The organism is Nocardia sp. 852002-20019_SCH5090214, assembly GCF_001665865.1.
Classification (GTDB): domain Bacteria; phylum Actinomycetota; class Actinomycetes; order Mycobacteriales; family Mycobacteriaceae; genus Nocardia; species Nocardia nova.
In genome coordinates this window covers 57,672-105,530 of sequence record NZ_LZMK01000293.1, presented here as the reverse complement: position 1 = coordinate 105,530, position 47,859 = coordinate 57,672, and the positions used below count along the sequence as shown (strand labels likewise).

At 69.3% G+C, this 47,859-nt stretch carries 44 protein-coding genes and 4 tRNA genes (1 of these 48 cut by a window edge); 26 read left to right on the top strand and 22 right to left on the bottom strand.

Annotated elements, in window-relative coordinates:
• Positions 1 to 1,059: 1,059 nt before the first annotated feature.
• Together A5780_RS40175 and A5780_RS23110 are read right to left on the bottom strand one after the other, a co-directional pair.
• Entirely contained in the window at positions 1,060 to 1,584 is a 525-nt protein-coding gene (locus A5780_RS40175) for a hypothetical protein (RefSeq protein WP_156769619.1), read from the bottom strand.
• 455 nt (positions 1,585 to 2,039) lie between these two features.
• A tRNA-Val gene (locus A5780_RS23110) sits at positions 2,040 to 2,111 on the bottom strand.
• 506 nt (positions 2,112 to 2,617) lie between these two features.
• Between A5780_RS23110 and A5780_RS23105 the strand changes: the two genes are divergently transcribed.
• The 4 genes from A5780_RS23105 (at position 2,618) to A5780_RS23090 (ending at position 3,481) form a co-directional block, all read left to right on the top strand.
• A tRNA-Gly gene (locus tag A5780_RS23105) sits at positions 2,618 to 2,690 on the top strand.
• 23 nt (positions 2,691 to 2,713) lie between these two features.
• Positions 2,714 to 2,784 (top strand) — tRNA-Cys (locus A5780_RS23100).
• Positions 2,785 to 2,801: 17 nt separating this feature from the next.
• Positions 2,802 to 2,873, top strand: a tRNA-Val gene (locus A5780_RS23095).
• A gap of 149 nt (positions 2,874 to 3,022) precedes the next feature.
• A complete protein-coding gene (locus tag A5780_RS23090) occupies positions 3,023 to 3,481 on the top strand; it encodes an SRPBCC family protein (protein WP_104364478.1) in 459 nt (152 codons plus the stop codon).
• Between the two features lie 17 nt (positions 3,482 to 3,498).
• Here the strand turns inward: A5780_RS23090 and A5780_RS23085 are convergent, their stop codons facing one another.
• Positions 3,499 to 4,266, bottom strand: coding sequence for a helix-turn-helix transcriptional regulator (locus A5780_RS23085; RefSeq protein ID WP_063019332.1), 768 nt, complete (start codon positions 4,264 to 4,266; stop codon positions 3,499 to 3,501).
• 161 nt (positions 4,267 to 4,427) lie between these two features.
• On the opposite strand from A5780_RS23085, the gene A5780_RS23080 reads away from it, so the two are divergent.
• From A5780_RS23080 to A5780_RS23070, 3 genes are all read left to right on the top strand, one after another.
• Positions 4,428 to 4,670 carry a hypothetical protein gene (locus A5780_RS23080; RefSeq protein ID WP_064901772.1) on the top strand — a complete coding sequence of 81 codons (243 nt, stop codon included), beginning with the start codon at positions 4,428 to 4,430 and terminating at the stop codon, positions 4,668 to 4,670.
• Positions 4,671 to 4,792: 122 nt separating this feature from the next.
• Positions 4,793 to 6,211 (top strand): MFS transporter, encoded by a 1,419-nt coding sequence (locus A5780_RS23075; protein WP_064909577.1) that lies wholly within the window; start codon positions 4,793 to 4,795, stop codon positions 6,209 to 6,211.
• A gap of 125 nt (positions 6,212 to 6,336) precedes the next feature.
• Positions 6,337 to 7,521, top strand: a complete 1,185-nt coding sequence (locus tag A5780_RS23070; RefSeq protein ID WP_063019337.1) for a hypothetical protein — start codon at positions 6,337 to 6,339, stop codon at positions 7,519 to 7,521.
• 2 nt (positions 7,522 to 7,523) lie between these two features.
• Here the strand turns inward: A5780_RS23070 and A5780_RS23065 are convergent, their stop codons facing one another.
• The gene (locus A5780_RS23065) at positions 7,524 to 8,465 is read right to left on the bottom strand and encodes a hypothetical protein (RefSeq protein WP_227462843.1); all 942 of its coding nucleotides are present in this window, start codon (positions 8,463 to 8,465) and stop codon (positions 7,524 to 7,526) included.
• 268 nt (positions 8,466 to 8,733) lie between these two features.
• Between A5780_RS23065 and A5780_RS23060 the strand changes: the two genes are divergently transcribed.
• Together A5780_RS23060 and A5780_RS23055 are read left to right on the top strand one after the other, a co-directional pair.
• Entirely contained in the window at positions 8,734 to 9,972 is a 1,239-nt protein-coding gene (locus A5780_RS23060) for an MFS transporter (protein WP_063019326.1), read from the top strand.
• Entirely contained in the window at positions 9,969 to 10,505 is a 537-nt protein-coding gene (locus A5780_RS23055) for a GNAT family N-acetyltransferase (protein ID WP_030517195.1), read from the top strand. Before A5780_RS23060 ends, A5780_RS23055 begins: the two co-directional genes overlap by 4 nt.
• 48 nt (positions 10,506 to 10,553) lie before the next feature.
• Here the strand turns inward: A5780_RS23055 and A5780_RS23050 are convergent, their stop codons facing one another.
• Both A5780_RS23050 and zapE read right to left on the bottom strand, forming a co-directional pair.
• A complete protein-coding gene (locus tag A5780_RS23050; protein ID WP_064909565.1) occupies positions 10,554 to 11,360 on the bottom strand; it encodes a tyrosine-protein phosphatase in 807 nt (268 codons plus the stop codon).
• A gap of 81 nt (positions 11,361 to 11,441) precedes the next feature.
• Positions 11,442 to 12,461: a cell division protein ZapE gene (gene zapE, locus A5780_RS23045; protein ID WP_030517197.1), complete on the bottom strand. Its 1,020-nt coding sequence runs from the start codon at positions 12,459 to 12,461 to the stop codon at positions 11,442 to 11,444.
• Between the two features lie 35 nt (positions 12,462 to 12,496).
• On the opposite strand from zapE, the gene A5780_RS23040 reads away from it, so the two are divergent.
• The 4 genes from A5780_RS23040 (at position 12,497) to msrB (ending at position 16,855) form a co-directional block, all read left to right on the top strand.
• Positions 12,497 to 13,288, top strand: a complete 792-nt coding sequence (locus A5780_RS23040) for a pyrimidine reductase family protein (RefSeq protein ID WP_064909564.1) — start codon at positions 12,497 to 12,499, stop codon at positions 13,286 to 13,288.
• Positions 13,289 to 13,320: 32 nt separating this feature from the next.
• Complete coding sequence (locus A5780_RS23035; RefSeq protein ID WP_063019303.1) at positions 13,321 to 14,886, top strand: alpha/beta hydrolase; 1,566 nt, start codon at positions 13,321 to 13,323, stop codon at positions 14,884 to 14,886.
• Between the two features lie 118 nt (positions 14,887 to 15,004).
• Entirely contained in the window at positions 15,005 to 16,342 is a 1,338-nt protein-coding gene (locus tag A5780_RS23030; protein WP_063910953.1) for a glycosyltransferase family 87 protein, read from the top strand.
• Between the two features lie 57 nt (positions 16,343 to 16,399).
• On the top strand, positions 16,400 to 16,855 hold the full coding sequence (gene msrB / locus A5780_RS23025; RefSeq protein WP_064909563.1) for a peptide-methionine (R)-S-oxide reductase MsrB: 456 nt from the start codon (positions 16,400 to 16,402) through the stop codon (positions 16,853 to 16,855).
• A 208-nt stretch (positions 16,856 to 17,063) separates the two neighbouring features.
• Here msrB and hemQ read toward each other — a convergent pair whose 3' ends face one another.
• The 3 genes from hemQ to hemE all read right to left on the bottom strand — a co-directional run bounded on the left by hemQ (position 17,064) and on the right by hemE (position 20,618).
• Positions 17,064 to 17,759, bottom strand: a complete 696-nt coding sequence (gene hemQ / locus A5780_RS23020; protein WP_063019309.1) for a hydrogen peroxide-dependent heme synthase — start codon at positions 17,757 to 17,759, stop codon at positions 17,064 to 17,066.
• Between the two features lie 298 nt (positions 17,760 to 18,057).
• Positions 18,058 to 19,398, bottom strand: coding sequence for a protoporphyrinogen oxidase (locus tag A5780_RS23015; protein ID WP_064909562.1), 1,341 nt, complete (start codon positions 19,396 to 19,398; stop codon positions 18,058 to 18,060).
• Positions 19,399 to 19,550: 152 nt separating this feature from the next.
• Entirely contained in the window at positions 19,551 to 20,618 is a 1,068-nt protein-coding gene (gene hemE / locus A5780_RS23010; protein WP_063019313.1) for a uroporphyrinogen decarboxylase, read from the bottom strand.
• A gap of 119 nt (positions 20,619 to 20,737) precedes the next feature.
• On the opposite strand from hemE, the gene A5780_RS23005 reads away from it, so the two are divergent.
• Complete coding sequence (locus A5780_RS23005; protein WP_082857462.1) at positions 20,738 to 21,376, top strand: DUF3000 domain-containing protein; 639 nt, start codon at positions 20,738 to 20,740, stop codon at positions 21,374 to 21,376.
• 21 nt (positions 21,377 to 21,397) lie between these two features.
• A complete protein-coding gene (locus A5780_RS23000) occupies positions 21,398 to 22,714 on the top strand; it encodes a ribonuclease D (protein ID WP_082976664.1) in 1,317 nt (438 codons plus the stop codon).
• On the opposite strand, the gene A5780_RS22995 is transcribed toward A5780_RS23000, so the two are convergent.
• Both A5780_RS22995 and dxs read right to left on the bottom strand, forming a co-directional pair.
• Positions 22,702 to 23,505 carry an enoyl-CoA hydratase gene (locus tag A5780_RS22995; protein WP_030517206.1) on the bottom strand — a complete coding sequence of 268 codons (804 nt, stop codon included), beginning with the start codon at positions 23,503 to 23,505 and terminating at the stop codon, positions 22,702 to 22,704. The genes A5780_RS23000 and A5780_RS22995 overlap by 13 nt on opposite strands.
• 43 nt (positions 23,506 to 23,548) lie before the next feature.
• Entirely contained in the window at positions 23,549 to 25,444 is a 1,896-nt protein-coding gene (gene dxs, locus A5780_RS22990; protein WP_063019315.1) for a 1-deoxy-D-xylulose-5-phosphate synthase, read from the bottom strand.
• 173 nt (positions 25,445 to 25,617) lie between these two features.
• Here dxs and A5780_RS22985 point away from each other — a divergent pair, with 173 nt between their 5' ends.
• Positions 25,618 to 26,355 carry an SIMPL domain-containing protein gene (locus A5780_RS22985; protein WP_082976663.1) on the top strand — a complete coding sequence of 246 codons (738 nt, stop codon included), beginning with the start codon at positions 25,618 to 25,620 and terminating at the stop codon, positions 26,353 to 26,355.
• Between the two features lie 115 nt (positions 26,356 to 26,470).
• On the opposite strand, the gene A5780_RS22980 is transcribed toward A5780_RS22985, so the two are convergent.
• Together A5780_RS22980 and A5780_RS22975 are read right to left on the bottom strand one after the other, a co-directional pair.
• Positions 26,471 to 27,865, bottom strand: coding sequence for a class I SAM-dependent RNA methyltransferase (locus A5780_RS22980; RefSeq protein WP_231983057.1), 1,395 nt, complete (start codon positions 27,863 to 27,865; stop codon positions 26,471 to 26,473).
• Positions 27,862 to 29,850 (bottom strand): APC family permease, encoded by a 1,989-nt coding sequence (locus A5780_RS22975; RefSeq protein WP_064909561.1) that lies wholly within the window; start codon positions 29,848 to 29,850, stop codon positions 27,862 to 27,864. Before A5780_RS22975 ends, A5780_RS22980 begins: the two co-directional genes overlap by 4 nt.
• A 168-nt stretch (positions 29,851 to 30,018) precedes the next feature.
• Between A5780_RS22975 and A5780_RS22970 the strand changes: the two genes are divergently transcribed.
• Positions 30,019 to 30,690 carry a TrkA family potassium uptake protein gene (locus A5780_RS22970; RefSeq protein ID WP_030517211.1) on the top strand — a complete coding sequence of 224 codons (672 nt, stop codon included), beginning with the start codon at positions 30,019 to 30,021 and terminating at the stop codon, positions 30,688 to 30,690.
• The gene (locus A5780_RS22965; RefSeq protein WP_063019523.1) at positions 30,687 to 31,388 is read left to right on the top strand and encodes a TrkA family potassium uptake protein; all 702 of its coding nucleotides are present in this window, start codon (positions 30,687 to 30,689) and stop codon (positions 31,386 to 31,388) included. The genes A5780_RS22970 and A5780_RS22965 overlap by 4 nt, the downstream gene beginning before the upstream one ends.
• Before the next feature lie 6 nt (positions 31,389 to 31,394).
• On the opposite strand, the gene A5780_RS22960 is transcribed toward A5780_RS22965, so the two are convergent.
• From A5780_RS22960 to A5780_RS22950, 3 genes are all read right to left on the bottom strand, one after another.
• Complete coding sequence (locus A5780_RS22960; protein WP_308248266.1) at positions 31,395 to 32,054, bottom strand: sigma-70 family RNA polymerase sigma factor; 660 nt, start codon at positions 32,052 to 32,054, stop codon at positions 31,395 to 31,397.
• A 170-nt stretch (positions 32,055 to 32,224) separates the two neighbouring features.
• The gene (locus A5780_RS22955) at positions 32,225 to 32,830 is read right to left on the bottom strand and encodes a DUF3159 domain-containing protein (RefSeq protein ID WP_063019529.1); all 606 of its coding nucleotides are present in this window, start codon (positions 32,828 to 32,830) and stop codon (positions 32,225 to 32,227) included.
• A gap of 180 nt (positions 32,831 to 33,010) precedes the next feature.
• Positions 33,011 to 33,433, bottom strand: a complete 423-nt coding sequence (locus A5780_RS22950) for an OB-fold nucleic acid binding domain-containing protein (RefSeq protein WP_064909560.1) — start codon at positions 33,431 to 33,433, stop codon at positions 33,011 to 33,013.
• A gap of 307 nt (positions 33,434 to 33,740) precedes the next feature.
• Between A5780_RS22950 and A5780_RS22945 the strand changes: the two genes are divergently transcribed.
• Positions 33,741 to 34,469 (top strand): alpha/beta fold hydrolase, encoded by a 729-nt coding sequence (locus A5780_RS22945; RefSeq protein ID WP_064909559.1) that lies wholly within the window; start codon positions 33,741 to 33,743, stop codon positions 34,467 to 34,469.
• Between the two features lie 43 nt (positions 34,470 to 34,512).
• On the opposite strand, the gene A5780_RS42075 is transcribed toward A5780_RS22945, so the two are convergent.
• Together A5780_RS42075 and dut are read right to left on the bottom strand one after the other, a co-directional pair.
• Positions 34,513 to 35,382: a DUF3710 domain-containing protein gene (locus A5780_RS42075; protein WP_064909573.1), complete on the bottom strand. Its 870-nt coding sequence runs from the start codon at positions 35,380 to 35,382 to the stop codon at positions 34,513 to 34,515.
• 1,424 nt (positions 35,383 to 36,806) lie between these two features.
• Positions 36,807 to 37,304, bottom strand: coding sequence for a dUTP diphosphatase (gene dut, locus A5780_RS22935; RefSeq protein WP_063019151.1), 498 nt, complete (start codon positions 37,302 to 37,304; stop codon positions 36,807 to 36,809).
• 138 nt (positions 37,305 to 37,442) lie between these two features.
• Here dut and A5780_RS22930 point away from each other — a divergent pair, with 138 nt between their 5' ends.
• The gene (locus A5780_RS22930) at positions 37,443 to 37,976 is read left to right on the top strand and encodes a DUF3093 domain-containing protein (protein WP_369829544.1); all 534 of its coding nucleotides are present in this window, start codon (positions 37,443 to 37,445) and stop codon (positions 37,974 to 37,976) included.
• A gap of 76 nt (positions 37,977 to 38,052) precedes the next feature.
• Here the strand turns inward: A5780_RS22930 and A5780_RS22925 are convergent, their stop codons facing one another.
• Positions 38,053 to 38,355: a DUF4193 domain-containing protein gene (locus A5780_RS22925; protein WP_025351469.1), complete on the bottom strand. Its 303-nt coding sequence runs from the start codon at positions 38,353 to 38,355 to the stop codon at positions 38,053 to 38,055.
• A 511-nt stretch (positions 38,356 to 38,866) separates the two neighbouring features.
• On the opposite strand from A5780_RS22925, the gene cei reads away from it, so the two are divergent.
• Entirely contained in the window at positions 38,867 to 39,544 is a 678-nt protein-coding gene (cei, locus tag A5780_RS22920; RefSeq protein ID WP_030517220.1) for an envelope integrity protein Cei, read from the top strand.
• Positions 39,545 to 39,557: 13 nt separating this feature from the next.
• Here cei and A5780_RS22915 read toward each other — a convergent pair whose 3' ends face one another.
• Positions 39,558 to 40,469, bottom strand: a complete 912-nt coding sequence (locus A5780_RS22915) for an inositol monophosphatase family protein (protein ID WP_082976661.1) — start codon at positions 40,467 to 40,469, stop codon at positions 39,558 to 39,560.
• A gap of 118 nt (positions 40,470 to 40,587) precedes the next feature.
• On the opposite strand from A5780_RS22915, the gene ppgK reads away from it, so the two are divergent.
• The 5 genes from ppgK to A5780_RS22890 all read left to right on the top strand — a co-directional run bounded on the left by ppgK (position 40,588) and on the right by A5780_RS22890 (position 46,641).
• Positions 40,588 to 41,346: a polyphosphate--glucose phosphotransferase gene (gene ppgK, locus A5780_RS22910; protein ID WP_030517222.1), complete on the top strand. Its 759-nt coding sequence runs from the start codon at positions 40,588 to 40,590 to the stop codon at positions 41,344 to 41,346.
• Between the two features lie 152 nt (positions 41,347 to 41,498).
• A complete protein-coding gene (locus tag A5780_RS22905) occupies positions 41,499 to 42,890 on the top strand; it encodes an RNA polymerase sigma factor (RefSeq protein WP_063019137.1) in 1,392 nt (463 codons plus the stop codon).
• Positions 42,891 to 42,986: 96 nt separating this feature from the next.
• The gene (locus A5780_RS22900) at positions 42,987 to 44,576 is read left to right on the top strand and encodes a Na+/H+ antiporter (RefSeq protein ID WP_064909558.1); all 1,590 of its coding nucleotides are present in this window, start codon (positions 42,987 to 42,989) and stop codon (positions 44,574 to 44,576) included.
• A gap of 218 nt (positions 44,577 to 44,794) precedes the next feature.
• Positions 44,795 to 45,646, top strand: coding sequence for an MHYT domain-containing protein (locus A5780_RS22895; RefSeq protein ID WP_063910946.1), 852 nt, complete (start codon positions 44,795 to 44,797; stop codon positions 45,644 to 45,646).
• 134 nt (positions 45,647 to 45,780) lie between these two features.
• Positions 45,781 to 46,641 (top strand): rhomboid-like protein, encoded by an 861-nt coding sequence (locus A5780_RS22890; RefSeq protein WP_181064125.1) that lies wholly within the window; start codon positions 45,781 to 45,783, stop codon positions 46,639 to 46,641.
• On the opposite strand, the gene A5780_RS22885 is transcribed toward A5780_RS22890, so the two are convergent.
• Entirely contained in the window at positions 46,606 to 47,784 is a 1,179-nt protein-coding gene (locus A5780_RS22885; protein ID WP_030517227.1) for a cation:proton antiporter, read from the bottom strand. The genes A5780_RS22890 and A5780_RS22885 overlap by 36 nt on opposite strands.
• 4 nt (positions 47,785 to 47,788) lie before the next feature.
• Positions 47,789 to 47,859, bottom strand: the 3' end of a protein-coding gene (locus A5780_RS22880; RefSeq protein ID WP_030517228.1) for a cation:proton antiporter regulatory subunit. Its footprint extends 412 nt past the window's final position; the window shows 71 of its 483 coding nt (coding positions 413-483); its start codon lies beyond the right edge, outside the window — the gene reads right to left on this strand; its stop codon occupies positions 47,789 to 47,791.

Sequence of the window (47,859 nt, the reverse complement as noted above, 5' to 3'; positions counted from 1 at the left end):
TGTTCGGTGATGCTTCGTCCCCTTCCGGCGGGTCCGGCCGACTGCTCCGGGTCTATCTGTCATCCGCCGGAAGGGGACGGACAAGGGGGAACTTACTTCTTCCGGGCAGTTCACCTGCCCGGCCACTTGGACTCGTTAATTCGAACGACAGCGACTGTATAACTCGCTGCAGCGAATGTCTACACCCGACACGGCAGATTTTCGGCTGCCGGCAGGAGTGTTTATGTCACATGCATGGCCCGGGTTTCGCGGGCGCAGGGACCGGGTAGATCCGAAGTGCCCGAGCGGACGGAGGGGGCGAGGCTCATGGGCACGGCTTCACCCGGGCGCGGGTTCCAGGTCGTGGATCGGCGAAACGCAGCACGGCTATCGGGAGCCGACATGGGCAATTACCAGATACTAGAAATCGCCACCGAGGCGATCCGGCGCTCATCAGCGCGGCTGATCGCCGCCGACGCCAGACTCGCCGCATCTCAGGCCCGACTCACTCGGGCACAACAGCAGCTCGACACCGCGCGCCGCGCCGCGGCTCAGATCAGAAGGCCGCGGTTCTGCCCGCCCAGGCCCGCGAGTGGCCCCGATGGCTCTCGCGGTTGAGCGTCGGCGAGCGAGAAGTCAGAAGTGATCCGACAACCCCGAACCCAGGCGACGGCCTCGGAAATCAGCCACACCGGTGCAGCCCAAACCAGCCCGGAGCATCCAACGTCGACTCCCCCGCCACACCATCGACCAACTCGTCCAGGACGACCGCGACGGCGCCACCGCGCTCGAACTCGCCGCCCGATACGACATCTCAAAAACCGCCGTCCTGAACCTACTCACCCGAGAAGGAGCCACCCGCCGACACCAACCACTCACCGACGCCGACATCAACCACCTCGAAAACCTCTACCTCGCCGGCCACACCCTCACCTCCTGCAGCCGACTCACCGGCACACACCCGCCAGCACAATCGAAGACGCCCTCCACAAACGCGGCACCCCATGCGCCCCGCCGGCGGCCACCACAACCACACATGAGCCGACGCCGAGTGTCGACACACCCGAAAGCCCAACCAATTCAAACCAATAGCGAATCTTTAGCAATCGCCGAGCTCGTCAGCCGCGCGCCGCCGACCACCTCCCCACGTCGGTGACAATCAGCACCCCAGCAGGAAAAGGCCCGGATGACCACACGTACCCCGCATGATGAAGCGACGCCAACCGTCGACGGCCGACAGACAAGCTTCCAGTAGCGATCGATACGCAAATAGGCTGGGACAGTTGCTCGTTCAGCCCGGAGCGCTACGTTCGTTGAACGGCGAATCCGCAGTTCAACGGGATCCCGATCCGGTGGAATCGCTCGGATTCGCACGGAGATCGCCGGTTCACTCGGCCCTGCAGAACGTCCACAGGACGTCGTAGAACCACATCCGATCATCGGGCCGGTGATCTGCGGGACGCCGATGCGCCCGGCGATCGTCGGGGGACCGAAGAAGTACCCGGGCTGCGGGATCGTCATGCCGAGCACCACTTCGTCCACCCCGCCCACTTCGATACTGCGGTCGGCCAGTGCGCGACTGGTGACTGCCGTCGCCAAATCCACACTCGACACCTCGCCGACGGCTCCTTGCCCCCGGATGAACGGTGAGGACCAGAGCAAGCCGGCCGGGATCGCGACGTGCGCCTCAATGGAAAGGTTGCTGAGCGCTGGCTTGTCTCCACGCCCCGGTATCCGAGCCCGCCCGTGCCGGTCTGATGGCCGTACCCCGCGTCGGGCCCTGATCGCCCGATGACGTCGGCGATAGAGGACCAGCCGCCGAGGCCCCGGTGCACGGCGAAGGCCGTGAACCGGGGCGGCGGAACGGTAGACGAGGTGAACGCTGACGCAACATCACTATTGCCCCAGCAGCCCCAGGAGACACAGCCACCCAGCTGGATTCGAAACAGAAAGACCACGGCATTTCCGCTGATGAGAGTGCTACAGGAACCGAAAGCCAACTCGCAGACAGCGAATGATCAGAACCCACAAAATGCCCTGACCAGGGATTATAAGAATTGTGGTCCCAGCTGGTTTCGAACCAGCGACCTCTCGCGTGTGAGGCGAGCGCTCTCCCGCTGAGCTATGGGACCGGGGATTTCGAGAGCGGCTGGGGTGCCGTTCCGAACGAGAAGGAACCTTAACACGCATCCCCGGTGTCACACCAAATCGGGGCTTGACCTGGGTGTTTCAGCCGAGCGGCGATGGACGGAACGTGAACGGGCACAGAAGGTCTCGCGATGTCGGCTCGGCGCGTGGTCGCCCCCTCCACCGAGTGAAGCATCGCGGGAGATCGGGCGGGGCCGTGTCCGAACGGACCGCGGTTACAGAGTTCCGCGCCGCGGAACGAGGCCCCGGGCCGGTCCGCCGCGCCGCGACGGATGTGACCACAGGGATCGCCTGGCGCACCGGGCCGGCCGGGCGCCGCGCCGGCGCCACCGAGCCGGTGTCATCCGACGGAGTGCAACCACCCCGGAAAACACACCGGTGTTATTCACTTTTACCCCCATCTACCAGGCGATTTGTTGACGGTGCGGGTTGTGGGCTAATGTTCTCTCTCGCAGCCGGAAGGGGCCGAAAAGCCCCGGAGACGCAGCATGCGGATGTAGCGCAGTTGGTAGCGCATCACCTTGCCAAGGTGAGGGTCGCGGGTTCGAATCCCGTCATCCGCTCGAAGGCCAACCCGGCCTTGGTTGGCGGTGTGGCCGAGTGGTGAGGCAACGGCCTGCAAAGCCGTGCACACGGGTTCGATTCCCGTCGCCGCCTCTGAGTAGGCGAACCACGCGCGATTAGCTCAGCGGGAGAGCGCTTCCCTGACACGGAAGAGGTCACTGGTTCAATCCCAGTATCGCGCACAAACGAAGAACAGGTCAGCCCCGGTTTCGACCGGGGCTTTCTTGTATCCGCAGCACGGACGTAACGAGTTCGTGGACGACTGTGTCCGCCGTCTCGTCGCCTGGGATACGGTCGAGGCCCAACCAGCCGAGCGGCAAGGAGAGATGTCGTGCGCGATTCGGTAACCGTCCACATGGCCGCGCCGCCGGCGCAGGTGTGGGCGCTGGTCAGCGATATCACGCGGATCGGCGAATTCAGTCCCGAGACGTTCGAGGCCGAATGGCTCGGCGGCGCAACGGGTCCCGCGGTGGGAGCGAAGTTCCGGGGGCACGTGCGGCGCAATCAGGTGGGGCCGGTCTACTGGACCACGTGCCGGGTAGACGTGTGCGAGCCCGAGCGAGAATTCGCCTTCACCGTCCTCGGACCCAAGGGGATGAGCATCAACAGGTGGGGCTATCGGCTGGAACAGCGCGACGGCGGCACCGACGTCACCGAATCGTTCGAACTCTCGACGATCCTGCCGCTGCGGCTGTACTGGACGGCGCTCGGGTGGGCGCGCGGGCGGCGCAACCACAACGATATGGCCACCACCCTCAACCGGATGAAGATCGCCGTCGAGCACGGCTGATCCGCGGGTTCGACGCGCTATTCGGCGAATTCGACGCCCAGCACCCGATCCAGCACCCGCGCTCCGCTGTCGGTCAGCCGCAGCGTGCGGCGGGTTCCCGGCCGTTCCACCCAGCCCGCCGATTCCATGCGGGTCAGTACCGCGGCACCGAGCGCACCGCTCAGATGGTGACGTTGCTCGCTCCAGTCGACGCAGAAACGCAGCAGGGGGCGGCGCCGGTCGCGGGCGGCGTCGAGATCCACGCCCAGCTCGGCGAACAGGGGCTCGGCATTCGGGCCCAGGCGGTACGGGTGGTCGGTCATCGGCGCCGAGATCGGATCTCCCTGTGCGCGTGCGGTTCCCGCGACGCCGTCGGTGCGGGTCAGCGCCTGCCGCTCGAGCAGTGCCTCGGTGACCGCGACGCCCAGTCGCCCGGCCAGGTGGTCGTAACAACTGCGCGCCCGGCGCAGCGCCGCCGCGCGGGTGGATTCCCGCAGTGAACGCACGGGTCGCGTCGGCGCCAGCACTGCCAGCGCTTCGATCGCGGCGCCGACCTGGGCATTCGCTATGCGGTAGTACCGGTGGCGGCCGGATCGTTCGACCGTGAGCAGTCCCCCCTCCACGAGCCGGGCCAGGTGTTCGCTGGCCGTGGACGCCGCGACGCCGGCCTCCGCGGCCAGCACCGATGCCGGCAGCGCGCGCCCGTCCGCCAGGCCGATCATCATGCGCGCCCGGGTCGCGTCGGCCAGCAGGGCGCCGACAGCGGCGATATCGGAATACCCGTAGAGAGGTCGGCGATCGGTCATGACTCGAGTCTGCCGCGACAACACTTCGGTGCGCACCGAATCGTGGCCGTCCGCGCACGTCCGCGACGACAGCGGGCGGACGGTCAGCCGGCAATCGGCGGGCGACCTCGCTCCACAACCTTGACTACCGTTCCGGTTCGGCCGACATTGGGGTGGTGCGTATGCGTGCGGAGGAACTCGATGTGCCTCCGGCCGAAGGATTCGATCGGATCGGAACGGTCGAGATGACGCTGAGCGCGTTCGGTGCCGGTGATATCCACGGCTCGATCGACGAGATCGCCTATGCCGCCGCCGACCTCGGTGGCGAGTATTTCCACGTCACCGATTCCTTGGGCGCACGGGTCACCGCCGTGGTGTATCGCCGCAGTCGCCGGCGTCGGCGATGGTTCCGCCGCTTGACCTGACGCTGCGCCGCCAAGGAGGCGGTGAGCGAAAGAAGCTGCGGCAGGACGCTGTTCGCTTCACCCGCTGCCTCATCGCCGATACTTCGGTCCACACCGAAAGGTTGCGCACCGACACTGCGGATATGACTTCGACTCCACAGGTTCGCAACCCGGCCGCCATCCTCACGGTGATGTGCGCCGGGATGTTTCTGGTGTTGCTGGATGTGACCATCGTGAATGTCGCGCTGCCCGCGATCGGTCGCGGCCTGCATACCGACATCGCATCGCTGCAGTGGGTGGTGGACGGATACGTGGTCGCGATCGCGGGACTGCTGCTGGCGGCGGGAACCGTCGGCGATCGGATCGGGCATCGCCGGATGCTGCTCGCCGGATTCGCGGTCTTCGGGCTGGCCTCGCTGGCGTGTGCACTGGCTCCGTCGGTCGGGGTGCTGATCGCCGCGCGGGTGGTCCAGGGCGTGGGCGGGGCGCTGCTGTTGCCCAGCACCATGGCCGTCATCGTGGACGTCTTCCCGGATCGGGCGGAACAGGCGAAGGCGCTGGGCACCTGGGCGGCGGTATCGTCGCTGGCGTTGCCGGCCGGACCGCTGCTCGGCGGAATTCTCGTCGACCGCCTCGGGTGGCGGCCGGTCTTCTGGATCGCGGTGCCGCTGACGATCGCGGCGACCGTCGCGGCCCGGATCGTGGTACCGGCCGCACCACCGCGGCGCGGCGAGCGCATCGACGTGCCCGGACTGGCCGGATTCGTCCTCGGCCTGGGCGCGCTGGTGTTCGCCGTCATCTCCGCGGGGCACCACGCGGGGACGGCGGTCGTCGGCACCGCGGCGGTGGTCGCGGTGTGTGCGCTGGCGGGCGCCTACCTCTCGGCGCGGCGCAGCGCTCATCCGTTCCTGCCGGTGGACCTGTTGCGGCACAAGGATTTTCTCGCTCCCAATGTCGTCGCCCTGATGATGAACCTGATCTTCAACGGCATCCTGTTCATCGGCATGCTGTATCTGCAGGACACGCTGGGGCGCTCCCCCGTCGCGGCGGGCGTCAGTGTGCTGCCGCTGGCCCTGCCGCTGGTGCTGCTGGCGCCGGTGTCGGGACGATTGACCGCCCGGTACGGCCCGCGCCCGGCCATCGCGATCGGCTGCGCCCTCGCGGCATGCGGTTCGGCGATGCTGCTCACACTCGACGACCGCGGTGGCAGCGGCGGACTGCTGCTGAGCTTCACCGTGCTCGGCTGCGGCTCCGGCCTCATCACGACATCGGTGGTCGCGGCGACGGTGCGTGCCACACCGGCGGACCGGTCCGGCCTGGCGACGGGAGTGTCCAATACCGCCCGGCAGGTCGGAACCGCCTGCGGTGTCGCGATATTCGGCGCGGTGGCCGGATCGCCGACTGGGCCGGGTTTCGTCGGCGCCATCCACCGGCTGGCGGCCGGCTCGACTCTCGCGTGGATGGTCGCGCTGCTGATCACCATCTTCGCCGTGGAGGCCGGCGAGTCGGCAGCGGCCGACTCGGGCCGAGACAGCCGCCTCACCGAACCCGCGCGCCGCTGAACCGTCGAAGCGGCTCGCCGTTGAATCGGCCACCATATCGGCGGACACGCCCGCGCTCGCGCACCCGGAACCCGCACGAAGGCATAGGCTTTCGAAAGGACGTGCGAGACAGCGAAAGGCATGTGGTGACGACCAACCGGATCGAGGAGATACAGGCCGGGTTGCTCGACGACCTGCGCGACGGCATCTCCTTCACCTCCGAGCAGATGGCCGACACGCTGGCGGACATGGTCGCGGCCCAAGCCGAGGAACGTCCCCGCGACGGCGAGCTGCTCACTCGCCGGCTCGGGCTCGACGGTGTGCGCCCGGAGACGCTGACTCTGCTGGGCGCCCGCTTCGAACTCTCGCGCGACCGGGTTCGCCAGCTCTACACCCGAGCGGCGGGGCAGCTGCTGCGGCGGGTGCAGGCCACCGGCCATCCCGATCCGGCTGTGTTCGCCGACCGGTATCCGGTCGGGTGGGGCGATCAGCGGCTGACCCGGACGCTGCTCACCGAAACCTATGTCGGAGATTGCGATATCGCCGCCCAGGATCTGGCGTATCTGAAGTTGCGGCTGGCCGGGCATTCGCTGATCGACGCCAAACGGGTGGCCGGCTTCGTCTTCCAGCGCATCGCGGGCTGGCAGCAGCGTAGTCGGTGGCATCTCGATCGCCCCCGCACTGCCGAACCCGCTGCCGGGCAACTGCTTCCGCTGCTGCGACGGGTGGACTGGCCGAGCGGCGATCCCGGCGACCTGCCCGAGCTGCCGATCACGACGGTCGACGCCGACGACGACGCCCGCGGCCACATGTTCGCCGAGAAGCTCGGCCGCGAAACCACATTCGACACCGCTCTGCAAGCCCGGCTGCTGCGCATGCTCGACGAGGGCGAACAGGTCGACAGCTACACCGAGCGGCCCGTGGCCGTCGACTTCACCGCCGACGGCGTGGCGGACTCCTACTGTCCCACCGTCGCCGCCCGACTGACCGACGGACGCGTGCTACTGGCCGACGTGGTCGCCTTGGGACAGTTGGGATTACACGCCAACCGGGTGCGGCTCGAGGCGGCCCGCGCGCACGCGCATGCCCGCGGCTGGGGATGGCTGGTCTTCACCGGCAGCAGGCTCGGCGAGCCGGATCTGTTGCGGCACACGGTGTCCGCCCGTTCGGAGAACATTCTCCGCAACCGGCTCGCCACCGGCGCCGTGCAGTGGGCCGAATTCCGGAGCCTGGTCGACGAGACCGGCCTGGAACCGGTGGACCTGATCGCGCTCGCCCTGCGCCACGGCTGGCGCTGGGATCGTGCCCCGTTCCGGCTGAGCGCGACCTGACCTCACTTCAACATGAAACCCGCAACGATGAACGTCACGATCACCAGCATCGCGAAACAGGTCATCAGCTGCCAATGCAGCACCGCTTCGCGCTGACGCGCGATCCGTACCCGCAGACCGGCCTCGAGCCGGTCGCGATCGGACAGCCGGCGTTTGACCGCGTCCAGCTCCCCGGCGACGAGTTCGGCGCGTTCGAGCCGATGCATCATCTTGTGCATCTGTTTGGCTTTGTCGCGAGTCGCCCTGCGCGCCAAGGCCAATTCGGTGCGCTGGTCGAGCAGTTCCTGCCGCTGCTGCGCGATCATCATCGCCTGTGCGTGGGTGTGGGCCTCCCAATCGCTCACCGTCGCCCACCCTCTCGTGTCCTCGTCCAGATAGCCGCAGGCCAACTCGCCCGCGACCCAGCCATCGATGAATTCCCTTATTTCCCAGGGGGTTTCCCTGGGGCTGAGGATACCGTCGGAATCGATGACCAGCCCACCCGACAATGCCCGGTACTCACATCCGGCGGCGGCGAAATCGTCCACGCCCAGCGCCGGTATCTGCCCGATCCAATATCCGGTCGGGCACAGCCACAACACCTCGTCACAGCCCACCGCCTTCAGCCGGGCCGTGCGTTTGCGCGCGTGCTCGATCGAGACCGGCGCGCTGCGCACCTCGATAGCGCACAACCGGTTCCCACGCCGCCACAGCAGACCGGGCGTCTGCGCACCCAGCGGCTTGTCCACCTCGGCATCGTCGGCACCCGCCGCCAGCAGCCTGCCGCGCAACCAGTATTTGAGCCGCTGCACATCCCAGTGACAGTTGCCACAGCCGGGTTCGCGACACCGGTCACCCGCCTGATGTCCGCGCGGATTCGGCTCCACCACAGGCAGTTTCACCGACTCCAGGGGAGCCAGCGTCGTCGTCTGCTGCCTCGTCTCGGCCCGTTCTGTCGTACTCACGCGACCACTCCCCTACCCGTGCACCAGCGGCCCGTGCGGCCCGCTGTATCCAGAGTGCCGCACGTGCCAGGGGGCTACACGTCCCCGTGACCGGTTTCGTTATCCAACCGGGAGCCCCACGTGATCATCGAGTCCGGTGAACTGCGGAATCGCCCGCGCTCGGACAGCGGCGTAATCGCGACGTTGCGAAGCCGGAACTTCTCCTGCCGGGTGCGCGGCTCGGGCGCTCCGCTACCGCCTCCGGGCTTTCACCCATTAGGCTGCGCAGATGTTCGACCGCGGATACATTCCTGTATCGACCACGCTGCGGGCCGCCCGCACCGCCAATTCGGTGGCCTTCGCGCTGCAGGGCTTCTTCCTCGCGGTCGTCCTCACCGAACTGCCGCAGCAGCGGGATCGACTCGGGCTCACCGACACCGTCATCCTGGTCGCGGTCGTGATGATCTCCGGGCTGGCCGCCGGCGGCAGTTTGCTGGCCGAGCGGGTGGCGGTGCACTGGTCGAGCCGGGTGGCGCTGCGGGCCGGGCTCGCGCTGATCGCGGTGACCGGACTGGCGATCGCGATCGCGCCGAACATCGTGGTGGCGCTGATCGCGCTCGGTTGTTATGGCGTCGCGGTCGGCATGGTCGACGCGGGCACGAATATGCAGGCGGTGTTCATTCAGCACGGATACGGGCGGTTCGTGCTGTCGTCGTTCTACGCCGCGTGGAGTGCCGGGTCGATTCTGGGCGCATTGTTCGTCTCGGGCTGCCAGAAGGTCGGAATCACCCTGCCGTACGCGGTCACCGTCGCCGCCGCGGTGGTCGCGGTGGCAAGTCTGGTGTTCGGGCCGCGGCTGCTCGGCGCCGGCCAGGCCGAGGCCCAGCCCGCCGAACCGGGCCGGGCGCCCGAAACCGTTGCGGCCGTTGCCCTGCGGGCATATCTCGCGTTGGGAATCGCGGTGGCGCTGGTGTTCGCCATCGATCTGGCGGTGGGCAACTGGTCCGCGCTGTATCTCACCGACGATCTGCTGTCCTCGTCGGCGACGGCGGCCCTGGCGCTGGCCGCCTACCAGGGCGCCTCGCTGCTCACCCGGCTCAGCGGCGACTGGTGGGTGCGCCGATACGGCGCACGGGCGGTGGTCCGGGTGGCCGCCGGGATCGGCGTGCTCGGCCTGGCACTGGTCGTGGCCGCGCCCGGACCGGCCACGGCACTGGCCGGATTCCTCATCGCGGGCCTGGGCCTGCCCGTGATCGCACCGCTGTGCTTCAGCGAGGCCGGGCGGCTGACCGAAGGCCGCGGACTGGACGCGGTGATCGCCCGGCTCAATCTGTTCAACTACGCGGGCACGCTGATCGGTGGCGGCGTGGTCGGGGCCGTCGCCGATGCGTCGAGTTTGCGGACCGGGTTCGTGATCCCGCTGCTGTTCGCCGTCGTCCTGATCGCCACCGCGCGTTTCTTCCGGCCGCGCCCGGCGCCCGGCGAGCTGTCGTCGACCCGTTCCGGACATGTTGTACTGGACCCATGACCGAGCAAGTCGTCGTCGACCGCGCCGGGATCTGGGACGCGGAGGAATTGAGCGACGTCGCGACCGCGACGTTTCCCCTGGCGTGCCCGCCGGAGTTGACCGAGGAGAACATCGACACCTTCATCACCGAGGTGCTGTCCGGCGAACGGTTCGGCGAGTATCTGAGCGATCCGCAGCGGATCGTGCTCAAGGCCGTCGTCGGCGGCGAGATCGTCGGCTACACCATGCTGATCTCCGGTGAACCGGTCGATCCCGCGGTCGCCGCCATGATCGCGGCCCGCCCCGCGCTCGAGATCAGCAAGATGTACGTGATGCCCGGCCACCACGGCAGTGGCGTCTCGACCGCCCTGATGGACGCGGTGGTGGATTACGCTCGCCGCGGCGGATATTCGGTGGTCTGGCTCGGTGTCAACCAGCGCAACGAGCGGGCCCAGCGCTTCTACGGCAAGCACGGTTTCCGCCGCGTCGGCACCAAGACCTTCACCGTCGGCAATCAGGTATGCCACGACTTCGTGATGCAACGGCAGGTGTGAATCCGGCTGTTCCGCAACCGGATTCGGCCCGCCCGTCGAAACCGCCGGTCAGGCGAGCAGTTTCGCCTTCAACGCCGCGATATCGCCGTCGGTCAGCTTCAGTCCGTCGTGCACGTAGTTGTCGAAACTGCCGTAGCTCTGATTCACCTGATCGAAGGCGGAATCCAGGGCCGACTGCAGCACTCCGTCGACCGCGTCGCCCTCGGCGGCGTCGCGGTAGTAGTTCGACAGCAGGAAGTCGTAGTTCACGGTCTCGCGGTCCACGCCGAGGATCGTCAGCAGGACAGCCGCGGTCCAGCCGGTACGATCCTTCCCGGCCGAGCAGTGGAACAGCACCGAACCGTCGCTGCCGGCGATGTCGTGCAGGACACCGGCGAACGCCCCGCTCGCACCGGGAGCCGTGATGAACGCGCGATACAGGTCGCTGCCCGCGCTCAGCGTCGAGGCCATGACCTGGGGCGGGGCCTGCCCGATCACATCGCGAATGTTCAGCGTTGCACCGACCGGTACCCGATCCGGCCCCAGCGCGCGTTCGTAGCTCGTGCGCAGATCGTCGACGACCCGCAGCCCGCGCGCGGACAGCGCGGCGGCATCCGCGTCGGACAATCTGCTCAGGTCCGCGGTGCGGAACACCAGGCCGGTCTCGACGACGTGGCCGTCGGTGGTGCGGTATCCGCCGATATCGCGCGCGTTCTGCACACTGGCCAGCCGCAGCGACCGGTCTTCGGTGTGCACCGAGACCGACGAGGGGGCCGGGGGCGGGTCGGCGGCAACCGCGACACCCAGCGCCGGACCGGCCGCGATGAGAGCGCCGACGGCGACGGTGGCGGCGAGGCGAATCGAACGATGGGCCATGTCAGCTCCGTTCAGAGGGAAACTGGACAGTCGTCCATGGTAGGAAATTCGCCTCCCGACAGTACGCTGTACGAACCGGGATCAGCCCGCCGGGACCTCGAATCGCGACAGCGCCAGCAGGCGCGAGATCGCGCGCAGATACTTCTTGCGGTAGCCGCCGCCGAGCATCTCCTCGGAGAAGATCTTGTCCAGCGGCGCGCCCGACACGGTGACCGGCGTCCCGGCGTCGTAGAGCCGGTCGGCCAGCACCACCATCCGCAGCGCCACCGCCTGATCGGTGATGGTGTGCACCGCCGAGATGTAGACCGCCGACACCCCGGCGATCAGCGAACCGTACTTCGACGGATGCAGCGTGCTCAGGTGCGTGAGCAGTGCGTCGAAGTCGTCCAGCGTGGAATTCGTTGTGGCCGCGGCCTTTTCCGACAGCAGCGCCGGATCGGTGGGTTCCGGCGCCGGCGGCAGATCGCGGTGGCGGTAGTCGGGGCCGTCGACGCGGACGGTGTCGAACAGCGAACCCAGCTTGCGGATCTCGCGCAGGAAGTCCTGGGCGGCGAACCGGCCCTCACCGAGCTGATCGGGCAGCGTGTTCGAGGTCGCCGCCACCGACACGCCGCGCGCGGTCAGTTCGGTGAGCAGTCGCGACACCAGCATGGTGTCGCCCGGATCGTCGAGTTCGAATTCGTCGATGCACAGCACGCTGTTGCCGCCCAGACGTTCCACCGCGTTCGTGAAGCCCAGGGCGCCCACGAGATTCGTCACCTCACCGAAGGTGCCGAACGACTTCGGCCCCGGGGAGGCATGGAAGATCGAGGCCAGCAGGTGCGTCTTGCCGACACCGAATCCGCCGTCGAGATACAGCCCGGCGCCGTCGACCCGCTTCTTCTTCCCGAACAGTGACTTCTTACCGGCGGCGGCATGAATCTTGCCCACCCGCGCGGCGAAATCCTCGGCCGCGCGCACGGCCGCGGCCTGGCTCGGCTCCTTGGGATCGGGAATGTAGGAGGCAAAACTCACCTCGTCGAACGTGGGCGGCGGCACCATCTGGGCGATGAGTTGATCGGCCGGAACCTCCGGATGACGATCGACGAGGCGTTGTTGCACGCTCGTAGCGTACTGACGTGGTGTGATCGGACCTTATGCAGCGTGTCCCCGATGCGATCCAGTTCACAGCACTGACCACCGGCGGTGCCGGCGAGATCACCGACCTGGTTCAGCTCTACACCTATCCGGCGGCCCTGGAACGGCCGTGGATCCGGGTCAACTTCATCGCCAGCCTCGACGGCGCGGTCACCGTCGACGACCGCTCCGGCGCCCTGGGCCGGCCCGCCGACGCCACCGTCTTCGCCATCCTGCGCGATCTGGCCGACGTGATCGTCGTCGGCGCCGGGACCGCGCGCGTGGAGAACTACGGCGGTGCGCGCACCGATTCCCGGCGGCGCATGCGCCTGCACCACCACGGGCTGGGCGGGGCGCGCGACGGGGCGCCGCCGCCGGTCGCGGTGGTGACGGCGAGCGCGGCGCTGGATCCGGCGTGCCGGCTGTTCACCGACACCCAGCGCCCGCCGATGATCCTCACCACCGCCGCGGCCGACGGCGAACGCAAACGCCTGCTCGCCGAGACCGGCGCAGAGGTGATCGAGGCCGGGCAGAGCACCGTCACCGCCGCCGACATCCGCCGGGTGCTGGGCGAGCGCGGACTGCTGCGGGTGCTGTGCGAGGGCGGCCCGTCGCTGTTCGGCGAACTGATCGGCGCGGGCGCGGTCGACGAATTGTGCCTGACCGTCTCACCGCTGCTGGTCGGCGGCACGGCGGGCCGAATCGCGGTGTCGCCCAATGCCTTGCCGACCCCGATGAGCCTGCGCCACGCATTGATCGACGACGACGGCACGGTGCTGACGCGCTGGGAGCGCAGCCGCACCCAAGGCTGAAACGGCGCGCCGGACCTGGCAGGCTGTAGCGCATGCGTTGGACTCGCGCCGCTCTGCTGGCATCGTCGCTGACGGTTCTGCTGACCACCGCCTGTGGTGCCGGGCCGTCGCAGCGACCGGGCGTGGCGGTGGAACAACCGCACGGCGGCTCGGGCCCGGCCACCAGCACCAGCGCCGCGCCGGCGGCGCCACCTCAGGCGCAGGTTCCCAAAACTGATCTGGCCTGGCACGATTGCGCGGCACCGACCTTCAGCTCGCTGGGCACCGGGGCGCCGCCGGCCGGGGTGAGTTTCGACTGCGCGGAGTTCTCGGCGCCGATCGATTCCGGCGGCACGGTCCTGGGCACCTTCCGCATCGCCGCGGTCCGCGCGCGCACGCCGCAGACGCCCGCCGACGCGGCACCGCTGGTAGTGACCTCCGGCGGCGATCGATCCTCCACCGCGACCGTTGCCGGTCTGGTCTCCGGGCCGGGCGCGGCGATTCTGGCGAGCCGGCCGGTGGTCGGGGTGGATCGACGCGGTATCGGCAGCTCCCAGCCGATCGACTGCCTGCCCGACGACACCCGGCAGGGGCTGGCCGACAACGGCCAGTTCGCCCCCGGTGGCGGCGACCGGGTGGATGCGGTGGCGACACTGAGCCAGAACGCCACCGTCGCCTGCCAAGACTTCCTGCAGCCCTATCAGGGCACCTTCGACGCCCCGCACGCCGCCGACGACATCGAACAGCTGCGCAAGCAGTGGCAGGTCGACCACATCGATCTGCTGGGCACCGGAAACGGCGCGCGCGTGGCGCTGAGCTATGCCGCCAAATTCGGCGACCGGCTGGCCCGGCTGGTGCTCGATTCGCCGGAACCGGCGAACACCGATGCGGTGACGCGCACCGAACAGCAGGTGAAGGGCGCCGAGGCGGCGCTGACCGGATTCGCCCGCCGCTGCGCCGATCTCGGATGCTCACTGGGCACGGATCCGCGGGCCGCGATCACCGATCTGATCAACCGGGCGGGAGCGGGACAACTCGGCGCCCTGTCGGCATCGGCGCTGACCACCACGATCACCGCGTTCCTCGGCGACCCACGCGCGGATCAGGCCTCCCGCACCACCGAACTGGCCGATGCGCTCTCTGCGGCCGGACGCGGCGATCAGGGGCCTTTGCAGGCTCTGGTCACCCGGGAGGCGGCAGCGGTGGGAGCCGACGGGCAATTCGTCTCCCGCTGCAGCGACAACCAGCAGCCCGCCACCCCCGACCGCGCCAAGCAGCTCGAGATCGAATGGGCTGCCAAGTATCCCGCCTTCGGTAAGACGGCGGCGACCGGACTGATGGAATGTTCGGCGTGGCCGGTGACGCAGGCGCCGCGACTGCCGGACAAGTTCACCCTGCCGGTGCTGGTGCTGGGTACGGCCGCCGATCCCGTCGTCGGCGGCGACGGGCGATCCTCGGTCACCGGCGCGCTGGGTGCGGCGGGCGCGCGCACCTCCACCGTGCAGTGGCAGGGCTGGGGGCATCCGGTGTTCACCCACTCGGGCTGCGCGCAGCAGAACATCGCCGGCTATCTGAAGGACGGCACCCTGCCCGCCGACGGCACCGCCTGCCCGGCCTGAGGTTATCGTGCGGCCACGCACGAAGTGGCCGGGCGCACACCCGGCAAAAGCGGTCACCGGCACGCCCGACGGCGGGTCCGCGCAACCAGCGCGCAGGTTTCCGGTGTACCGTGCCCCAGTGTTCCTTCGTCAGCTCGAGCCGCGCACCGCTCGCACCACCGCCGAAGTGTTCAACTTCGCACTGTGGCCGTTTGCGATCCTCACAGTGCTGCATCAGGTCATCGTCAAAGGGACCAACTTCTCCATCACCGACGATTTCGCGCCGGTCTACAAGGCGTCGCTGGCCTTCCTCAACGGACGCGCCATCTACGGCGAGAACTTCGACCTGGTCGACCCGCACTACCTGTACCCGCCCAGCGGCACCCTGCTGATCGCGCCGCTCGCGCTGATCGACCCGGAGAAATCGCGCTGGTGCTTCATCGCGCTCAACGCGGTGGCGATCATCCTGGCCTGGTATCTGCTGCTGCGGCTGTTCAAGTTCTCGACGAAATCGGTGGCCGCGCCGCTGCTGCTGTTGCTGATGTTCGCCTCCGAAACCGTCATCAACACACTGGGTTTCGGTAATGTCAACGGGTGCCTGCTGCTGGCCGAGGTGCTGTTCATCCACCTGCTGCTGCAGCGACGCGATCTGCTGGCCGGGCTGGTCATGGGACTCACGATCGCGGTCAAACCGACGCTGGCGCCGATGCTGCTGATACCGCTGGCGCGCCGCCAATGGCAGGTGTTCATCACCGCGATCGGCGTGCCGGTGGTGCTGATGGCGGTCGCGTGGCCGCTGACCAAGGATCCGATGGACTTCGTCCACCGCACGCTGCCCTATCTGCTCAAATCGCGCGACTACTTCAACAGCGCGATCGCGGGCAATGCCGAGTACTACGGACTGCCGGTATGGCTGACCTGGAGTATGCGCATCGTGCTCGGTGTGCTGGTGCTGATCTCGCTGTGGCTGCTGTACCGGTACTGCCGCGAGGACGAACTGTTCTTCGTCTGCACCACCGCGGGCATCATCCTGATCGCGTCCTGGCTGCTGTCGGGTCTGGGACAGCAGTACTACTCGATGATGCTGTTCCCGTTCCTCATGACGGTGGTGCTGCGCAATTCGGTGCTGCGCAACTGGCCGGCCTGGCTGGCGATCTTCGGGTTCATGACCTACGACAAATGGCTGCTCGACCACTGGCAGAGCACCGGGCGGGCGCTCGAGTACCTGCGCGTCACCTTCGGCTGGGCACTGCTGCTGATCGTGACGTTCTGCGTCCTCGGCGACCGGTATCTCGCGGCGCGGCGCGAGGGCCGGCTGGATTCGGGGATCGAACCGGCGTTCCTGTTGCCCGAGACGACCACCAAGGCCCCGGCCGCGACTGCCGATCCGGCGCCGCGCATCGATCGCCACGAACCGCTGCCCGACGACGACACCATGGAACCGACAGCGCAGCCGGAGGCCGGTGCGCTGCGCTGACCTGCGGTGATCGGTCGCGGCCCGAGAATGGTCGCGCGACGCCACTAGACTCGCGTCATGAGCTCACAGGATGGTTCGCCCGCGACTTCATCGCTTCCGGCACCCAAGATCGAGCTGAGCCCGCAGCAGTGGCGGGCGCGGCTGACCCCGCAGGAGTACGCGGTGCTGCGCGAAGCGGGCACCGAACGCGCCTTCACCGGTGAATACACCGATACCGAAACCACCGGCGTCTACACGTGCCGGGCCTGCGGCGCCGAATTGTTCCGCAGCACCGAGAAGTTCCATTCGCACTGCGGGTGGCCGTCGTTCTTCGATCCGGCCGATTCCGATGCGGTGATTCTGCGGGCCGACGACTCGCTGGGGATGCGCCGGGTCGAGGTGCTGTGCGCCAACTGCCACAGCCACCTCGGGCACGTCTTCGAGGGCGAGGGTTATGCGACCCCGACCGACAAGCGGTATTGCATCAACTCGATCGCGCTGCGCCTGCACCCCTCGGACGACGCGGCGGGCTGATCGCGGCGCCGGTTGAAACTCACCGCCCGAGCGTGCCGGATGCGATCCGCCGACCGCTGCGGATCGCGCGCCGAGCAGGCGCGCGACCGAGCTGACGGGAAGACCCTACGGGCCCGGCCGCATCCCGGCACGCCCCGAATTCCGGGGGCACCGGCGGATCGCGCCGCTCAGGACGGTGTTTTCGAGGCTCAGGGCAGGGCGTCGAGGCTCAGGGCAGGGCGTTGACCAACTGCTCGACATCCACGCGCGGGCCGCTGAAGAACGGAATCTCCTCGCGCACGTGGTTGCGGGCGTCGGTGGCGCGCAGATCGCGCATCAGGTCGACGATGCGGTGCAGTTCCGGGGCCTCGAAGGCGAGAATCCACTCGTAGTCGCCGAGGGCGAACGAGGCCACGGTGTTGGCCCGCACGTCCGGATAGGCGCGGGCCTGCTTGCCGTGGTCGGCGAGCATGCGACGACGCTCCTCGTCGGGCAGCAGGTACCAGTCGTAGGAGCGCACGAACGGGTAGACGCAGATGTAGTTGCCCGGTTCCTCCCCGGCCAGGAAGGCCGGGATGTGGCTCTTGTTGAACTCCGCGGGGCGATGCAGGGCGGCGTTGCTCCACACCGGCGTGCTCGCGCGCCCCAGATCGGTGGTGCGGCGGAAATCGGCGTAGGCGGCCTGCACATCCTCGATCCGCTCGGCATGCCACCAGATCATGAAATCGGCGTCGGCGCGCAGCCCCGCCACGTCGTAGAGGCCGCGGACCACGACGCCACGCTCCTCGAGCGAGTCGAAGAATTCCCGCGCCTGCTTGACCACGGTGTCGCGCTGATCCCCCAGCACTCCGGGTTTGACCTGGAACACCGAGAACATCAGATACCGGATGGTCGAATTGAGAGCTTGGTAATCGAGTCGCGCCATAGCCTCCATCGTGCCACTGGGCGGTGTCCAGCAGAACGCCCGCACCCGTGTTGTTCGGCACGGTCGCTTCGCGTACAGGCGCCCGCACGCGGTCGGCCGACATCGGTTGTCCGCCACCCGTTCGATGCGCGTCGACGGCCCGGAATCGGCGAGGCAAGGCCGTGGGCTCGCAGGCCGGTCTTCCCGGGCCGATGCGGGCCGATCGAGTTCTGCACGGACAGTCGGCTGGTCACTCGGCACCGGCATTGCTGTGCGCCGCCGCCGACCGGAGCGAACCCGATCGTCCACTACGAATCGATCATCGGGTCAGAATGCGTTGCGCCGCAGCGGTTCCCGAGGCGGCACAGGCCGGGACGCCGACGCCGTGCAGGTACGCTCCGGCGATCGCGAGGCCGGGCAGTGCGGCAACCGCCGATTCCAGTTCGGTGATCCGAGTGGTGTGGCCGGGCGCGTACTGCGGGAGGCCGCCGCGCCAGCGTTGCACCAGGGCCGTTTCGGGGTGGATCGCGAGACCGGTCACGGTGGAGAGGTCGGCCACGGCGGCCGCGACGAGATCGTCGTCCGACCAGCTCAGCGGGGTGTCGTCACCGAAGCGGCCGAACGAGGCGCGTACCAGCGCCACGTCGCGCTCGGCCAGATGCGGCCATTTGCGGCTGGAGAGGGTAAAGGCCTTGGCGCGCAACGGTTCTCCGGTGGCGACCAGAATGCCGGAATTGTCGGGCAGTGGGGTGTCGGCCGGCAGGCCCAGGGCGACCACGGCGGATGAGGACAGTTCGATACCGGCCGCGGCCGCGGCTGCTTCCGGAGCCACCGACCGCAGCAACTCGGCGGTGACGGGCGCCGGGGTGGCGAGAATCACCGCGTCGGCCTCGCCGACCGGATCGATCCGCCATCCGGTGGCCGTACGCGCCAGACCCGTTGCGGCCGTATCGGTTTCGACCTTCGGCGCGGCGGCCTCGCGCAGGGCGTCGAGCAGCGCCCGATATCCGTCGCGCAGGCCGCCGAAAACCGGGGCGGTGGACGGCGGCGGCAGGGCGTCGGCGACCGCCCGGGTGAGATTCGGGGCGCCGGCGTCGAGGGCGGCGGCCAGGGTCGGCAGCGCCGCGCGCACGCCGATCGACTCCGCACGCCCGGCATACACCCCGCCCAGCAGCGGATCGACACTGCGTTGCACCACCTGCGCACCAAAACGGTCGCCGACCAGCTCGGCGACCGACACGTCACCGCCACGTTCCCAGCGCAGCGGCCGGCCGGGCTCGGCGGCGATCCGGTCGAGCGTCTCGGCGTCCACCAGGCCGGCCACGGCATCGGGCCCGGTGGGAATGCCCATCAGCGTGCCTTCGGGCAGGGGGTGGGCGCTGGCACCGGACCAGATCAGCGGTCGCCGCCCGGCCGGATGCACCAGCTGCTCGGTCAGCCCCAATTCCGCGAGCAGCGCCGGGATTTCGGGCCGTCGGCCCACGAACGCCTCCGCACCCAGATCCACCGGCTCCCCTGCCAGCTTACCGGTGTGCAGAATGCCACCGACCCGGTCGCGCCGCTCCACCAGCACCAGTTCGAGCTCCGAGCCGAGGGCCACTCGCAGCCGATACGCCGCGACCAGACCACTGATCCCGCCCCCGACCACCACGACCCGCATAGCTGCTCCTCAACTCGTCCCCGCGCCGGCGCGCGACGCTACCGCACCCCTGCAACGTACTCGCCTCGCGAGGGGTGCCCAGGTACCGCCTCGATGCCACGCTCACGGTTCCACGTGCGTGAGTCCGCCGCACCACTGGCGACGATTAGGGCTTACAGCGGCGTGGGCAGGCTGTGGATCAGTTCGACCGCCGCGGTGATGGCGCCGGGGTCGGTGTCGGGCAGCACGCCGTGGCCCAGGTTGAAGATATGACCGGTGGCGCCGAGGGTGATCGCCTCGTCCGCCTCGTGGGCGATGCGGCGGATCTCACGCTCGACGACCGAGCTGCCCGCGAACAGGACGGCCGGATCGAGATTGCCCTGCAAGGCTTTTCCCGGCCCGACGCGGCGCGCGGCGGCAGTCAGCGGCACCCGCCAATCGACGCCGACGACATCGGCTCCGGCCTCCCCCATCGCACCCAGCAGTTCACCCGTGCCGACCCCGAAGTGGATGCGCGGCACACCGGCTTCCCCGATCTCGGCGAAAACCCGTTCCGAATGCGGCAGAACGAATTCCCGGTACTGCGCCAGCGACAACGCGCCCGCCCACGAGTCGAACAATTGCACCGCGTCCACCCCGGCCGCGATCTGGGCGCGCAGGAATTCCACGGTGATATCGGTGAGCACACCGAGCAGCGCGTGCCAGGTCTGCGGGTCGCCGAGCATCAGCGCCTTGGTCCGTTCGTGGTTGCGGCTGGGGCCGCCCTCCACCAGATAGGACGCGAGAGTGAAAGGGGCACCGGCGAATCCGATGAGCGGCGTCTCGCCGAGTTCGTCGAGCAACAGCCGCACACCGTCGGTGATCGCGCCGACCTCCTCGCGGCGCAGCCGCGGCAGCGCGCGCACATCGTCGACCGAGCGCACCGGATTCGCGATCACCGGCCCCACGCCGGGCACGATATCGAGCTCGATGCCGGCCGCCTTGAGCGGAACGACGATGTCGGAGAACAGGATTGCCGCGTCCACACCGTGGCGGCGGATCGGCTGCAGCGTGATCTCGCACACCAGCTCCGGATCGAAACACGACTCCAGCATCCCGATGCCCGCGCGGAGTTCGCGGTACTCGGGCAGGGACCGTCCGGCCTGCCGCATGAACCAGACGGGACGGCGGCCGGGTCCGGCGCCGGTGGCGGCGGCGAGGAAGGGCGCATCGGGCAAGCGGCGGCGGGTTGGTGTGCTCATCCCCGCTATCGTATGCCGCCGCCGGGCGCCTACCCGCGCGGCCGTCCACGCCCGGTCACAGCGCCCGTAGCGGCGCGCCTCCGCGTGCCGGACACCGGAGAGGTCTACCGTTCACAGTCGTGACACCGCTCGACTTCCGCGACGGCGCCGCACCGACCCCGGGCCCTGACAGCGAACCAGCCCAGTTTCGCGCCGCGGTCGATGCGATGGGCACCGCATCCGTCCATCCTCGGATCGAGCTCGCACCGATCCGGCCCCCACAACGCCTGGCACCCTTTTCGTACGCCATCGGAGCCGAGGTCAAGCATCCCGACACCAATGTCATCCCGGTCGATTCCGACGACGACGCCTTCGGCCGCCTGATCCTGCTGCACGACCCGAACGGGCACGAGGCCTGGCACGGCGTTTTCCGATTGGTGGCCTACATCCAGGCCGATATCGACGCGGCCTTGGCGGGCGATCCGCTGCTGCCGGAGGTCGCCTGGAGCTGGCTGGTCGACGCCCTGGAATCGCGCGGCGAGGAGTTCACGGCGCTCGGCGGCACGGTGACCTCCACGAGTTCGGTCCGCTACGGCGATATCGCCGGGCCACCGCGCGCCTATCAGCTGGAGTTGCGTGCCTCGTGGACGGTCGGCTCACCCCAGCTGGCCCCGCATGTCGAGGCGTTCTGCGAGGTGCTGGCCTACGCGGCGGGACTGCCCCCGGCCGGCATCACCCATTTGCGGCCGCATCCGCAGATTGCCGACGACCAGTTCTGAGCGACACGTAGAGTTCGGGCTATGCCCGAAGCCGACGAGTCCGACACCATCTCGAGGACATCACCCGCATCGCAGCACCAGCCCGCGCAGCAGGACGCGGACAGCGTGGTTCCTCTGCTCGCCCCGGCCGACGGCATTCCTCCGGTTCTCGATTCCGCTCGTGAGATCGCGGAAGCGGCCGCCGCGCTGGCCGCCGGTTCCGGCCCGCTGGCCGTCGACGCCGAACGCGCCTCCGGATTCCGCTATTCCAACCGGGCCTATCTGATCCAATTGCGCCGGCGCGGCAGCGGGACCTTCCTCATCGACCCGATTCCGGATCCGGCCGCGGTGGACGCCTTGGCGGCGGTGATCAACGACCTGGAATGGGTACTGCACTCCGCCGACCAGGACCTGCCGTGCCTGGCCGAACTGGGGCTGCGACCGGCCCGGCTGTTCGACACCGAACTGGGTGGCCGGTTGGCCGGATTCGAGCGGGTCGGATTGGCCGCTATGGTGGCGCGGCTGCTGGGCCGGGAACTGCGCAAGGGACACGGCGCGGCCGACTGGTCGACCCGGCCGCTGCCGCAGGACTGGCTCAACTACGCGGCCCTGGACGTGGAACTGCTGGTCGAATTGCGCGACGAGGTCGCGGCAGCGCTGAGCGATCAGGGTAAATCCGATTGGGCCGCACAGGAATTCGACCATGTGCGCACCGCCCGGCCCGCGCCGCCGAAGCCGGATCGCTGGCGGCGCACCTCGGGCATCCACACGCTGCGGCGGGCGCGGCAGCTCGCGACCGTCCGCGAATTGTGGACGGCGCGTGACGGTATCGCGCGTCATCGCGATGTGGCCCCGGCGCGGATTCTGCCGGATTCGGCGATCATCGCCGCGGCACAGGCGGATCCGAAGACGGTGCCGCAGTTGCGCGCCCTGCCGGTGTTCGGTGGTCCGCGGCAGCGCAGATATTCACGGGAATGGCTCACCGCGGTGGAACGTGCTCGCGCGCTGCCGGATTCGGAGTTGCCGCCGATGTCGCAGCCGTTCGACGGTCCGCCGCCGGTCAATCGCTGGGAGCGCCGCGATCCGGTCGCGGCGGCTCGCCTGGCCGCCGCCCGGGCGGCGATGAACGGACTGTCGGAACGACAGGCTGTGCCGGTGGAGAATCTGCTGACTCCCGATCTGTTGCGCCGGCTGTGCTGGGACGGGCTGCCCGAATTCCGCACCGGCGCAACGCCGTCGGACCCCGCGGCCGTGATCGACAAATATCTCGAGGCCGGGGGCGCCCGGACCTGGCAGCGCGAACTGGCGGTTCCCGAGCTGGCCGCGGCGCTGTTCCCGGAGCCGGCTCAGTCCTCGTAGACCGGTGTGCGCCGGTCGCGGCGCGCGCGGATGGCCTCGTCGAAATTCTCGGTGGTCAGCCGCACGTACAGTTGCGCCGTACCTTCGTGCTGCATATGTGACTCCAGGCTGCCGGCCTCCATCCCGCTCCACAGCATGCGCTTGGTGAGCTCGGTGCCGACCCGGCTGTAGCCGATGATGCGTTCGGCCAGTTCGTAACACGTGTCGAGAAGTTTGTCGGCGGCGACCGTGCGGGAGACCAGGCCGATCCGCTCGGCCTCGGCGGCGTCGATGTCACGGCCGGACAGCATGATCTCGAAGGCGCGGGAGGCGCCGATCGCGCGCGGCAACAGATAGCTGATGCCGAGTTCGGCGGAGGTCAGTCCGTTGTTGATGCCGGCGGCACGGAAATAGGCCTGCTCCGATGCGATGCGGATATCGGTGGCCATACTCAGGCAGAACCCACCGCCGATCGCGGCCCCGTTGATCGCCGCGATCACCGGCTGATGCATGCGCCGCAGTGTGGTCATCACATTGTCGAGCAGATCCATGGAACGGCGCGCCACGGTGGTGCGGGTGAGGCCCTCGATATTCGGGACCCGGCCGGCGCCCTGCAGATCGGCGCCGGAGCAGAACCCGTGGCCCGCGCCGGTGAGCACGACGACGCGGACCTCGTTGTCGGCGGCCACGGACTCGAGTGTCTCCCGCAGCGGGATCATGACGTCGAACGCCATGGCGTTCATGCGTTCGGGCCGGTTCAGGGTGACCAGCGCGATCTGCGGGCGAGGCTTCTCGACGAGCACGAACGACATGCAGACTCCTACCGGCGACGAAAACTGTAACCGGTTTCAGAATCTACACCGCACCACCGGTCAGCCACCGGGTAACGCGCTCGGCGATGTTCTCGGCCGTCAGGCCCAGCTCCTGATGGATCTGGGCGCGCGAGCTGTGCTCCAGGAACTGCTGCGGCACGCCGAGTTCGCGGGTCGGCACGTCGAGTCCGGAATCGCGCAGCCGCGCGGAGACGGTGCATCCGATACCGCCGTGCAGGCCGCCGTCCTCGACGGTGACCACCATGCGATAGTTCTCGGCCAGTTTGACGATGGTGTCGGAGACCGGCAGCACCCAGCGCGGATCCACCACCGTCACCGAAATCCCGCGATCCGCCAGCAGATCCGCCGCGGCGACCGCGGTGGCGCCGAGCGCGCCGACCGCCACCAGGAGGACGTCACCGCGCACCGCCTGCGCCGAGGAGCCTTCCGGCATCCGCAGCACGTCGACACCGTCGAGCCGTTCCAGCGCCGAAACCTCCTCGACGACAGGACCTTTCGGGAAACGCAGGGCGGTCGGCCCGTCGGCGACGGCCAGCGCCTCGGCCAGTTCCTCGCGCAGGGTCACCGCATCGCGCGGGGCGGCGACGCGGATGCCGGGCACGATGCCCAGCACCGACAGATCCCACATGCCGTTGTGGCTGGCCCCGTCGTCACCGGTGATGCCGGCGCGGTCCAGCACCAGGGTCACCGGCAGCTTCAGCAGCGCCACATCCATCAGCAGCTGGTCGAACGCGCGGTTGAGGAAGGTCGAGTAGATCGCCACCACCGGATGCAGACCACCCAGCGCCAGGCCGGCGGCGGAGGTCATCGCATGCTGTTCGGCGATACCCACATCGAACAGCCGGTCGGGGAACCGCTCACCGAACGGCGCGAGCCCGGTCGGACCCGACATGGCGGCGGTGAGGGCGACGATATCGTCGCGCTGTTCACCGTGGCGGATCAGTTCCTCGGAGAACACCGATGTCCATCCGACGGTCTTGCCGCCGGTCGGCTGTCCGGTCTCGGGGTCGATGGCGCCGATGGAATGCATCTGGTCGGCGACGTGGTCGACCGCGGGCTGATATCCGCGGCCCTTGAGCGTCACCGCGTGCACCACGACCGGGCCGCCGAAATCCTTGGCGCGGCGCAGCGCGGCCTCGAGCGCCACCGGATCGTGCCCGTCCACCGGGCCGACGTACTTGAGCCCGAGATCGCTGAACAGCTCCTGCGGGGCGACCGCGTCCTTGATGCCGGCCTTGAGCGCGTGCAGCATCGAATAGGCCGAGCTGCCGACGCGCGGAATGCCCTGGACGAACCGCTTGGTGGCGTCGAGCGCCTGCTCGTAGGCCGGTTGCATGCGCAGCGCGGTCAACCGGTCGGCCAATCCGCCGATGGTCGGCGAATACGAGCGGCCGTTGTCGTTGACCACGATGATCAGCGACCGATCCGGGCCCGCGGCGATATTGTTCAACGCCTCCCAGCACATGCCGCCGGTGAGCGCACCGTCACCGACGACGGCGACCACGTGGCGATCCTGCCCGGTCAGCGCGAAGGCCTTGGCCAGACCGTCGGCATAGGACAGCGAGGCCGAGGCGTGCGAGGACTCCACCCAGTCGTGCTCGCTCTCGGCGCGGCTCGGGTAGCCCGACAGGCCGCCCTGTTTGCGCAGCCGATCGAATTTGTCCTTGCGGCCGGTGAGGATCTTGTGCACGTAGGCCTGGTGGCCGGTGTCGAAGATGATCGGGTCGGCCGGGGAGTCGAAGACCCGGTGCAGGGCGATGGTCAATTCCACCACCCCCAGATTCGGGCCCAGATGACCGCCGGTGACCGCTACTTTGCGGACCAGGAACTCCCGAATCTCCTCGGCCAGCTCGCGCAGCTGCGGCACCGTCAGCCGGCGCAGGTCCTCGGGCGTATCGACCCGGGAAAGAACTCCCACCGTTCTCGCTCCCTCTCCGTGGCTCATCTGTTTCGAACAGTCTACGGAGCCGCGTCGGGCCCCGACGACGGGAACGACCGGCGAGCTGCGACATCCGATATCGGTGTGAGGCTCGACATAGATCAACCGCATTACAGTGGGTGACTGCCCGTCCCGCCCGCAGGAAGGACGATATGACCGCCGAGCAGCAGCGAGCCGATATTTCAGGGCAGCAGCGAGCCGATATTTCCCGTCCCGCCACCGTCACGACGTTCGGTCACGGGGTGGCCACGGCGACGCCCGATCGGATGCAGGTATCGATCTCGATCGAAACGCGCGCCGAGGCGGTGGCGGCGGCCTACGGCCGGGCCGGTGAACGCACCGCAGCGGTCACCGGCGCCCTGCGCGCCGACGGCGTCGCCGCGAGCGATATCGCCACCACCGGATTGTCCGTGCGGACCGAGACGACGTGGACCGAGAACGAGGGCACACGCATCACCGGGTACGTGGCGACCACATCGCTGACGGTGAACCTGCGCATCCCGGCCGATCCCGCCGCCGCTGACGCAGCTGCCGATCCCGCGGCTGCCGATCCCGCGGCCGTGATCGCCCGGGCCGTGGAGGCGGGGGGCGACGATGTCCGCTTGGGCGGGCTGAACCTCACCGTCGCCGACCGCGCCGACCTGCTGATCCGCGCCCGGGAAGCGGCGTGGGACGACGCCCTCGACCGCGCCCGCCGCTACGCGGTCCGCGCCGAACGCGCGCTCGGACCGGTGCTGGAGATCACCGAAAACGCCGCGGCGACACCGGAACCCCGCGGCGATATCCGTTTCGTAGCCGCTCGATCAGCGGCCCCGGGCGCCCCGGTTCCGGTCGAATACGGTGAGCACGAGGTCACCGCGGATCTGCGGGCGACCTGGCAGTTGAGTTGAACCGCAACAGATCTCGCCGGCAGTAGGTCGCCGTCTCCGACAGCTCCCCCGTTACCTACGCCCGCGACGCCTGTCCGACGGGATCACCGGCCGACCTCGTCGACGCCGCCGCTGTCTACGCCCGTTCGAACAGCGCCAGGCACTCCACGTGATGCGTCGCGGGGAAGGCATCGAAGGCGCGCAGCTGGCGTACTCGGTAACCCGCCTCCCGGTAGAGTCCCACGTCTCGAGCGAAGGCCGCTGGATCGCAACCGATGTGGACGATGCGCGCGGGCGCGGCGGCGGCGAGCGGGGTGATGACCTGTTTCCCGGCGCCCGCACGCGGCGGATCGAGGACGACGACCTCGGGGGCGCGCTCCTGGGCGGCGATCCAGCGTTCGACCCGATCGGAGCGCAGGTCGACGGCGGGCAGGTCGCGCAGGGCGGCGGTGCCGTCGGCCACCGCCGAGCGCGCCGATTCGACGCCGAGCACGGATCCGCCGGGACCGGTCTGCTCGGCCAGGCGCGCGGCGAAGACACCGGCGCCGCAGTACAGATCCCATGCGGTGGCGCCCGGAGCGAGGTCGGCCCACTCGGCCACCACATCCGAATAGCGTTGCGCCGCATCGCGATGCGGCTGCCAGAAGCCGGTCGCGGAGACCTCCCAGCGGCGGCCGGCCACATACTGCACCGCCCGTCCGCTGCCGGACACCACGCGCTCCGCGCGCCGCGCATGCGCGGCGGCACGGCGCGCGGCGGTCGCGCGGCGATCGCCGCCACGCCGCGGGGGTGCGGCCGGCGGCGCGAGTTCCACGATATGGCGCAGGCCGTCCGCGTCGACGGCGATCACCAATTCGGCGCCGGGAGTCCACGCGCGGTCGGCGATGCCGTCCATCGCGCCCGAAACAGGTTGGGGGCAGCGCAAATCCGTGATCACGTCACTGCTGCGATACCGATGTACGCCGGCACGGCCCTCGGCATCGACAACCAATCGCACCCGAGTGCGCCACCCCACCTCGGGCGCCTCGCCGCCGGGGACGACCACGGTCGCATCCTCGCGGAGCCGGTGATCGGCATCCGGTTCGGACCCGGCCGCCGGCCCGCGGGAGCGTCCCGCACCACCCGCCTCGGATCCGAGACCGGTCTCGCGCACCGGGAGCGTCTCCACGACGATGTCGGTCTCCCAGTGCGCGAGCCGCCGCAACTGCTCGCGGACGACCGACGCCTTCAGGGCACGCTGCGCCTGCGGGGTGGCGAAGGCGAAATCGCAGCAGCCGGCGCCGCCGGGACCCGAGACCGGGCAATTCGGCGCCACGCGGTCCGGCGACGCCTCCAGAATGTCGATCGCCTCGGCGCGGCAGAACGAGCCGCCGCGGTCCTCGGTCACCCGGGCACGCACCAGTTCCCCGGGCAGACCGTGCCGGACGAAGAGCACCCGGCCCTCGTGCCGGGCGACGCAGAAACCACCGTGGCCGGGTGGTCCCAGCCGCACCTGCAGGGTGCGTCCGGACCAGTCCGGCCCGGCACTCACGAACGATCCTCGTAACCGCGGCGAACCGAGCCCGGGGCGTTGACCACTTCGGGGCGGAGTGCCTTGGCCGACGAACTCAGCTGCCACGGCACGCTCGTCACCATCACGCCCGGCTCGAACAGCAACCGGCCCTTGAGCCGCAGCGCACTCTGGTTGTGCAGCAACTGCTCCCACCAGTGGCCGACCACGTATTCGGGGATGAAGACCGTCACCACATCGCGCGGCGAATCCTTGCGCACCCGCTTCACGTAATCCACCACCGGCTTGGTGATTTCGCGGTAGGGCGATTCGATCACCTTGAGCGGCACCGGAATATCGCTGTCGGCCCACTCCCGCACCAGCGCCCGGGTGTCGGGTTCGTCGACGTTGACGGTGACCGCCTCCAGCGTGTCCGGGCGGGTGGCCCGGGCGTAGGCGAGCGCGCGCCGCGTCGGCAGATGCAGTTTCGACACCAGCACGATCGAATGGGTGCGGCTGGGCAGCACCCCGGTGAATTCCTGCTCCTCGAGCTCGCGCCCGACGGTGTCGTAGTGGCGGCGGATCAGCCGCATCAGGCCGAAGATCGCGGCCATGGTGACGATCGCGATCCAGGCGCCGGCGAGGAATTTTGTGATGAGCACGATGATCAGCACGGCGCCGGTCATGGTCAGGCCGATGGCGTTGATGACGCGTGAGCGCAGCATCCGCCGGCGCACCGCCGGATCGGTTTCGGTACGCAACAGCCGCGTCCAGTGCCGCAGCATGCCGGTCTGGCTCAGCACGAACGAGACGAACACACCGACGATGTAGAGCTGGATCAGCCGCGTCACCTCGGCGCCGAACAGGACCACGAACGCGATCGCGGCGCCGGACAGGAACAGGATGCCGTTGCTGAACGCCAGCCGGTCGCCACGGGTGTGCAGCTGCCGGGGCAGGAACCGGTCCTGCGCCAGGATCGAGCCGAGCACCGGGAAGCCGTTGAAGGCGGTGTTCGCGGCCAGCACCAGGATCAGCGCGGTGACGATGGTGATGTAGAAGAAGCCGAGCGGGAAACCGTCGAAGATCGTGTGCGCCAGCTGAGCGACCAGCGTCTTCTGTTCATAGCCGGCCGGCGCCCCGACCAGATCGGACGAGTTCGCCGCGAAGACGACACCGAGCTTGCGCGCCATCAGGATGATGCCCATCAGCAGGGTGACGGCGATGACACCCAGCATCAGCAGTGTCGTGGCGGCATTGCGGGATTTCGGCTTGCGGAACGCGGGCACGCCGTTGCTGATCGCCTCCACACCGGTCAGCGCCGCACATCCGGAGGAGAACGCGCGCGCGATCAGGAAGGTGAAGGCGATGCCCTGCAGATGCGACTCGTTGCCGTTGAGACCGAATCCGGAGGATTCGGCGTGCAGGTCGTCGCCGAAGACGAAGATCCGTACCGCTCCCCAGGCCAGCATCAGGAAGATCCCGATCATGAAGCCGTAGGTGGGAATCGAGAACGTGGTCCCCGATTCGCGCACGCCGCGCAGATTCATGGCGGTCAGCAGAACGATCGCCGCCACCGCGAACAGCACTTTGTGGGTGGACACGAACGGCACCGCGGACCCGATGTTCGACGCCGCCGAGGAGATCGACACCGCGACGGTGAGGACGTAGTCGACCATCAACGCACTGCCGACGGTGAGCCCGGCCATCGGGCCGAGATTGACCGTCGCGACCTCGTAGTCACCGCCACCGGACGGATAGGCGTGCACATTCTGCCGATAACTGGCGACCACGACCGCCATCACGGTCGCGACCGCCAGCCCGATCCACGGCGTGTAGACGTAGGCGGACAAACCCGCCGTGGACAGCACGAGGAAGATCTCCTCGGGCGCATACGCCACCGACGACAGCGCGTCGGAGGCGAAGACGGGCAGCGCGATCCGCTTGGGCAGCAGGGTATGTCCCAGGGAATCGCTACGGAAAGGGCGGCCGACCACCATACGCTTGACGGCCGTCGTCAACTTGGACACTCGGCACAGCATAAGGGCAGGACCGGATGTGACATAGCGGGCGGTTCACTCGCGTTTCGGTCCCGGCCGATGGGGGAACATGCTGCGGGGAACCGTCAACGGGTACGGTTCCCTCGAGAGGGAACCAGACCGGACACCACGGTTTTCGGCGGAATTGGGGTTGACACGGTGTACGTAGTGATCATGGGGTGCGGCCGAGTCGGCTCCGCATTGGCACGCGCCCTGGTCCGGATCGGCCACGAGGTAGCCGTGATCGACCGGGATCCGGGCGCATTCCTGCGCCTGGGCAAGGACTTTCCCGGGGAGCGGGTCACCGGCGTCGGCTTCGATCGGGGCGTGCTGATCCGCGCGGGCATCGAGCGCGCCGGCGCGTTCGCCGCGGTGTCCAACGGCGACAACTCCAACATCATCTCCGCACGTGTGGCCCGCGAGACCTTCGGGGTGGAACGGGTGGTGGCCCGCATCTACGACGCCAAGCGCGCGGCGGTCTACGAGCGGCTCGGCATTCCCACGATCGCCACCGTGCCGTGGACCACCGACCGGTTCCTGCGCACGCTCACCGGCGACGAAACCACCGCCACCTGGCGCGATCCCACGGGCACCGGCTCGGTCACCGAACTCGTTCTGCACGAGGACTGGTACGGGCGTACCGTGCGGGATCTGGAAGATGCGGTACCGGTGCGGGTGGCCTTCCTGGTCCGCTTCGGGCAGGCGCTGCTGCCCACCAGCAAAACGGTGCTGCAGGCCGACGACACGGTCTACATCGCCGCCGTCTCCGACAAGGTCGGCGAGGCCGTGGCCGTCGCCGCCACCGCCCCTTCGAGCGAGGACAAGTCGTGAACGTAGCGATCGCGGGAGCAGGCGCCGTCGGCCGCTCCATCGCCCAGGAATTGCTGCGGGGCGGGCATCGGGTCACCCTGCTCGAGCGGCGGCTCGACCACATCGACCCGACGGTCGCCGCCTCGGCCGTCTGGATGCACGGCGACGCCTGCGAACTCGAACTGCTCGAGGAAGCGGGCCTGCAGGACTACGAGGTGGTGATCGCGGCCACCGGCGACGACAAGGCCAATCTCGTGTTCAGCCTGCTTGCCAAGACCGAATTCGGGGTGCGCCGCGTGGTCGCGCGGGTCAACGATCCGCGCAACGAGTGGCTGTTCGACGGTTCCTGGGGTGTGGACGTCGCGGTCTCGACACCGCGGCTGCTGGCCTCGCTGGCCGAGGAAGCGGTCTCGGTCGGCGACCTGGTCCGGCTGATGACGCTGCGTCAGGGCCAGGCGAACCTCGTCGAGATCACCCTGCCCACCGACACCGCGCTGGCCGGTCGCGCGGTGCGTACGCTCTCTCTGCCCCGCGACGTCGCCCTGGTGACGATCCTGCGCGGCGGCCGGGTGATCGTCCCCCAGCCCGACGATCCGCTGGAGGGCGAGGACGAGCTGCTGTTCGTGTCCACGGTGGAGGCCGAGGACGAACTGCGCCGCAGTCTGGCCACGGAACCGGCGGGCGCGACTCCCGCCGGCGCGGAGCCGCCCGCGATCTGAATCCGCTCAGGCGGTTTCGGGGAGCAGTTGCGCGCGCAGCTTGGTCAGCGCGCGATGCTGCATGACCCGGACCACGCCGGGACTCGTGCCGATGGCCTCGGCGGTCTGCGCGGCCGTCCAGCCGAGCACGATCCGCATCACCAGCACCTCCCGATGGGCCGGCGCGAGAATCTTCATGAGCTCGCGGGTGGCTTGGCGGCGTTCCAGGTTGAGCGCCAGCTCCTCGGGTCCCGGCGCGGTGGAGGCGGTGTCGGGGAATTCGGCCACCGGATAGGACGGATGCTGCTGGGCGCGGCGGAACGCGTCAGCCACCTTGTTGGCGGAGATGCCGTAGACGAACGCCAGGAACGATTTTCCCTGATCGCGGTAGCGGGGAATCGCGGTGACGGTCGCGATACAGATCTCCTGCGCGATGTCGTCCGCGGTGACGTGCGGATTGTTGCTGCTTCCGACGCGTGCGGCGCAATAGCGGCGCACCAGCGGGTGCACGATCCGGATGATCTCGGTGACCGCGCGCTGGTCGCCCGCGGCGGCCGGGCCGATCAGGCGGTCCAGTTCGGCGGCGGCGCGGCGGCTGTCGGACCCCGCGGGCGCCGATCTCGGCGAACGGACTCCCGCGCCCTTCGCCGGGCCGGGCACCGTCACCGTGTCGTTCTCGGTATCCACCGGGGATCCTCTCGCCGATCGCTACTGACTGACACGATCGTGCGCCGAATCCGGTTCGTGGAATAGATACCCCAGGGGTGGGTTCCGCCCACCCCATCGTTGTCCGCCCCCAGAATCGGGGGCATTACCCGACTCGGAGTCGGTTCGGTCCGCCGATACTGTTCGGCGCGCTATTCGGTGGCCGAGGAGACCGGCATATGGCCGGCGCGGCGCACCGCCCACACCGTCACCAGCAGCGCGACCGCGGTCAACGGCCAGCCCATCGCGATGCGGGCGGCGGCCAGCCAGCCGGTGCTGTCGGTGTCGTAGAAATGATTCTGCACCAGGTACCGGGCGCCGAAGACGATCACCCACACCACCGTGGCCAGATCGTAGAGTCGCATCGCGCGCCGATCCGAACGCCAGCTGTGGCCGTGGCCGTTGAGCACACCCCAGATCACGCCGGCCAGCGGCCAGCGCACCAGCAACGACACCAGGAAGACCCCGGCGTAGACCAGACTCGCCCAGATGCCGAAGAGGAAGTAGCCCTTCGCGGCGCCGGTGCGGTGGGCGATGAAGGCGCAGACCGCGACACCGATGAACCCGGAGATCGCCGGCTGGATCGGCGACCGGCGGATCAGCCGCCAGATCAGGACACCGGCGGCGGTGGCCAGCGCCGCCCAGATGGCGGCCGTCAGGCCCCACAGCGTATTGGCGGGGACGAACACCACCACCGGCAGCGTGGAGTAGATCAGTCCGCTGATACCACCGAGTTGTTCGAGCAGCGTCTGCTCGATCTCCTCCTCGCGGTCCTCGCCGGTGTAAGAATCGTCGTCCTCGCCGGCGGCGGGATGACGCGGAGCATCACCGCCGGACTCGCGTAGGCGGTGACGGCCGCGCCCTGCAACGGGGTTCGCGCGGTGTCCGGCCACGGCGGCCGGGTCGGCGCCCTCGTTGTTGTGGGGTATCGGCATACGTCAGGAATTCTCGCGGAGTTCGTAGTAGGGGTTGAACATCACCTTGGCGCCATCGCGTTCACCGATGCGGCCACGGACCAGGATACGGCGTCCCGATTCGACACCGGGTATGCGGCGCCTGCCGATCCATACCAGGGTCACCGCGTCGGTGCCGTCGAAGAATTCGGCCTCCACCGAAGCGCTGGCCGACTTCGGACAGGCCTCCACACTGCGCAATCGCCCCAGCATGGTGACCTCTTCGCCACGTCGGCATTCCGCCGCCCTGCACGCGCCCGACGCTTCGGAGGTCTCCGCCAGCTCCTCCGCATCGAGTACGTCGAGATCGGCCGTCAGACGACGCCCCAGACGCCGGACATAACCGCTGTCGGGGCCTACCTTGCCCGCGGCACCGGAACCCGCCTTGTTTCCGCCTGTGAAAGGCATCTTGCAACACTTCCTGCACTACAGACGGCGTGGGTCACACGTCGTCGGTTTCCCACACGACCGGCTGATGGGCCGTACACCGCCACTGTAGATGCACCCGGACGCCCTCGCTACGGGAGCCCGGCACCACCGTCACGGCGCTGACCGCACCGTTTGCTGGGTTCCCCGCCGATCCGCGCGCGAACCCTCGGATTCGAGTGGTCGACAACACGTTTTTCGCGCACCGGAAGGGCGCGCCGGACCGCCGGGCTCCGCCGGTGATCGGAGGGGCGCGAGGCTCATCCGGCCCAGCGGCTAGGCTGCGGCCGTGGCAGAACTACCCCGTGCCGGCGGCTCGCGCCCGGCCGTCGTCGTCGCCCTGCCGGGCACCGGATCCGATGCCGACTTCGCCCGGCGAGCGTTCGAACCCGCTTGTGCCGCAATGGATCTGCCGTTCATCGCGGTGGAGCCGCAGCCGCGGGCCGTGGTCGCGAGCTGCCGGGCGGCGCTGGACGAGGCGGCCCTCCTCGGCCCGGTGCTCGCCGCGGGGATTTCGCTGGGCGCCGCGATCGCGGTGGAATGGGCCGGCGCCCACTCGGAATCGGCGTTCGGGGTGGTCGCGGCCCTGCCGGCCTGGACCGGTTCCGATATCACGGGGTGCCCGGCGGCGCTCAGCGCGGCGAGCACCGCGGCTCAGCTGCGCGCCGACGGCTTGGAACCGGTGATCGAACGGATGCGCGCGGGCAGCCCGGCCTGGCTGGGCCGGGCGCTGACCCAGTCGTGGCGCACGCACTGGCCCGATCTGCCGTCGGCGCTGGAAGAGGCCGCCACCTATGCCTGGCCGGACGCGGAATCGCTTGCAGCACTGCGCGTTCCGACCACCGTCGTGGCGGCGGTCGACGATCCGGTGCATCCGCTCGCCGTCGCCGAACAGTGGTACGAGCTGATCCCGCGGGCGCGCATCCACCGCATCACGCTCGACGAGCTCGGCACCGATCCAGGGATTCTCGGCGCCCGGGGCGTCCCGGACCTGGTCACGCAGGAACTGCGGGCCTGACGGCTTCCGGGCGCCCGGCCGTATCGCGGGCGCCCGGAAGCGGTCAGTTGAGACCGAGTTGCTGCATCGCCGAGCCTTCGGCGCCGCGGCGCGGTCCCTGCTGTTCGGCGGTGACCACCGGGAAGGTGCCCGTCGCGGCCGCCGCGGCCGCGGCCGCCTGCGCGGCCCGCGCCTGCTGCTGCGCCTCGACCTGCTGCTGATGCGCCGCGATCAACTGATCGGCGAGTTCCTGCGGCAGCACCACCGGCAACGGTTCCCGCACCGGCATCGGCTCGTCGCCGCGGCGCACCACGGTCTCGGCGAGAATCGCGCGGGCCGCCTCGACCAGCGGGCCGCCCTCGTCGGCGGCGCCCGAGGGCCCCGCCGCCACCAGCCGGACCATCCAGCGGTAACCGTCGACGCCGATGAAGCGCAGGTCGGCGCCCTCGGTCACCGCGTGCAGTTCGCGACCCCACGGCCCGGTCTGCACCGAGACCTGCGCGCCGTCGGCCCGCAGCGATTCCGCCAGATCCGCGGCGACGGTCCGCCACTGGCCCGGCGATTTCGGTGCCGCGTAGGCCGCCACGGTGAGACGTCCGTGCGGGGTCGCGAGATGAACCGCCTGCGGCGTGCCGTCGGGCGTCATCTCCACCTGCAACTGACCGCCGTCGGGGACCGGCAGGAGCACCGAACCCAGATCGAGATGCTGGTCGGAGATCTCGGCGAGAATCTCGGCCACCTCGTCGTAATCGAAGGGCCCGGTCCGCGGTGCGGAATCCTCGCCCTCGTCGGCGTCGCGGTCCTCGTCCTCGTACTCGTCGGCGTCGTATTCGTCGGCGTCGTCGTCGAAGCCCTCGGTGTCGTCGAGACTTTCGGCGTCGTACGCGTCGGCCTCGGCATAGGCCTCCGCACCGGCATATGCGGAATCGTCCACGTAGCCGGGGGTTTCGACGGGATCCTCGGCGTAGGCAGCGGCGTAACCCGGAGTTTCGGCGTACGAGTCGGCGCCGTGCGCACCGGAGGACTGCCGGTAGGGGTCGGCTACCGCGAAACCACCTGTGGCCGGGCCGGATTCGGCGGTGTCGTACCCGCGACCGGCGTAGGGGTCCGGCGCCGCGGCATGCGGCTGCGCGAGCTCGCGATAGCCGGGAGCTTCGACCTCCACCGGGCGATGCCGCCCCGTCTGCGGGTGGCCGTACTCGACGTCACCGGCATCGGGGCGCTGCTGTCCGGGCACGACGGGGTGCCGGCCGGTAACCGTCGGCGCGGGCGTACTCGTCGGCTCCGCGGCGCGTCGCGGCGGAGGTGGAGCCCCGGCGGGTGAGCCGGCCGGCGACGGTCGGCCGGGACCACCCGGACCGCCCGGCCCCGGACGTCCGGGTCCCGGAGGAAGCCGTGGCACCGAGCCCGTCGGGGGCCCGGCCGGGTTCACACCGGGCGGAATCCGCCGGACCGACCCCGTCACCGGACCGCCCGGTGCGGGCGCTGCGCCGGGAATTCTCGGCACGGCACCCGTGCCACCCGGCCCCGGAGGATTGCGTCGAGTCGGGCCCGTACCGGCCGGGGGACCGGGATTGCGCTGCATCGCACCGGAGTCCAGCGGGCCGCCGGGAATCCGCGGTGTGGGTCCGGTACCGGTCGGACCGCCCGGGATCCGAGGTGTTGCACCGGTTCCCGCCGGGCCGCCGGGAATCCGCGGGGTCGCACCGCTCCCGACAGGGCCACCGGGAACGCGCGGGATCGCGCCGGTTCCGCCCGGCCCACCGGGGACGCGCGGCATCGCCCCCGTACCCGCCGGGCCACCGGGAACACGCGGGATCGCGCCGGTTCCGCCCGCCGGCCGCGGCGGCAACTGGCCGGAAGGGATGCGCGGAATGGGGCCGGTGTCGTCCATATCCCCCGGCACCGGCGGCAGGTCCGGACGCGGTCCGCCCGGCGCGCGCCGCGGCGGACGGACCGGCGCGTCACCGCGTGCCGGAGTACCCGGGCGCGCCGGCATTCGTGCGTGCGCGCCCGTCTCGTACGGGTCGGGCCGCGCACCGGGATACGGCGCAGCCGGACGTCCCGGCGTCCCGTACCCGGGCGGAGTCATACCGTGGTCCGGCTCCGCGCGGCCGTGCCGCCCGGTGCGCCCGCCCGCAGCTTCCGCGCTCGGCCCGGCCGGGTAGTCCGGCTCGGAATAGCCGGGGCCGTAGGCGGATTCGCCGTAGACTCCGTCGTCCCCCAGATCCGGTGCCCGGTGCGTACCGGTCCGGTAGCCGCCCTCGGCGTATCCCTCGTCGTAATAGGAATCGCCATAGCCGGTGTCGTCCCGCTCGGAGTCATGATCGGATCGATGATCTCCACGGCCGAACATGTTCATACCTCCCCTCCGGCGCGGCCCGCCCCGCCGGATTGCGGCGACAGACTGTGGTGTCCGCCGCTCGACCCGTAACCGCCTGCGCCGCGCGCTGTTTCGTCGAGCTGGCCGACCTCCACGAAATCCACCAGTTCCACACGCTGCACCAGCAATTGTGCGATCCGATCGCCGCGGCGCAACTGAATCGCCGTGCGCGGGTCGTGATTGATCAGGCAGACCTTGATCTCGCCCCGGTATCCGGCGTCGATCGTGCCCGGCGTGTTGACGACGGACAGACCCGTCTTGGCGGCCAGCCCCGACCGGGGATGAATGAGGCCGACGGTGCCCTCCGGCAACGCGACGGCGATTCCGGTGCCGACGAGCATCCGCTCGCCCGGCTCCAGGATGACGTCTTCGGTGGTGCACAAATCCACTCCGGCATCGCCCGGGTGCGCGCGCGTGGGCACCGGGACGCCGGGATCGAGCCGCAGCAGAGGTATGGGTGCAAGTCCGGTCACGTCCAGCGAGCCTACGCGTCCGGCGGCCGGGCCGTGGGAGCGCCGGGCTCCGATGTGGCGGCACCGAGCGGCCGCGGTCGCGGACAGCCCGGACCGGCTCCCGCCGACAGCGAATATGTCGGCCTGACCTAGCATGATGTGGTGTCCGACCAGTCCCACGCAGTACCTCCCCACGAGTCCTCGGCGCGCGCACACGCCGATACCCCCGCCGCGGTCTATTCCGAACGGCTGTGGGTTCCGCTGTGGTGGTGGCCGGTGGCGCTGGCGGTGACCGGTCTGCTGGCCGCCGAAATCCATATGGGAGCGCCGGGTATCCGGGCGTGGCTGCCGTATGTGCTGCTGTTCCCGGTGCCCGTCTGGGCGCTGCTCTGGGTGAGTCGCCACCGGGTCGAGGTGGCACCGGATGCCGACGGCATCCTCGAATTGCGCGCGGACCGGGCCCATCTACCGGTAACGTATGTATCCCGGGCGGTACCCGTACCGGCCAGCGCGAAAAGCGCGGCACTGGGTCGTCAGCTCGACCCGGCCGCGTTCGTCCAGCATCGACCCTGGATCGGGCCCATGGTCCTGCTCGTCCTCGACGATCCGGACGACCCCGCTCCGTACTGGCTGATCAGCACGCGTAAACCCGAGCAGGTGCTGGCCGCGCTCGGCACGCCGAGCGCGGGCTGACGGGACCTGCCGGGCTGTTTGTCGTCGTTTCTCTCAGCTACCCGCGGAACTGATCCGCTGCGGCCGCACGGATCGCTCAGGCCGCGCAATCCATGCAGATCATCTGCCCGCCGGCCTCGCTGGCGAGTCTGCTGCGGTGGTGAACCAGGAAGCAGCTCGAGCAGGTGAACTCGTCGGCCTGCTTCGGGATCACCCGGACCGAGAGCACCTCCTCGGACAGATCCGCGCCGGGAAGCTCGAACGACTCCGCGGTATCGGATTCGTCGATATCCACGACGGCGGACGCGGCCTCGTTGCGACGAGCCTTCAGCTCCTCGAGCGAGTCCTCCGACACTTCGTCGGATTCACTGCGCCTAGGTGCGTCATAGTCGGTTGCCATGTCGTCTTCCCCTCGTCCTTACTCCGTATATCCCGGACCGGCTCCGCCGAACGTCGATCCCTGTCGGAATCGCCGGCGATGCCGCCCCGCCGTGGTGTACGTCACGTGTACACCGCTCGCCGCCCGGCCGGATCACCCTGATCCATACCGGATCGCGCTCGGTCAACGCAGGACATGCCCTGGTTGTTCCCGAAATCGCTTCCCTGATTCATATCAGCCGATTCGTATCGGGCCGCCAGACAATAGCGGACGCCGGGGCAAAAGTCGCAATCAAAACTCGAGCGAGTCGAAACCGACGGGTAATCGTCACTGCGACAGCACAGCTGTGGCGATACGCCATCGCTTCGTGCTCGGCGGCGCCTCGGCCCGTGACCCGATCGCGACGCGGGCGGCCGCGCCGATCGTTACCATCCCGATATCCGGCATCGCCGTAGCTGCCTGTTTCCGCGCCGAACCGGCGCGCAGGTGTCCGCGTGCGCGACTGTCGCCCGCCAACTCGTAAGGTGTGCGTGTGGTTTCACTGATCACCGAAGGCAGCGCGGTCGACAACAAGGGCCGTCCGTTCCTGCGGCGCCGCTACCAGCCGTGGGTCGCACTCATCGCGGTTCTCGCCCTCATCTGCGCAATCGTGTGGATCAAGGCGCTGACCACCGCCGACACCACCCATACCGCGATGGCCTGCAATTCGCCGGCCCCCGCCACGGATGCGAACTCCCCGCAGCCCGCGCCGCTGGGCGAGGTGGTGTCCCCGTCGCGGCTGCACGATGTGGAGCCGGCGCCGCTGGCCCAGGCCAAGGTGCGGGTGCTCAACGGGTCCGGCCAGCGCGGCCTGGCCGAGCACATCGCGTCCAAGCTCGGTGACTACGGCTTCGCCAGCCCGCCGGCCCCGGTCTTCGGCAACGATCCGGTCTATCTGAACGGCGACCTGGTCTGCACCGGCCAGATCCGCTACGGCGTGAGCGGTCGCCCGGCCGCGGCCGCCGTCCAGCTCGTCGCGCCGTGCGCGGAGCTGATCGAGGATCAGCGCACCGACGACACCGTCGACCTGGCCCTGGGCACGCTGTTCGGCAACGATCTGCAGCCGAGCACCGATGCCGAGGAAGTGCTGCGCGCCTTGAAGAATCCGGCGCCCAACGGCCCGGACGTCGATTCGGCGCTGCTGCAGGCCGCCCGCACCGCCCGCTGCTGAAGCCGAGCCGCGCTCACTCCTCGGGGATGGGCGCGGCGACACCGAGCCGGTCGAACAGGTCGGCGAGCTCGTCGGCGATGCCCGCGGCGGCGGCCACGGTCAGCTCCCCCTGCGCGCCGCTGGAGTCCGCGCCGGGCAGCCGCAGTACCGCCCCCGCCTCGGCCGCGATCAGGGCTCCGGCGGCCCAGTCCCACGGATTGAGGCCGTGTTCGTAGTGGGCGTCCACCCGACCCGCGGCCACCATGCAGAGGTCCAGGGCGGCCGAGCCGATCCGGCGGATGTCGCGGACTTTCGGCAACAGCTGCGCCACGAGTTCGCCCTGCCGTTCCCGTCGCGCCGCGCCGTAGCCGAAGCCGGTGGCCAGCAGAGCCAGCCGGACGGAGTCGATATCGTTGCAGCGCAACGCGATCGGCTCCTCGTCGCCGCCGGCCAGGGTGGCACCCGTGCCCAGTCCGGCGCTGTAGGTCACCCCACCGGCCACGTCGACGACGGCACCGGCCAGCGAACGGCCGCCGCGCATCGCGGCCACCGATACCGCGTAGGCCGGGATGCCGTACACGAAGTTGACCGTGCCGTCGATCGGATCGACCACCCACACGATCTCCCCGGCGGCGCCGAGGCTGCCACCGCCCTCCTCACCGAGGACCCTCTCCCCCGGGCGCGTCTCGGCCAGCAACGACCGGATCAGCTGCTCGGTTTCGGTGTCGACCACGGTGACCGGATCGGTGGGCGTCGATTTGGTGCGGACCGAGTCGTCCTCGGTGCGCCCCGGGCCGAACACCTCGGGACGGCGGCGGCGGACGTGTGCCGCCGCGGTCTCGGCCAGATAAACTGAAACACGGCGTAATTCGGCGATTTCGGCAGGGTCGAGGACGGGCGCTTCCGCGATGTCGGCGGGTGAATTCGTCTCGGGCACGGTTTCCATCCGACCACAGATCCGCCCGGACTCGCATCCGCGCGGTCGCGGCCACGGGCGCGTCGCGCGGTGTAACGTGCCGCTGGCACCTTCATCGGCCTAGACCACAGGGAACGAGGAGTTCGCGATGTCCGCTCGGGGGCAAGCATTCGGAATCGATATCGGGGGTAGCGGGGTGAAGGGCGCGGTCGTCGACCTCGCCACCGGCGACCTCGCCCACGAACGGATCAAGATCTCCACGCCCCACCCGGCCACCCCGAACGCCATCGCCGAAACCGTCGCCAAACTCGTCACCCAGGCCGACTGGGACGGCCCGGTCGGGCTCACCCTGCCCAGCGTGGTGGTCAACGGCATCGCCCGCACCGCCGCCAACATCGACAAGAGCTGGATCGACACCGACGCGCGTCAGCTGTTCTCGCTGGCGCTGGGCGGACGCGACGTCGTGGTGCTCAACGACGCCGACGCCGCGGGCCTGGCCGAGGACCGCTACGGCGCGGCCCGCAACATCGACGGCCTGGTGATGCTGTTGACCTTCGGCACCGGTATCGGCTCGGCGCTGCTGAACCACGGCGTCCTGGTGCCCAACACCGAACTGGGCCACATCGAGGTGCACGGCAAGGAGGCCGAGCACCGGGCCGCGTCGTCGGTGAAGGAACGAAAGAATCTGTCGTACAAGGAGTGGGCCGCCGAGGTGACGAAGGTACTGGTCACCCTGGAGGACCTGTTCTGGCCGACGGTCTTCGTCGCCGGCGGCGGGATCAGCCGCGATGCCGAGCACTGGATCCCGTTGCTGGCCAATCGGACTCCGGTCGCGGCCGCCCATCTCCGCAACACCGCGGGTATCGTGGGCGCCGCGATGGCCGTGGATAGCGGGATCGCGCCGTGAGCACTCGTTGCCGATAGTTACAATGGAACGAGACCGGCGGTGAGCCGGAAAACAACCCCGGCACGTAGAGCCGGGTTCAACCCCGACAGAACCGCTCCGCCGGATGATTACTCTGGCGTGACGCCGCACGAGACCGTCACGAAAGGGCGTACGTGGTAGCCACGAATACCCGACAGACCGCCGAATCGGCCGACGCTGCCGACTCCGCAGAAGGCACCGCAGCACGGCCGGTCCGCAAGGCTGCCGCGAAAAAGGCCCCGGCCAAGAAGGTCGCCGCGAAGAAGGCCCCCGCCAAGAAAGCGGGAGCCAAGGCTGCAAAGAAAGCACCCGCCAAGAAGGCCACCACGAAGAAGGCGGCCCCCGGCGCGGACAACGAAGCCGACGAGCATCTCGACGACGAGTCGCTGGAACTCGACGACCTCGGTGACCTGGAGGTCTCCGAGGACGATCTGAGCGACGACGGCGAAGAGCTGGTCGAAGAGACCGCCGAGGACGAAGAGGCCGAAGCCGAGGACGAGGAAGCCGACGAGCCCTCGGAGAAGGACAAGGCCTCCGGCGATTTCGTCTGGGACGAAGAGGAATCCGAGGCCCTGCGCCAGGCCCGCAAGGATGCCGAGCTCACGGCGTCCGCGGACTCGGTGCGCGCCTACCTCAAGCAGATCGGCAAGGTCGCGCTGCTCAACGCGGAGGAGGAGGTCGAACTCGCCAAGCGGATCGAGGCCGGTCTCTACGCCACCGAGAAGCTGCGCGAATTCGCCGACAAGGGCGAGAAGCTGCCGGTGGCCACCCGCCGCGATCTGCAGTGGATCATGCGCGACGGCAACCGTGCCAAGAACCACCTGCTCGAGGCCAACCTGCGTCTGGTCGTCTCGCTGGCCAAGCGCTACACCGGCCGCGGCATGGCGTTCCTGGACCTGATCCAGGAGGGCAACCTGGGTCTGATCCGCGCGGTGGAGAAGTTCGACTACACCAAGGGCTACAAGTTCTCCACGTATGCCACCTGGTGGATCCGGCAGGCCATCACCCGCGCGATGGCCGACCAGGCCCGCACCATCCGTATTCCGGTGCACATGGTCGAGGTCATCAACAAGCTGGGCCGGATCCAGCGCGAGCTGCTGCAGGACCTGGGCCGCGAGCCCACGCCCGAAGAGCTCGCCAAGGAAATGGACATCACGCCGGAGAAGGTCCTCGAGATCCAGCAGTACGCGCGTGAGCCCATCTCGCTGGACCAGACCATCGGTGACGAGGGCGATTCCCAGCTGGGCGACTTCATCGAGGATTCCGAGGCGGTCGTCGCGGTCGACGCGGTGAGCTTCACCCTGCTGCAGGATCAGCTGCAGTCGGTGCTGGAAACCTTGTCCGAGCGTGAGGCGGGCGTGGTCCGGCTGCGCTTCGGTCTCACCGACGGCCAGCCGCGCACCCTCGACGAGATCGGCCAGGTCTACGGGGTCACCCGTGAGCGCATCCGCCAGATCGAGTCGAAGACGATGAGCAAGCTGCGCCACCCCAGCCGGTCGCAGGTGTTGCGCGACTACCTGGACTGATATCCGCGATTCCGATGATGCCGCCGAGGTTCCGCCTCGGCGGCATCGTCGTTATGTCCGGGGTATTGCCGCGACGGCCCCATAGGGTGGGCTGTCGTGGATCAGTTGGTGTTGGTTTTCGTGCTGGCGTTCGCGACGATCCTGGCGCAGCCGCTGGGCCGGCGGCTCGGTTTGGCGCCCGCGGTGCTGATGACGGTCTTCGGGCTCGTCATGGCGGTGCTGCCGTTCGTGCCGAATATCGCGCTGGCGCCCGAGCTGATCCTCCCGCTGGTCCTGCCGCCGTTGCTCTACGCCTCGGCGCGGCGCACCTCCTGGCAGCAGTTCGCGTCCAACGCGGGGGCGATCCTGTTGCGAGCGGTCGGTCTGGTGGTGGCCACCGCGGCCGCGGTCGCCGCGATCTTCCATCTCTGGTATCCGGCGCTGCCGGTGGGCACGGCGTTCGCCCTGGGCGCGGTGGTGGCGCCGCCGGATCCGGTGGCGGTGAGCGCGATGGCGAACCGGCTGGGCCTGCCGCGGCGTCTGGTGGCGGTGCTCGAGGGTGAGGGCCTGTTCAACGACGTGACCGCGGTGGTGATCTACGACGTCGCGGTGCAGGCGGTGGTGACCGGGCAATTCTCGGCCTGGCGGACCGCGGTCGACTTCGTGGTCTCGGCGATGGTGGCGGTGGCGGTCGGGCTCGCGCTCGGCTGGGCCGGCAGTGCCCTGATGCGGCGGCTGACGGAGGCGCCGTGGCAGGTTGCCCTCGGATTGCTACTCCCGTTCGCCGCCTACGGACTCGCCGAGGCCGCGCACGGTTCGGCGGTGCTCGCGGTCCTCGTGTGCGCGCTGTATCTCACCGATGCCGCAACGGATTTCAGCGATGTGGGATACCGAATCGTCGGCGATTCGTTCTGGGACGTAATCGACATGCTGGTCACCGGATTCGCCTTCGGACTGGTGGGCCTGGAGTTGAGCACGGTGCTCGCCACCACCGGTCCGAACTGGCCACGCCTGCTCGGCGGGGCGGCCGCGGTGGTCGGCGTGGTGGTTGCCCTGCGGGTGCTGTGGCTGCTCGCCAGTACCGCGCTGTTTCGCGGATGGTGGCGGCGCCGGCGGGTGGACGAGCCGTACACCTGGCGCGAGACCGTGGTCACCTGGTGGGCCGGCATGCGCGGCGTGGTGACCGTCGCGCTGGCGCTGGCGTTGCCGCTGACCACCGATTCGGGCGCGGACTTCCCCGGCCGCACCGAGGTCCTGTTCATCGCGTTCGTCGTGGTGCTGTTCACGCTGCTGCTGCAGGGTCCCACGCTGCCTCTGGTCGCTCGCTGGACCGGGGTGAAGGCCGATACCGAGGTCGAGCGAGCCATGGAGCGACGGCTGTGGACGCGGATCCTGCGCGCGGAACTGGCCCGGCTGGAGGAGATCGCCGACACCGAGGATCTGCCCGACGAGGTGTATCAGCGGCTGCGCGACAGCGTGGAACGCCGGTTGATGCGCGCCGACCCGGAAGCGGCCCAGGCCGCCGACGGCACCAAGACCGTCGAGCACGCCATGCGGCTGACCGGCAAATTGCGCACCATCAGCAACGACGTCCTCGACGCCGGCCGCGGTGAGGCGCTGGCCGCCCGGCGCGAACCGGGTATGCCGCCGGATCTGGTGGACCGGGTGATGCGCCGGCTGGATCTGCGCCCGCCGCCGCTGCTGTGAGGTAGCGGACTCGCGCGACGGTCGAGTCCCCTGGACGCCCTGCGGCGATCGACCCCCGGTCCACGGACACGCGACGCGAACTGGCCTCGCGCTCCGGCAAACACCAGCTATTTTCCAGGACTAACGTTCGGGAAATTTACTACCTGCGAGTATATAGCTAATGTGCGGACGGTCACCGGCATGGGGATGCGGTGACGCACTTTCGGCAAGGAGTCCGCATGCTTCAGATCGACCAGTTCACCTACGGGTGGTTGACACCCACACTGGCCTACGTCATGTCCGTCATCGGTTCGTTGCTCGCGTTGCGCTGTATGGTGCGCGCGCGGGCCAACCCCGAGCGCCGCGGATGGGTCGTCACCGCGGCCGTGGCCCTGGGCGGTACGGGCGTCTGGGTCATGCACTTCATCGCGATGCTGGGTTTCTCGGTCCACGGGGCGACCATTCGCTACGACATCCCGATCACGTTGATCAGCGCCGCGATCGCGGTGGTCGTGGTCTGGATCGGCCTGTCGCTGGTGATCCGACGGCGGGGCGACACCTCGGCGCTGCTGACCGGCGGGGCGGTCACCGGGCTGGGTGTGGCCGCGATGCACTACGCCGGCATGTACGCGATGAAGACCGATGTCGCGATGCACTACGACGCGTGGCTGGTCCTCGTCTCCATCGTGATCGCGGTGGTGGCGGCGACCGCGGCGCTGTGGTTCGCGCTGCACGTCGAGGGACTGCTCGCGACCATCGGTTCGGCGATGATCATGGGCGTCGCGGTCTGCGGTATGCACTACACCGGCATGTACGCCATGCAGGCCCATATGGCCGAGCACATGCAGGCGCCGTCGGGGGCGCAGGCCAATCAGCTGCTGACCCCGCTGATCATCGGCGTCAGCATGGTGACGCTGCTGCTGTTCCTGCAGGTCGGCATCACCGATATCCACGAGCCGGATCTGTCGCGCATCCGTGGGCAGCGCGCGAGCCGTTACTGGCCCAGCAGCACCGAGTCCGACTCCCCGGCGACCGGGTCGTTCGCTCGCGAGGAGTACCCCGGCGAGCAGACACACCGGCACCGCCGCTAGCCGCCGTCGGCAGGGCCCGCGCAATGCGGTGACCGCACAGCTCACCGGCGGGAAACCGCCGCGAGGCGAACCTGTGGCACCGGATTGCGCGGGTCGGTGGGCGGACCGGCCCGCCGCGGGCGACACTGGCATACGTGGCGTCTTCCGCTTTGAATCACTACCGGTCCCCATGGGCCCGGACGCTCGACCTCGACACCGGGCGCCGGCAACTGCTGGACTGGTGGCACGGCCCGGATCGGATCTACCGGGCCGGGAAGGCGGTCCACGACCATCTGGCCGGTGCGCCGGCCTCCTGCGCCTACGCGTTCACATTGTTCGTCACCTGGTGGACGCTGCGCGGGATCAGTGATTTCGCCGGGCACCGGCTGATCCTGTCGGCCTCGACGAATCTGCACAATATGCGCCGGGAGCCGGTACAAGTGCTGGTCGCGTCGGCGTTCTGGACCGACGGCGGATTTCCGTGGGTGATCATCATCGGCTTCCTGACGGTGATGGCCTTCGCCGAGCGCTGGCTGGGGACGTTGCGCTGGATCATGGTGTTCGCCTGCGGCCACGTCGGCGCCTCGATGATCGTGGTCACCGGCATCGCCTTCGCGGTGCACCACGAGCTGATTCCGCTGCGCATCGCGGTGGCCTCCGATGTGGGGTCCTCCTACGGTTTCACCGCGGTGCTGGCCGCGCTGAGCTTCCATCTGCGCGGTACACCCCGGGCCGTGTGGGCGGTCGGGTTGCTGGCCTGGTTCGGCTTCGCCGCCTGGCACGGGCGCACGTTCACCGACTACGGCCACCTGACGGCGCTGTTCATCGGCTTCGTGGTCGGGGCGGTCGCGGTGGCGTTGTCGCGGCGGCTCGAGCGGATCCGCGACCAGCGGCCCGCGGGCACCCGCCGCGCACCGGGCGACACCGCGCCCCGGCCGATCGACCATCCCGCGCCCGCCCTGGTGAGCGAGGACGAGCCCTCAGCCGACGGCCGGAGCGAGCCGACGCTGCATTGAGCGCACCACGGGTTCGACCACGCGCGCCGCGACCGGGCCGAGGATCGCCATCAGCAAGACGTAGGCCGAGGCCAGCGCCGCCAGCTTGCCCGGTACCGCACCGACCGAAACGGCAAGTCCCGCAATGACGATCGAGAATTCACCGCGGGCCACCAGGGCGGCGCCGGCGCGCGCACGACCGAGCCGTCCGATGCCCTGCCGCTTGGCCGCGAACCACCCGGTTCCGATCTTGGTCAGCGTGGTGATCACGGCCAGCAGCACCGCCCAGCCGAGGACCTGCGGGATCTTGTGCGGATCGGTGTTGAGGCCGAAGGCCACGAAGAAGATGGCGGCGAACAGATCCCGCAGCGGTTCCAGGAGTTTCGCGGCGCTCTGCGCGGTGGATCCGGAGATCGCGATACCCAGCAGGAACGCGCCGACCGCGGCCGAAACGTTCAGCGCGGAGGCGAGGCCCGCGACCAGCAGCGCGGCCCCCAGCAACTGCAGCAGGAACACCTCGCGATCCTTGCTGTCCACGATCGAGGACACGAAGCGCCCGTAGCGCAGCGCGATGACCAGCACGATCGCGATCACGAGCAGGGCCAGCGCCAGCGACCGCAATCCGGCCAGCCAGCCGACACCGGCCAGGATGGTGGTCAGGATCGGCAGATAGATCGCCATCGCCAGATCCTCGAACACCAGAACCGACAGCACGACCGGCGTCTCCCGGTTACCGAGCCGTCCGAGGTCGTTGAGCACCTTCGCCGCGATGCCGGAGGACGAGATGTAGGTGACGCCGGCCAGGGTGATCGCGCCGGTCGGCCCCCAGCCGAGCAGCAGCGCCACCACCGCGCCGGGCGTGGCGTTCAGCACGATGTCGAGCAGACCCGCGAGCCAGGACTTGCGCATGCCCGAGACCAGTTCCGGCGCGGTGTATTCCAAGCCCAGCAGCAACAGCAGCAGCACGACGCCGATTTCGCCTGCGAGATGGCCGAATTCGGTGGCGGCCTTGACAGTGAGCACACCGCCGTCACCGAAGGCCAGGCCGCCGAGGAGGTAGAGCGGGATCGGGGACATGCCGAAACGCCCTGCGACACGCCCCAGGACACCGAGGGCGAACAGGACCGCTCCGAGCTCGAACAGGGCTAGTGCGGTCGACTCCACCGGCTCACCCGCCGGTCAGAATCTCGAGCGCCTCGTCGAGGCCCTGCGGGGTTCCGACCACGACCAGCAGGTCGC

What these genes read in the sequence shown, in the direction of transcription:
- ppgK (WP_030517222.1), top strand. Translation starts at nt 40,588, where the DNA reads ATGTCCGCTCGGGGGCAAGCATTCGGAATCGATATCGGGGGTAGCGGG.
- A5780_RS23015 (WP_064909562.1), bottom strand. Translation starts at nt 19,398, where the DNA reads ATGCGGGTCGTGGTGGTCGGGGGCGGGATCAGTGGTCTGGTCGCGGCG.
- msrB (WP_064909563.1), top strand. Translation starts at nt 16,400, where the DNA reads ATGAGCTCACAGGATGGTTCGCCCGCGACTTCATCGCTTCCGGCACCC.
- A5780_RS22925 (WP_025351469.1), bottom strand. Translation starts at nt 38,355, where the DNA reads ATGGCAACCGACTATGACGCACCTAGGCGCAGTGAATCCGACGAAGTG.
- A5780_RS23050 (WP_064909565.1), bottom strand. Translation starts at nt 11,360, where the DNA reads ATGGCCCATCGTTCGATTCGCCTCGCCGCCACCGTCGCCGTCGGCGCT.
- A5780_RS23055 (WP_030517195.1), top strand. Translation starts at nt 9,969, where the DNA reads ATGACCGAGCAAGTCGTCGTCGACCGCGCCGGGATCTGGGACGCGGAG.
- A5780_RS23035 (WP_063019303.1), top strand. Translation starts at nt 13,321, where the DNA reads ATGCGTTGGACTCGCGCCGCTCTGCTGGCATCGTCGCTGACGGTTCTG.
- A5780_RS23085 (WP_063019332.1), bottom strand. Translation starts at nt 4,266, where the DNA reads ATGACCGATCGCCGACCTCTCTACGGGTATTCCGATATCGCCGCTGTC.
- A5780_RS22915 (WP_082976661.1), bottom strand. Translation starts at nt 40,469, where the DNA reads ATGGAAACCGTGCCCGAGACGAATTCACCCGCCGACATCGCGGAAGCG.
- A5780_RS23000 (WP_082976664.1), top strand. Translation starts at nt 21,398, where the DNA reads ATGCCCGAAGCCGACGAGTCCGACACCATCTCGAGGACATCACCCGCA.
- A5780_RS23060 (WP_063019326.1), top strand. Translation starts at nt 8,734, where the DNA reads ATGTTCGACCGCGGATACATTCCTGTATCGACCACGCTGCGGGCCGCC.
- A5780_RS22985 (WP_082976663.1), top strand. Translation starts at nt 25,618, where the DNA reads ATGACCGCCGAGCAGCAGCGAGCCGATATTTCAGGGCAGCAGCGAGCC.
- A5780_RS23080 (WP_064901772.1), top strand. Translation starts at nt 4,428, where the DNA reads ATGCGTGCGGAGGAACTCGATGTGCCTCCGGCCGAAGGATTCGATCGG.
- hemE (WP_063019313.1), bottom strand. Translation starts at nt 20,618, where the DNA reads ATGAGCACACCAACCCGCCGCCGCTTGCCCGATGCGCCCTTCCTCGCC.
- hemQ (WP_063019309.1), bottom strand. Translation starts at nt 17,759, where the DNA reads ATGGCGCGACTCGATTACCAAGCTCTCAATTCGACCATCCGGTATCTG.
- A5780_RS23040 (WP_064909564.1), top strand. Translation starts at nt 12,497, where the DNA reads ATGCAGCGTGTCCCCGATGCGATCCAGTTCACAGCACTGACCACCGGC.
- A5780_RS22950 (WP_064909560.1), bottom strand. Translation starts at nt 33,433, where the DNA reads ATGCCTTTCACAGGCGGAAACAAGGCGGGTTCCGGTGCCGCGGGCAAG.
- A5780_RS22995 (WP_030517206.1), bottom strand. Translation starts at nt 23,505, where the DNA reads ATGTCGTTCGTGCTCGTCGAGAAGCCTCGCCCGCAGATCGCGCTGGTC.
- A5780_RS23075 (WP_064909577.1), top strand. Translation starts at nt 4,793, where the DNA reads ATGACTTCGACTCCACAGGTTCGCAACCCGGCCGCCATCCTCACGGTG.
- A5780_RS22895 (WP_063910946.1), top strand. Translation starts at nt 44,795, where the DNA reads ATGCTTCAGATCGACCAGTTCACCTACGGGTGGTTGACACCCACACTG.